This window comes from Nocardia puris, from assembly GCF_003315035.1.
In the GTDB taxonomy this organism is placed as follows: Bacteria; Actinomycetota; Actinomycetes; order Mycobacteriales; family Mycobacteriaceae; genus Nocardia; species Nocardia puris.
Window position 1 is genome coordinate 115,343 of the sequence record NZ_QNRE01000006.1, and the last position, 56,222, is coordinate 171,564.

General features: G+C 71.6%; 56 protein-coding genes and 1 riboswitch (2 of these 57 running past the window's edge). Of the genes, 38 read left to right on the plus strand and 18 right to left on the minus strand.

Features of this window, described 5'->3' with window-relative positions; translation table 11 throughout:
* From rsmH to DFR74_RS17655, 4 genes are all read right to left on the minus strand, one after another.
* Window positions 1–736 carry the 5' portion of a 16S rRNA (cytosine(1402)-N(4))-methyltransferase RsmH gene (gene rsmH / locus DFR74_RS17640; protein ID WP_067511072.1) on the minus strand. It extends 251 nt beyond the left edge of the window, so the window shows 736 of its 987 coding nt (coding positions 1–736); the start codon lies at window positions 734–736; the stop codon falls past the left edge of the window.
* A 242-nt stretch (window positions 737–978) separates the two neighbouring features.
* Window positions 979–1,410 (minus strand): division/cell wall cluster transcriptional repressor MraZ, encoded by a 432-nt coding sequence (gene mraZ, locus DFR74_RS17645; RefSeq protein ID WP_067511073.1) that lies wholly within the window; start codon window positions 1,408–1,410, stop codon window positions 979–981.
* Window positions 1,411–1,978: 568 nt separating this feature from the next.
* Window positions 1,979–2,410: a DUF3040 domain-containing protein gene (locus DFR74_RS17650; RefSeq protein ID WP_067511074.1), complete on the minus strand. Its 432-nt coding sequence runs from the start codon at window positions 2,408–2,410 to the stop codon at window positions 1,979–1,981.
* Between the two features lie 227 nt (window positions 2,411–2,637).
* Window positions 2,638–3,075 carry an SAV_6107 family HEPN domain-containing protein gene (locus DFR74_RS17655; RefSeq protein ID WP_067511075.1) on the minus strand — a complete coding sequence of 146 codons (438 nt, stop codon included), beginning with the start codon at window positions 3,073–3,075 and terminating at the stop codon, window positions 2,638–2,640.
* A 138-nt stretch (window positions 3,076–3,213) separates the two neighbouring features.
* Here DFR74_RS17655 and DFR74_RS17660 point away from each other — a divergent pair, with 138 nt between their 5' ends.
* Genes DFR74_RS17660 through DFR74_RS17670 form a run of 3 tightly spaced genes read left to right on the plus strand, consistent with a single transcriptional unit; the run spans window position 3,214 to window position 6,253 of the window.
* The gene (locus tag DFR74_RS17660; protein ID WP_067511076.1) at window positions 3,214–3,831 is read left to right on the plus strand and encodes a GNAT family N-acetyltransferase; all 618 of its coding nucleotides are present in this window, start codon (window positions 3,214–3,216) and stop codon (window positions 3,829–3,831) included.
* The gene (locus tag DFR74_RS17665) at window positions 3,828–5,393 is read left to right on the plus strand and encodes a phytoene desaturase family protein (protein ID WP_113975165.1); all 1,566 of its coding nucleotides are present in this window, start codon (window positions 3,828–3,830) and stop codon (window positions 5,391–5,393) included. Before DFR74_RS17660 ends, DFR74_RS17665 begins: the two co-directional genes overlap by 4 nt.
* Entirely contained in the window at window positions 5,390–6,253 is an 864-nt protein-coding gene (locus tag DFR74_RS17670) for a carotenoid biosynthesis protein (RefSeq protein ID WP_067511077.1), read from the plus strand. Before DFR74_RS17665 ends, DFR74_RS17670 begins: the two co-directional genes overlap by 4 nt.
* A 58-nt stretch (window positions 6,254–6,311) precedes the next feature.
* On the opposite strand, the gene DFR74_RS17675 is transcribed toward DFR74_RS17670, so the two are convergent.
* Window positions 6,312–6,647 (minus strand): hypothetical protein, encoded by a 336-nt coding sequence (locus DFR74_RS17675; protein WP_067511078.1) that lies wholly within the window; start codon window positions 6,645–6,647, stop codon window positions 6,312–6,314.
* Between the two features lie 166 nt (window positions 6,648–6,813).
* Here DFR74_RS17675 and DFR74_RS17680 point away from each other — a divergent pair, with 166 nt between their 5' ends.
* The 3 genes from DFR74_RS17680 (at window position 6,814) to DFR74_RS17695 (ending at window position 9,626) form a co-directional block, all read left to right on the plus strand.
* Complete coding sequence (locus tag DFR74_RS17680) at window positions 6,814–7,506, plus strand: LppM family (lipo)protein (protein ID WP_084537881.1); 693 nt, start codon at window positions 6,814–6,816, stop codon at window positions 7,504–7,506.
* Window positions 7,476–8,678, plus strand: a complete 1,203-nt coding sequence (locus DFR74_RS17685) for a glycosyltransferase family 2 protein (protein ID WP_232331808.1) — start codon at window positions 7,476–7,478, stop codon at window positions 8,676–8,678. The genes DFR74_RS17680 and DFR74_RS17685 overlap by 31 nt, the downstream gene beginning before the upstream one ends.
* A 558-nt stretch (window positions 8,679–9,236) precedes the next feature.
* A complete protein-coding gene (locus DFR74_RS17695; protein WP_067511080.1) occupies window positions 9,237–9,626 on the plus strand; it encodes a hypothetical protein in 390 nt (129 codons plus the stop codon).
* 273 nt (window positions 9,627–9,899) lie between these two features.
* Here the strand turns inward: DFR74_RS17695 and DFR74_RS17700 are convergent, their stop codons facing one another.
* Window positions 9,900–10,601 (minus strand): hypothetical protein, encoded by a 702-nt coding sequence (locus DFR74_RS17700; RefSeq protein ID WP_084537866.1) that lies wholly within the window; start codon window positions 10,599–10,601, stop codon window positions 9,900–9,902.
* Window positions 10,602–10,885: 284 nt separating this feature from the next.
* Window positions 10,886–10,979, plus strand: a riboswitch (SAM riboswitch).
* A 149-nt stretch (window positions 10,980–11,128) separates the two neighbouring features.
* On the opposite strand from DFR74_RS17700, the gene DFR74_RS17705 reads away from it, so the two are divergent.
* The 12 genes from DFR74_RS17705 to DFR74_RS17760 all read left to right on the plus strand — a co-directional run bounded on the left by DFR74_RS17705 (window position 11,129) and on the right by DFR74_RS17760 (window position 24,546).
* Window positions 11,129–12,178 (plus strand): amino acid ABC transporter permease, encoded by a 1,050-nt coding sequence (locus DFR74_RS17705; RefSeq protein ID WP_084537867.1) that lies wholly within the window; start codon window positions 11,129–11,131, stop codon window positions 12,176–12,178.
* Complete coding sequence (locus DFR74_RS17710; RefSeq protein WP_067511082.1) at window positions 12,175–12,939, plus strand: amino acid ABC transporter ATP-binding protein; 765 nt, start codon at window positions 12,175–12,177, stop codon at window positions 12,937–12,939. Before DFR74_RS17705 ends, DFR74_RS17710 begins: the two co-directional genes overlap by 4 nt.
* A 29-nt stretch (window positions 12,940–12,968) precedes the next feature.
* On the plus strand, window positions 12,969–13,922 hold the full coding sequence (locus DFR74_RS17715) for an ABC transporter substrate-binding protein (protein WP_067511083.1): 954 nt from the start codon (window positions 12,969–12,971) through the stop codon (window positions 13,920–13,922).
* Window positions 13,923–13,926: 4 nt separating this feature from the next.
* Window positions 13,927–14,505 (plus strand): GNAT family N-acetyltransferase, encoded by a 579-nt coding sequence (locus DFR74_RS17720; protein ID WP_084537868.1) that lies wholly within the window; start codon window positions 13,927–13,929, stop codon window positions 14,503–14,505.
* The gene (locus DFR74_RS17725; protein ID WP_067511084.1) at window positions 14,502–16,124 is read left to right on the plus strand and encodes an ABC transporter substrate-binding protein; all 1,623 of its coding nucleotides are present in this window, start codon (window positions 14,502–14,504) and stop codon (window positions 16,122–16,124) included. Before DFR74_RS17720 ends, DFR74_RS17725 begins: the two co-directional genes overlap by 4 nt.
* A 3-nt stretch (window positions 16,125–16,127) precedes the next feature.
* On the plus strand, window positions 16,128–17,126 hold the full coding sequence (locus DFR74_RS17730) for an ABC transporter permease (RefSeq protein ID WP_067511085.1): 999 nt from the start codon (window positions 16,128–16,130) through the stop codon (window positions 17,124–17,126).
* A 108-nt stretch (window positions 17,127–17,234) separates the two neighbouring features.
* Complete coding sequence (locus DFR74_RS17735) at window positions 17,235–18,032, plus strand: ABC transporter permease (RefSeq protein ID WP_084537882.1); 798 nt, start codon at window positions 17,235–17,237, stop codon at window positions 18,030–18,032.
* Window positions 18,033–18,439: 407 nt separating this feature from the next.
* Window positions 18,440–20,029, plus strand: coding sequence for a dipeptide ABC transporter ATP-binding protein (locus tag DFR74_RS17740; RefSeq protein WP_067511139.1), 1,590 nt, complete (start codon window positions 18,440–18,442; stop codon window positions 20,027–20,029).
* Window positions 20,030–20,058: 29 nt separating this feature from the next.
* Window positions 20,059–21,204: an LLM class flavin-dependent oxidoreductase gene (locus DFR74_RS17745; RefSeq protein WP_067511087.1), complete on the plus strand. Its 1,146-nt coding sequence runs from the start codon at window positions 20,059–20,061 to the stop codon at window positions 21,202–21,204.
* The gene (locus DFR74_RS17750; protein WP_067511088.1) at window positions 21,201–22,574 is read left to right on the plus strand and encodes an NtaA/DmoA family FMN-dependent monooxygenase; all 1,374 of its coding nucleotides are present in this window, start codon (window positions 21,201–21,203) and stop codon (window positions 22,572–22,574) included. The genes DFR74_RS17745 and DFR74_RS17750 overlap by 4 nt, the downstream gene beginning before the upstream one ends.
* Complete coding sequence (locus DFR74_RS17755) at window positions 22,571–23,389, plus strand: DUF1684 domain-containing protein (protein WP_067511089.1); 819 nt, start codon at window positions 22,571–22,573, stop codon at window positions 23,387–23,389. The genes DFR74_RS17750 and DFR74_RS17755 overlap by 4 nt, the downstream gene beginning before the upstream one ends.
* Window positions 23,390–23,391: 2 nt before the next feature.
* Window positions 23,392–24,546 (plus strand): LLM class flavin-dependent oxidoreductase, encoded by a 1,155-nt coding sequence (locus DFR74_RS17760; RefSeq protein ID WP_067511090.1) that lies wholly within the window; start codon window positions 23,392–23,394, stop codon window positions 24,544–24,546.
* A gap of 488 nt (window positions 24,547–25,034) precedes the next feature.
* Here the strand turns inward: DFR74_RS17760 and DFR74_RS17765 are convergent, their stop codons facing one another.
* Window positions 25,035–25,370, minus strand: a complete 336-nt coding sequence (locus tag DFR74_RS17765) for a histone-like nucleoid-structuring protein Lsr2 (RefSeq protein WP_067511091.1) — start codon at window positions 25,368–25,370, stop codon at window positions 25,035–25,037.
* A gap of 171 nt (window positions 25,371–25,541) precedes the next feature.
* Between DFR74_RS17765 and cutA the strand changes: the two genes are divergently transcribed.
* Complete coding sequence (gene cutA / locus DFR74_RS17770; RefSeq protein ID WP_067511092.1) at window positions 25,542–25,871, plus strand: divalent-cation tolerance protein CutA; 330 nt, start codon at window positions 25,542–25,544, stop codon at window positions 25,869–25,871.
* A 43-nt stretch (window positions 25,872–25,914) separates the two neighbouring features.
* On the opposite strand, the gene DFR74_RS17775 is transcribed toward cutA, so the two are convergent.
* Complete coding sequence (locus tag DFR74_RS17775) at window positions 25,915–26,916, minus strand: methylenetetrahydrofolate reductase (RefSeq protein WP_084537869.1); 1,002 nt, start codon at window positions 26,914–26,916, stop codon at window positions 25,915–25,917.
* 200 nt (window positions 26,917–27,116) lie between these two features.
* Here DFR74_RS17775 and DFR74_RS17780 point away from each other — a divergent pair, with 200 nt between their 5' ends.
* Window positions 27,117–28,271 carry a polyprenyl synthetase family protein gene (locus tag DFR74_RS17780; RefSeq protein WP_067511140.1) on the plus strand — a complete coding sequence of 385 codons (1,155 nt, stop codon included), beginning with the start codon at window positions 27,117–27,119 and terminating at the stop codon, window positions 28,269–28,271.
* Window positions 28,268–28,468 (plus strand): hypothetical protein, encoded by a 201-nt coding sequence (locus tag DFR74_RS35440; RefSeq protein WP_147265847.1) that lies wholly within the window; start codon window positions 28,268–28,270, stop codon window positions 28,466–28,468. The genes DFR74_RS17780 and DFR74_RS35440 overlap by 4 nt, the downstream gene beginning before the upstream one ends.
* 121 nt (window positions 28,469–28,589) lie before the next feature.
* Here DFR74_RS35440 and DFR74_RS17785 read toward each other — a convergent pair whose 3' ends face one another.
* Window positions 28,590–29,423: an SDR family oxidoreductase gene (locus DFR74_RS17785; protein WP_067511094.1), complete on the minus strand. Its 834-nt coding sequence runs from the start codon at window positions 29,421–29,423 to the stop codon at window positions 28,590–28,592.
* 123 nt (window positions 29,424–29,546) lie between these two features.
* On the opposite strand from DFR74_RS17785, the gene DFR74_RS17790 reads away from it, so the two are divergent.
* The 4 genes from DFR74_RS17790 (at window position 29,547) to DFR74_RS17805 (ending at window position 34,544) form a co-directional block, all read left to right on the plus strand.
* Window positions 29,547–30,032, plus strand: coding sequence for a MarR family winged helix-turn-helix transcriptional regulator (locus DFR74_RS17790; protein WP_067511095.1), 486 nt, complete (start codon window positions 29,547–29,549; stop codon window positions 30,030–30,032).
* 43 nt (window positions 30,033–30,075) lie between these two features.
* Window positions 30,076–31,659 (plus strand): phytoene desaturase family protein, encoded by a 1,584-nt coding sequence (gene crtI, locus DFR74_RS17795; RefSeq protein ID WP_067511096.1) that lies wholly within the window; start codon window positions 30,076–30,078, stop codon window positions 31,657–31,659.
* A 192-nt stretch (window positions 31,660–31,851) separates the two neighbouring features.
* Window positions 31,852–33,447 carry an alpha-(1->6)-mannopyranosyltransferase A gene (locus tag DFR74_RS17800; RefSeq protein WP_228791606.1) on the plus strand — a complete coding sequence of 532 codons (1,596 nt, stop codon included), beginning with the start codon at window positions 31,852–31,854 and terminating at the stop codon, window positions 33,445–33,447.
* The gene (locus tag DFR74_RS17805; RefSeq protein ID WP_084537870.1) at window positions 33,444–34,544 is read left to right on the plus strand and encodes a phytoene/squalene synthase family protein; all 1,101 of its coding nucleotides are present in this window, start codon (window positions 33,444–33,446) and stop codon (window positions 34,542–34,544) included. The genes DFR74_RS17800 and DFR74_RS17805 overlap by 4 nt, the downstream gene beginning before the upstream one ends.
* Before the next feature lie 170 nt (window positions 34,545–34,714).
* Here DFR74_RS17805 and DFR74_RS17810 read toward each other — a convergent pair whose 3' ends face one another.
* Window positions 34,715–35,083 (minus strand): Rv2175c family DNA-binding protein, encoded by a 369-nt coding sequence (locus DFR74_RS17810; RefSeq protein ID WP_067511141.1) that lies wholly within the window; start codon window positions 35,081–35,083, stop codon window positions 34,715–34,717.
* Between the two features lie 167 nt (window positions 35,084–35,250).
* On the opposite strand from DFR74_RS17810, the gene pknB reads away from it, so the two are divergent.
* Window positions 35,251–37,212, plus strand: a complete 1,962-nt coding sequence (pknB, locus tag DFR74_RS17815) for a Stk1 family PASTA domain-containing Ser/Thr kinase (RefSeq protein WP_198161790.1) — start codon at window positions 35,251–35,253, stop codon at window positions 37,210–37,212.
* A gap of 172 nt (window positions 37,213–37,384) precedes the next feature.
* On the opposite strand, the gene DFR74_RS17820 is transcribed toward pknB, so the two are convergent.
* Window positions 37,385–38,773 (minus strand): class II 3-deoxy-7-phosphoheptulonate synthase, encoded by a 1,389-nt coding sequence (locus tag DFR74_RS17820; RefSeq protein WP_067511099.1) that lies wholly within the window; start codon window positions 38,771–38,773, stop codon window positions 37,385–37,387.
* Window positions 38,774–38,950: 177 nt separating this feature from the next.
* Between DFR74_RS17820 and DFR74_RS17825 the strand changes: the two genes are divergently transcribed.
* Window positions 38,951–39,439, plus strand: coding sequence for a polyadenylate-specific 3'-exoribonuclease AS (locus DFR74_RS17825; protein WP_067511100.1), 489 nt, complete (start codon window positions 38,951–38,953; stop codon window positions 39,437–39,439).
* A 70-nt stretch (window positions 39,440–39,509) separates the two neighbouring features.
* Here the strand turns inward: DFR74_RS17825 and qcrB are convergent, their stop codons facing one another.
* From qcrB to ctaE, 4 genes are read right to left on the minus strand one after another with little or no spacing between them, the layout of a single operon-like run.
* Window positions 39,510–41,135: a cytochrome bc1 complex cytochrome b subunit gene (gene qcrB / locus DFR74_RS17830; protein ID WP_067511101.1), complete on the minus strand. Its 1,626-nt coding sequence runs from the start codon at window positions 41,133–41,135 to the stop codon at window positions 39,510–39,512.
* A complete protein-coding gene (qcrA, locus tag DFR74_RS17835) occupies window positions 41,132–42,268 on the minus strand; it encodes a cytochrome bc1 complex Rieske iron-sulfur subunit (protein WP_438944316.1) in 1,137 nt (378 codons plus the stop codon). Before qcrA ends, qcrB begins: the two co-directional genes overlap by 4 nt.
* A 47-nt stretch (window positions 42,269–42,315) precedes the next feature.
* Window positions 42,316–43,179 (minus strand): cytochrome bc1 complex diheme cytochrome c subunit, encoded by an 864-nt coding sequence (qcrC, locus tag DFR74_RS17840; protein WP_084537871.1) that lies wholly within the window; start codon window positions 43,177–43,179, stop codon window positions 42,316–42,318.
* Between the two features lie 58 nt (window positions 43,180–43,237).
* A complete protein-coding gene (gene ctaE / locus DFR74_RS17845) occupies window positions 43,238–43,849 on the minus strand; it encodes an aa3-type cytochrome oxidase subunit III (RefSeq protein ID WP_067511103.1) in 612 nt (203 codons plus the stop codon).
* A gap of 204 nt (window positions 43,850–44,053) precedes the next feature.
* Between ctaE and DFR74_RS17850 the strand changes: the two genes are divergently transcribed.
* On the plus strand, window positions 44,054–44,485 hold the full coding sequence (locus DFR74_RS17850; RefSeq protein WP_067511104.1) for a ribonuclease E inhibitor RraB: 432 nt from the start codon (window positions 44,054–44,056) through the stop codon (window positions 44,483–44,485).
* A 63-nt stretch (window positions 44,486–44,548) separates the two neighbouring features.
* Window positions 44,549–45,610 (plus strand): anthranilate phosphoribosyltransferase, encoded by a 1,062-nt coding sequence (gene trpD, locus DFR74_RS17855; RefSeq protein WP_067511105.1) that lies wholly within the window; start codon window positions 44,549–44,551, stop codon window positions 45,608–45,610.
* Window positions 45,611–45,636: 26 nt separating this feature from the next.
* Here the strand turns inward: trpD and DFR74_RS17860 are convergent, their stop codons facing one another.
* On the minus strand, window positions 45,637–45,912 hold the full coding sequence (locus DFR74_RS17860; RefSeq protein WP_067511106.1) for an Lrp/AsnC family transcriptional regulator: 276 nt from the start codon (window positions 45,910–45,912) through the stop codon (window positions 45,637–45,639).
* A 186-nt stretch (window positions 45,913–46,098) separates the two neighbouring features.
* Complete coding sequence (locus DFR74_RS17865; RefSeq protein ID WP_198161792.1) at window positions 46,099–47,862, minus strand: DEDD exonuclease domain-containing protein; 1,764 nt, start codon at window positions 47,860–47,862, stop codon at window positions 46,099–46,101.
* 595 nt (window positions 47,863–48,457) lie between these two features.
* Here DFR74_RS17865 and DFR74_RS17870 point away from each other — a divergent pair.
* From DFR74_RS17870 to DFR74_RS17885, 4 genes are all read left to right on the plus strand, one after another.
* Window positions 48,458–49,036, plus strand: coding sequence for a C40 family peptidase (locus DFR74_RS17870; RefSeq protein ID WP_067511107.1), 579 nt, complete (start codon window positions 48,458–48,460; stop codon window positions 49,034–49,036).
* A gap of 217 nt (window positions 49,037–49,253) precedes the next feature.
* Complete coding sequence (locus tag DFR74_RS17875; RefSeq protein WP_232331809.1) at window positions 49,254–50,318, plus strand: NlpC/P60 family protein; 1,065 nt, start codon at window positions 49,254–49,256, stop codon at window positions 50,316–50,318.
* Window positions 50,319–50,324: 6 nt separating this feature from the next.
* A complete protein-coding gene (locus tag DFR74_RS17880; RefSeq protein WP_067511109.1) occupies window positions 50,325–51,326 on the plus strand; it encodes a hypothetical protein in 1,002 nt (333 codons plus the stop codon).
* Between the two features lie 51 nt (window positions 51,327–51,377).
* Window positions 51,378–52,505 (plus strand): glycosyltransferase family 4 protein, encoded by a 1,128-nt coding sequence (locus DFR74_RS17885; protein ID WP_067511110.1) that lies wholly within the window; start codon window positions 51,378–51,380, stop codon window positions 52,503–52,505.
* Here the strand turns inward: DFR74_RS17885 and DFR74_RS37640 are convergent.
* Complete coding sequence (locus tag DFR74_RS37640) at window positions 52,490–52,615, minus strand: hypothetical protein (RefSeq protein WP_267470199.1); 126 nt, start codon at window positions 52,613–52,615, stop codon at window positions 52,490–52,492. The genes DFR74_RS17885 and DFR74_RS37640 overlap by 16 nt on opposite strands.
* Before the next feature lie 17 nt (window positions 52,616–52,632).
* Between DFR74_RS37640 and DFR74_RS17890 the strand changes: the two genes are divergently transcribed.
* The 5 genes in view from DFR74_RS17890 to DFR74_RS17910 are tightly spaced (at most 49 nt apart) and all read left to right on the plus strand, a layout consistent with a single transcriptional unit that may run on beyond the window.
* Window positions 52,633–53,022: a polyketide cyclase / dehydrase and lipid transport gene (locus DFR74_RS17890; RefSeq protein ID WP_067511111.1), complete on the plus strand. Its 390-nt coding sequence runs from the start codon at window positions 52,633–52,635 to the stop codon at window positions 53,020–53,022.
* A gap of 49 nt (window positions 53,023–53,071) precedes the next feature.
* A complete protein-coding gene (locus DFR74_RS17895; protein ID WP_067511112.1) occupies window positions 53,072–53,509 on the plus strand; it encodes an SRPBCC family protein in 438 nt (145 codons plus the stop codon).
* 41 nt (window positions 53,510–53,550) lie between these two features.
* Window positions 53,551–54,816, plus strand: a complete 1,266-nt coding sequence (locus DFR74_RS17900; protein WP_084537873.1) for an ArsA family ATPase — start codon at window positions 53,551–53,553, stop codon at window positions 54,814–54,816.
* A 1-nt stretch (window position 54,817) separates the two neighbouring features.
* Window positions 54,818–55,402, plus strand: coding sequence for a hypothetical protein (locus DFR74_RS37200; protein ID WP_232331810.1), 585 nt, complete (start codon window positions 54,818–54,820; stop codon window positions 55,400–55,402).
* Window positions 55,399–56,222 carry the 5' portion of an ROK family glucokinase gene (locus DFR74_RS17910; protein ID WP_067511113.1) on the plus strand. 190 nt of this gene lie beyond the right edge of the window, so only the first 824 of its 1,014 coding nucleotides appear in the window; it begins with the start codon at window positions 55,399–55,401; its stop codon lies off the right edge, out of view. The genes DFR74_RS37200 and DFR74_RS17910 overlap by 4 nt, the downstream gene beginning before the upstream one ends.

The window sequence follows — 56,222 nt, forward strand, 5'->3', positions numbered from 1 at the left end:
CACCGAGGCGCAGCGCGTCCAGCGCGGCGGGCAGCGCGGCGCGCAACGAGTCGAGCTCGCCGTTCACCTCCACCCGCAGCGCCTGGAAGGTGCGCTTGGCCGGATGGCCGCCCGTGCGGCGCGCGGCCGCCGGGATCGTGGCGTACAGCAGCTCGACGAGTTCGGCGCTGGTGGTGAACGGCTTCTTGGCGCGGCGGCGCACCACCTCGGAGGCGATCTTGCCCGCGAACCGTTCCTCGCCATACGTTTTCAGCACGCGCGCGAGATCGCCGTGGCTGTAGGTGTTGAGCACGTCGGCGGCGGTCAGGCCCGCGGTGGGGTCCATCCGCATGTCCAGCGGGGCGTCCACCGAGTAGGCGAAGCCGCGCTCGGCCTCGTCCAGTTGCATGGACGACACGCCGAGATCCATCAAGATGCCGCTCACCGCGCCGGCGCGGGGCAGCCCGGCTTCCGCCAGCGCGTCGGCGATGCCGTCATATCTGGTGTGCACCAACGTGATCCGGTCGGCGAACGGCGCCAGCCGCTCCCCCGCCAGGCGCAGCGCCTCGGTGTCGCGGTCGAGGCCGACCAGCCGCAGGCCGGGGTAGGTGCGCAGGAAGTGTTCGGCGTGGCCGCCGAGCCCGAGGGTGGCGTCCACGTAGACGGCGCCGGGCTCGGTGAGGGCGGGGCCGAGGAGTTCGTCGGCGCGGCGCAAGAGAACGGGGACATGCCGGGGGCCGTGCTCCTCACGGTTCACCTCGACCTCCCGGTTCCTGCTGCGTGCTTCTCGCACCGGGGGCGCGGGGCTCACGGGCCGGAGACCGGTCGCGCTCGGATCGCGTTGCCGCACAGTGCTGATGGAAAACAGTGCTCGTGGAAAGAATGCTGCTCGGCGGGGGAATGCCCCGTGGTCTCTGACCGGACAGCGGTACCTGGCGTCGGGGAAGTACGTCAGGGTCCGCGTCCGGGCAGAGGCCACGCGGCACTCCTCCGCGCTGGCTAGAAGATCCCGCCCAGCGACTCGTCTCTCGCTTGTGCGTAATCCTCCTCGTGCTCGGCGAGGTAGGACTCCCACGCCTGCTTGTCCCATATCTCGAGGAAGTCGACCGAGCCGATCACCACGCAATCCCGGTCCAGGTTCGCGTAGCGCCGGTGGTCCGCCGACAACGTGATCCGGCCCTGGCCGTCCGGACGCTGCTCGTCCGTACCCGCCGCCAGTGCCCGGACGAACGCGCGGGCCTGCGGATTGGTCCGAGACGCGGCCGCGGCCCGCCGGGCGAGCGCGGTGAACTCCTCTTTGGGGTACACGGCGAGGCTGTGGTCCTGACTCTTCGTGACCATCAACCCTCCCGCCAGATCGTCTCGAAACTTCGCAGGCAACGTGAGTCGCCCCTTGTCGTCCAAACGGGGCGTGTACGTACCGAGAAACATCTCGATACCTCCCTGGGAGCATCCCCGCGGTTACGGGGGGCACATTCACCTCGCCTGATCGACCTCTCTCCTGTAGCGCGCTCCACATTACCCCACTTTCCCCCACTTTCAATCGAAAGTGGAGGTGATCTCGCTCCCCGCGCGAACGATTCCGCAGGTCATCACAGCTATCACCCAGGTGGGGGACTTTCGCGTGTTCCGGCGACACGCGCGTGCCTTCCGGGTGCTGTCCCGACAACCATCAGCAAACTCCGCTGGTAGGCAAGGCCCTGCGGGGGGACGGAAGGGGGTGGAACCCCCGGTGGGGAGGAGTGGAGGGACCCCGTGGGGAAGGGTGGGGAACTCCGGTGGGGAGAAGTGGCGCGAACTCCGGGCGCGGGACACGGCGGGACGAGCGCGGTCACGGCCGTGCGGGTCCAGCGCATGGCGCTCGACCGTGTCGCCAGGCCGCCGGATGCGAGCAATCTCACTCCGGCGCGAAAACCCGGTGCGCACAGGAGAAAGCGACGCCGCACCCGTTCGGTGCGGCGCCGCCTTCACATATGAACGATGTGGTGCCGGGGCGGAGCTATTCCTGCTCGAACCGTCTCCGGAACCTGTCCTCCATGCGCTCCGAGAAACCGCCGGACTTGCGCTGACGCCGAGGTCCGCTCGACCCGCCACCGCTCGGCCCGCTCGAGGGCGGCTCACCGGCGGGCGCGCCGTCGGCGTCCGCGCCGCCCTTGCCGCTGCCGATCAGCAGCAGCACACCGGCGCCGAACATGACGATGAACCCGACCAGACTGATGATCGGGAAGCCGCCGGGCTTCACCGGAGCGGCGATGCCGGCGACCAGCAGAAACAGGCCGAGGACGAACAGGGCGGCGGCCTGGAGTCTGCGTCGACTCGAGGTCGTACGGAGGCGTCCGCCGCGGACGGACGACGCGAACTTCGGATCCTCAGCATAGAGCGCGCTCTCGATCTGTTCGAGCATGCGCTGCTCGTGCTCGGAGAGTGGCACGGTACCTCCCCCGGCACTAGGACGTGGCGGTCGCCTCCGGGTAGGCGACAGATAGCCGACCTTGGCGGCTGTCTGCCACCAATGATACGAGTTCGATCAGGGCGGGACCACTGAATGTGCACACCGAGACAAACTCGCATTTCGGAAGCCGTGCGGCCGTGTCGTCCGTGACCTGTGCCACACGACTTCGGACCCGCCGCGCGAGGTGACGGGGCCGCGCCGCGCGCTCACGCGGAGATGCCTCCGGTCCACCCGGGCGCGGGACGCAGCCGGGCGGCGGATTTCAGCAGATCCTCCACGTCGTGGAGGAACGCGCCGACCCGGGAGCAGAACTCGTCGGCCGACCGCTCGCTCACGTCGCGATCGAGCCCCGCCTCCAGCGCGGCGCGCAGTTCGGAGCGGGCGCTGAAGTAGTCGGCCCACATCACGAACTCGGGCGCGGCGCGCTGCAACAGCACCCACGCGTTGCGCGAGCGGGCTCGCGGCGCGGCGTCGGCGCCCGTGAACGCGAGCACCGCGCCCGCCCCGCGCAGCGCCGCCAGGTACGCGGTGCGGAACCGCTCGCGCGGGTCGGCCTCCATTCCGGCCTGCAGGAGCAGTCCGTCGGCCTTCTTCAGTAGTTGTCCCGCCTTGCCGGGCCGGCCCGGCGAATCGAGGTTCCCCATACGTCATCCCTCCGCACTCGCACACCCCGGCCCTTCGTGCACCGCGCGGACCGAACAGGTATTCGAACGTTTGAATTGAGCTTGAATATAGAGACGCCCACCGACAACTTTCCGCGTCCGCGCGGTCCGACGAGAGCCATGACAGCCGTCAAGCCACACCACACCCCCGCACCCGCGCCCGTCGTGGTCGACCTGTCCGTCACCGATATGCGCTACCGGCTCCACGACGCGCTGACGGTCTACGTGGCCGCGATGGAGTATCCGCGCGGCACCGAGAACCACCGCGCGCCCATGTGGACCGAGCACACCGCCCGGCCCGGCTGGCGGGCCGTGGCCGCGCTGCTCCCCGACGACCACGGCCACGCCGATCCGCGCGTCGCGCCGATCGTCGCCATCGCCTACGGCTACCACGGCGCGCCGCACCAGTGGTGGCATCAGCAGGTGCACAGCGGGATGCGGCGCTCGGGGTGGCCGGAACACTCTGCGCGGGAACTGCTTTCGGACTATTTCGAACTCACCGAGCTGCACGTGCACCCCGCCGCGCAGGGCCGCGGCATCGGCGCGACGCTGCTGCGGCGGCTGCTGGGCGACCGGCCGGAGCGGGCGGTGCTGCTGTCCACGCCCGAGGTGACGGGTGAGGAGAACCGGGCCTGGCGGCTGTACCGCCGCGAGGGGTTCGGCGACGTGATCCGCGATTTCGTGTTCGCGGGCGACAACCGGCCGTTCGCGATCCTGGGCAGGCGGCTGCCGCTGTGAGTGTGGTGGTGGTCGGCTCGGGCCACAACGCCCTGGTCGCGGCCTGTTATCTGGCCCGCGCCGGGCACCGGGTCGACGTGCTCGAACGCGACGAGGTGCTGGGCGGGGCGGTGTCGACGGTGGAGCGGTTCCCCGGGCACCTGGTGGATCGCGGGTCCTCGGCGCACATCATGATCCGCCACACCGGGATCCTCGAGGAGCTCGAGCTGGGGCGGTTCGGGCTGCGGTACATCGATTGCGACCCTTGGGGTTTCGCGCCCGCGGGGGCGGACGGGGCCGCGCCGATCGTGTTCCGGCGCGATCTCGACGCGACCTGCGACTCCATCGAAAAGGCCTGTGGCGCCGCCGATGCCGACGCGTACCGGCGCTTCGCCCGGGAGTGGGGGCCGCGCAGCGCGCGGGTGATGCGCGCGTTCGGCGGCGCACCGGGACCCGGCCACCTGCTGCGGTCCTTTTGGGGACTCGACGCGCGCGACGGGGGCAGCGCTCTGTCGCGGGAGTTCCTGCAATCCGGGGACGCGTTGCTGGACACCTGGTTTCGCGACGAGCGATTGAAGGCGGCGCTGGCCTGGTTCGGCGCGCAGTCCGGTCCGCCCATGTCGGAGCCGGGCACCGCGCCGATGGTCGGGTTCGCGGCGCTGATGCACGTGGTGCCGCCGGGCCGGGCCGTCGGCGGCAGCGGCGCGCTCACCTCCGCCCTGGTCGCGCGGTTGCGCGCGGACGGCGGCACGGTCACGGCGGGCGACGCGGTCACCGTGATCGCCCGCGCGGGCGAGGGCTGGCGGGTGCGCACCGCGTCGGGCCGGGAGGTGCGGGCGCGCACCGTGATCGCGGGCACGCACGTGCTGACCACGCTGGATCTGTTGCGGGCGGGCGGTTTCGACGCCGAGGTCGTGGCGGGGTGGCGGCGGCGGATTCGGGTCGGGCCCGGCATCGGGATGGTGGTGCGGGTCGAGACCGACGTGCTGCCCGTCTATCCCGGTGCGGCACAGGAAGATTCGGCGCGCGGTCTGCAACTGCTGGTCACCGACCGGGCGGCGCTGCGGCGCGCGCACGGGGCGGCGCTGGCCGGTGATCTGCCGCCGCGCCCGGTGGTGCTGGCGATGAGTTTCAGCGCGCTCGACCCGAGTATCGCACCGCCCGGCGAGCACCAGCTCTCGCTGTGGGCGCAGTGGCATCCGTATCGGTTGAACCGCGGCGATTGGGCCGGCCGAGGAGCGCGCGAGGCCGATCGGATCATCGCCGAAGTGGACCGGCACGCACCGGGTTTCGCGGGTTCGGTGCGGCAGCGGTACGTGCAGACGCCGGTGGATCTGGAGCGCGAGATGGGGTTGCTGGGCGGCAATGTGATGCACGTGGAGATGTCGCTGGATCAGATGATGCTGTGGCGGCCGCTGCCCGAACTGTCGGGTCAGCGGGTGCCCGGCGCGCCCGGCCTGTATCTGACCGGGGCGTCCACGCATCCGGGTGGCGGCGTGTCCGGCGCGAGTGGCCGGACGGCGGCGCGGCTGGTGCTGCGCGACGAACGGCGACGGCGGATCCCTTTGCTGGGCAGGCTATGACGAACGTCTCGCTGCGTGACCGGGTGGCGGCGGCCCGGCGCGATCTCGGCCATCCCGTGCCGGTGGTGTTCGCCGCGCTGCTGGTGCTCACCCAGATCGCCTACCCGCTCACCGAGGGCGCCGCCCGCGACCGGGTGACGGTGCTGGTGGTGCTGCTGTTCGCGGGGACCGCGCTGGCCCACGCCATCGCGACACGCGGATTCCGTTACGCGGCGGGCTTTCTCGTCATCGTGTCGGGGACGGGGCTGCTCGCCGAGCTGCTCGGCACCGCGACGGATATGCCGTTCGGCTGTTACTCCTACGCGGAGGGGCGGATCGGGCCGGAGCTCGCCGGTGTGCCGCTGGTGGTTTCGCTCGCCTGGACGGGCGGGGTGTATCCGGTGTGGGTCGTGGCGGGGCTGCTGACCCGCCGGACCGCGACTCGTGTGCCGCTGGCCGCCGTGGGCACGGTCGGCTGGGATCTGTTCCTGGACCCGCAGATGGTCGCCGACGGCCAGTGGAGCTGGTGCGACACCGATTCCGGCCTGCCCGGCCTGGCCCAGATCCCGCTGACGAACTACCTCGGCTGGCTGGTGGTCGCGCTGCTCATGGCCGCACTGCTCGCCGTCTGGGAACACGCCGCCCCCGCCCCCACCCGCCCGCGCGAGTCCAGCGCCACCGCGGTCCCCGTCCTGGTCTTCCTGTGGACCTGGCTCGGCTCCACCCTCGCCCACGCTCTCTTCCTCGACCTCCCCGCCTCCGCCGCCTACGGCTTCCTCGGCATGGGCCTGCTCGGCGTCCCCCTCCTGTCGCGAATGATCCGCCTACGGGCCGCACCGCCCGATCAGGGACAGAGTCCGGTCACACGCCCCGCCCGGTAAGGCTGAGGCGGACGTATCTCGGCGTCCGCAGCAACGCGGCCCAGAGGGGACTCGGCGTCTAAGCGAGGTACCGACTCAGGAGCGCGATCTGCACGGCACACACGGCGACGAAGACGATCCACTGCCGGACCAGAGGCCAGCGCCTCGCCAACGCCACGACCGCGAGGGTCATCCCGGCCAGGCCTGCGCCGACGCACACGACCGTCACGCCTGGTTCGCCGGACAGTGCACCGCCCAGTCCGACCACGAACGAGAACAGCATCGCCCCGAGGAAAGCTTGATTCCGCAGCAACCCCTCGGCGAGTGCACCGGCGAGCACCGCCCACCAGCCGACCCGTCCCATGTGCCCGTGCTCGGCCGCGCGCGCCGGCCCCTCCTCGACATCCCCCGTCATACCGCGAGCGTAGCCCGGCTCCGTCCGGAACGCGGTGCGGCGTGTCGGGCGACCGCGTGGCACGGGGAGGGGCGCGCCTGGCACGATGTGAGCCGTGCAACCGAGTCCCACGCCACCCGCCATTCCGGTTCCGCTGTCGACGCGCGCGCCGCGCCGGGTGCGGGTGATGGCGATGGTTCTGCTCGCGGTGCTGGTCGGGCCGGTGCTGGCGGGGTGCCTGCGGGTGCAGGTGTCGATGGGTGTGTCGTCGAACGACCGGGTGTCGGGGCGGATCGTGGCCGCCGTGGTGCCCGCCAGTGCCGAGGACAAGGGCCCGGAGCTGAAGGCGCCGGAGTCGCTCGCCGCGAAGGTGCGGGTGGAGCCCTACAACCAGGACGGGTACGTGGGCTCCAAGGTGTTCTTCGAGGACCTCTCGTTCGGCGAGGTGACGCAGCTGGGCCTGCTGTCGGAGCAGACGCAGGGCATGTTCCAGCTCCAGTTCCAGCGCACCGGCGACCTGGTGAGCATGAACGGGCGCGTCGACCTGAAGTCGGTGCCGCCGCACGGCTCGGACGTGCAGTTCACCATCGCGTTCCCGGCCCGCGTGGCCAAGACCAACGGCACCCGCGAGGGCGATTCCACCGTGTCGTGGAAACTGCCGCCCGGTGACGTGTCCACGCTGCGCGCGGAGGTGAGCTACGCCGACCCGAACACCCGCTCGTTCGCGGGCTGGGCGGGCATCGTCGGCGGCGTCACCCTCGCGGTGGCGGCGATCGTGGCCGCGATGGCGTACATGGATCGCAATCCCGCCGTGGCGCACGTGCCCGACCATCAGTTCTCCTGGCGGCGGTGGTGGCGATCGGTTCGCCAGTTCCGCTGAGCGAAACGCTGGTCAGGGCGGGCGCCGCGATCGCGTTGGGCGGTGCGGGCCTGGCCCTGGTCAACCGGCTGACGGTGCGTCGGCTGCCGCGCGGGGTGGCCGCGGTGGAACCCGTCACGGTCTGCGTGCCCGCCCGCGACGAGGTGACGCGCCTGCCCGCGCTGATCGCCGACCTGCGCGCCCAAGTGGGCGTCCCGAACTTGCGAGTGCTGATCCTCGATGACGGCTCGACCGACGGCACCGCCGACGCCGCCCGCGCGGCCATCGCCGGCGACCCGCGCTGCACGCTGATCCGCGAGGATTCCGGGCCGCCACCCGGCTGGACGGGCAAGGCCTCGGCGTGCGCCCGGCTGGCCGCGCGCACCGACGCGCCTGTGCTCGTGTTCGTCGACGCCGATGTGCGGCTGGCTCCGCAGGCGGTGGCCGCCGCCGTGGCCGAACTGCGGGCCCGCCGGGCGGCGCTGGTCTCGCCCTGGCCGCGGCAGCTCGCCGGGACCGCGCGGGAGGCGCTGGTGCAGCCGCTGCTGTGCTGGTCGTGGGCCTCGACCCTGCCGGTCGCCCTCGCCGACCGGTCGCGGCGTCCGTCGACGGTGGTGGCGTGCGGGCAGTTCCTGGTGGTGGACGGGGCGGCCTACCGCGCCGTGGGCGGGCACGAGGCGGTCGCGGACAGCCCCACCGAGGATCTGGACCTGGCGCGCGTGCTGCGCCGGGCCGGGCACCGCACTACCGTCGCGGCGGCGGGCACCCTCGCCCGCACCCGCATGTACCGGGGCGCCGAAGAATTGGAGCGCGGCTACACGCGCTGGCTCTGGTCCGCGTACGGCGGTTCACCCGTCGCGGCGGCGGCCGTGGGAACCGTTGCGGCGCTCGGTCATCTGGCGCCGCCCGTGGCGGCGGTGGCCGGGCGCGGATCGATCCGCCGGGCCGGCGCGATCGGTTATGCCGCCTCGGTCGCCGGACGGCTGCTGGCGCGCTCCCTGGAGTCCGGCGGCACCGTCACCGGCGCGGATTGCCTTGCGGCGCTGGCCCACCCGCTGTCGGTGGCCGAGTACCTGGCGCTCACCGCACGCTCCCATCGCGCGCGGAGACGGGGTGCGCTGCGCTGGAAAGGCCGCCCGCTGGTGTCCACCGCACCCGATCCCACTGCCCTACCCCGCCGCGAAATGCCCTGACCTGCCCGGTCGTTCGCTGCTGTTCGTGCGCAACGTGGGTCGCTCGATGACCTCGAAACCCATTCTCGACAAGGACGGCACCGCCTTCGGCCTGTGAAGCTGCGGACGTCCGCGCACCCGCGCCGGTTCCGGGGAACGAGACCCGGCGAGTAGGTGCTCGCGCGCCAGGTCGTCAAGCGGCCGCTCGACGAGAGCGAGGGGCGCGGCGTCTTCGCCTAGGGGGCCGGAGCCGGAGACCAGTCCGGCCAAGGCGCCCGTCGCGACGCGGTTCGGGGCGCTGGGAGAAGGCGGCGGCCTGCAGTTCGGTGCTGAGCAGCGGGGCGAGCTGGTGCGGGTCGCCGGAGGCCAGGACTCGATCGCGACGCCGGGAGAACCCCCGGCCGCACGCGCCCGGACAGCTCCGCTCCGCCGTGCCCCGCAAATTCGGGGCTTCACCGCCTCACCGGTGGCGACCTGCGCATTTCGCCGTCTCGTCCGTGTCGGAAAGGTTGCCCTGGGTTGCCCGGCGGCACGACATGGGGAAGGCTTGCCGCGGAGCGCAGTTCGTTCAGGAGTGTCATGAATCTGCTCACGATGGCGAGGATCGCGGCCGTGCCGGTCAGCCTGTGGCTGCTCATCGCCTTGATCGCCAATCCCGAGTACCGCACCCACAACATCTTCACCGTGCCCGATTTCGGGTTCTCCCTCTACCTGCTCGCGGTGGCGGCGCTGCCCACCCGCATCGCCGCGCCCGCCCTCACCGCGGGCTTCTGCTTCGGCGCGGGCGTCATCACCGTCGCCGCCATCGACCGCTTCGACCGCGGTGACACCGCCCAAGGCGCGCTGAACCTGCTGATCGTCGCGGCCTACCTGGTGGTGGCGACCTTGCTGCTGCGCAGGCAAGCGCGCACCAGCCAAGTCGAAACCGCACGAGCCGAAGCCGCACCCGCCGGGGTACCTGCCACCTGAGCGGGCGCTCGGCTGTGCCTCGGAATCCGGGCCGATCAGCCGGTGGCTGGGGGTCGTCGTGGCCCATTCGGTCGACGCGATCCCGCCACCACGCAAGCGAACACGCACCGGCCGGCCGGGACCACGCGAGCCGAGGCATCCGCTACCTGAGCACCTGCGGCCCCATCTCGGAGTCCGACCCCATCTCGGAGCCGCCGATCGTCATCCGGCAAGGCCGGGGAGGGACCGCAACCCACGGACGACGCGGCCCCGGATCGGACTTCGCCTCAGCCCCTACGGCACCGTCGTGATGCCGACGGTGGGCAGGAAGAAGCAGGAGCGCCCGCCGTTGTCGACGGTGCCGAAGACCGCGGCCAGCACCGTGCCCTGTCCGGTGTCGACCGGGACCGCGCGGATGCCGCCGACCGGCAGCGCCGCGAGGAAGAACTCGGCGATGGCGCGCTCGGCCTGCGGGCGCAGTTCGGCGGGGATCTGCGGCGGGATCATGCCGCGGAAGATCTCCGCGATCGGGCCCATGGCGGCCACGCCGCCCCGCCCGTTGCTGACGTTGAACCACGCCACCTGCATCCCGGCGGTGTTCCCGCTCTCGGGGCCCAGGCCCACCGGGATGAACGTGAACAGGGTCTGACCGGCCTTCACGGCCGTGAGATCCAGGCCGGGCACGGCGATGTTCGTCTTCGGCCACGGGCCGGGCACGGCTCCCGCCACCGCCGGGACCAGGCCCAGCGCCGAACCGTCGGCGCAGAACGCGGCCGCCGTGGGATACAGGAACGGGTCGATGCCGAGGCCGCGCAACACCTGGACGGTGCTGTCGTAGGCGGCGAACAGATCCCCGGGTGTCGCGGCCTGGTGCCTGCCGGGTGGTTCCGGGTCCGCGGCCGGTATCGCGGCGGCGGGCGCGGCCAGCGCGGCGGTCAGGGCGACCGCTCCGGTGGCGAGGGCGGCGAAACGGGGCAGGCGGTGCAACACGGCCACGGCGGACCTCCTCATCGGCGGCACGATGAGCAGACAGACTACTCCCGCAAACGCCGGACGCAGCCGTTTTCGGCGGTGGCAAATTCTCCGGCGCGTCGTGGCGCCGGGGCGAGAGAGCCGGTCGGCGTAGGGAACAGCACCGACCGGCGCGGGTAATGATCACGCCGGCGGGCCCGCGGGACCAGGGCTGGGCTCAGCCTGATTTCTACCCTTGCCGGTGAGTTGCCGCGCTTCGCATGATGTTTCGGCCAGACCCTGCTGCGCCCGGCGCACGGGGCCGGGCACACCCATCCAGAGCGACCGAGAGACCTGGCTCACCGACGTCGCAGCAACCCCCCGGTCACCGGGTGCGGGTGCTTCCGCCGGGACCGATGGAGGACTGCATGACGCGAACCGCGAACGCCCGCAGGGCCGGCCGACAGCACGGCTGCTGTCGGCGCTGACCACAGCGACCGACCGCACCAGACCCGCCCCGCGGGTGGCGACGGATCCCACCGCCGCCGTCTGAGTTCTCCGAAGGATTTCCCATGAGTGCGCCTCCCGCACCCGAAGCCCCCCTCCACGATGATCGCGCCGACCCCGCACCGCCCGCCGCCGAGCAGGCGGCCGACGGCGACGCGCCCCATACCGGCGTCGCGACCCGCGACGCCGTCACCCGCGCCGACACCGCCCCGACGGTCGCCCGCACGCGGCATCCGTGGCGGTGGGTGATCAGTGTCATAGCGCTGATCCTGCTCGCCCAGTTCCTGCACGGCCTGGTCACCAATCCCGGCTGGGACTGGCCGACGTTCGCCGCCTACTTCACCGCCGAGTCGATCTTCGCCGCGCTGCGCGTGACGCTGGAGCTCACGCTGTGGGGCACGGTGCTCGGCTTCTTCATCGGCACCCTGCTCGCGATCGCGCGGCTGTCGAACAACCCGGTGCTGAGCACCATCGCCTGGTCCTATATCTGGGCGTTCCGCTCGATCCCGCTCATCGTGCAGTTGCTGTTCTGGTTCAATATCGCCTACCTGTATCAGACGCTCTCGCTGGGCATTCCGTTCGGACCGGCGTTCCTCACCTTCGAGGTCAACGGCGTGATCAGCGGTTTCACCGCCGCCGTGATCGGTCTGGCGCTGCATCAGGCGGCGTATTCGGCCGAGATCATCCGCGCCGGGCTCATCTCGGTGGACCCGGGACAGCTGGAAGCGTCGGCGGCGCTGGGCATTCCGCGGTGGCGCCAGTTCCGCACCATCGTGCTGCCGCAGGCGATGCGCTCGATCCTGCCCAACGCCACGAACGAGGTGATCAGCCTGTTCAAGGGCACCTCGATCGTGTCGGTGATGGCGATCGCCGAGCTGTTCTACCAGGTGCAGGTGATCTACGGCCGCAACGGCCGGGTGGTGCCGCTGCTGATGGTGGCCACGTTCTGGTACATCGTGCTCACCACGATCCTCACCGTGGCGCAGTTCTACATCGAGCGCCACTACGCGAAGGGCGCGCACCGCACGCCGCCGCCCACGCCCTTGCAGAAGTTCCGGTGGCGGCTGCGTGAACTCGCCGCCGCCGCGAACGCGCCGCGGGGAGCCACCCGATGAGCGCCGCCGTGGAAGTGCGCGGCGTGCGCAAGTCGTACGGGCGCACCGAGATCCTGCACGGCATCGATCTCACCGTGCGGTCGGGCGAAGTGGTCGCGGTGATCGGCCCGTCGGGCTCGGGCAAGTCGACCCTGCTGCGGGTGCTCAACCACCTGGAACCGGTGGACGCGGGCACCGTGCACATCGACGGCGAGCTGATCGGATATCGCCTGCGCCGCAATAACACCCTGTATCCGCTGCCGGATCGCGAAGTGCGCAAACAGCGTTCGCGCATCGGGTTCGTGTTCCAGCAGTTCAATCTGTTCCCGCATCTCACCGTGCTCGACAACGTCACCATCGCCCCGCTCACCGCGCAGCGCCGTCCGCGCGCCGAAGTGGAGCGCGAGGCGCGCACCCTGCTGGACCGGGTGGGCATCGGCGAACTCGCCGGCGCGTATCCGCGCCGGTTGTCGGGCGGACAGCAGCAACGCGTCGCGATCGCACGGGCACTCGCGTTGCGGCCCAGGGTGATCCTGTTCGACGAGCCGACCTCGGCGCTGGACCCCGAACTCGTCGGCGAGGTGCTCGACGTGATCCGCGGCCTGGCCGACGACGGCACCGCCCTGGTGATCGTCACCCACGAGATCGGTTTCGCCCGCGAGATCGCCGACACCGTGGTCTTCCTCGACGGCGGCGTGATCGTCGAACAGGGCCCGCCCGCCGAGGTGCTCGGCGACCCGAAACATCCCCGCACCCGAGCCTTTCTCTCCCGCGTTCACTGAGCTCCGCTCCCCGTACGAACAGGTCATCGATGAAGTTCACCGCCCTCGCCGGAATCGTCGCCGCGACAGCGCTGCTGCTGTCGGGTTGCACGAATCCGAGCGAAGACAGCCAGGTTTCGCCCGACGGCACCGTCGCGTTCGATCTCTCCCCCGAGCAGGCCGGGCGCGTGCGCGCCGGCAAGGTCGACGAGATCGCCGCCCAAGTGCCGCAGGCGATCCGCGATCGCGGCACCCTGATCGTCACCGGCTCCGCGGGCACCGCGCCGCCGCTGCGCTTCTACGCCACCGACGACCGCACCGTGGTCGGCTCCGAGGTCGATTTCGCCTCGCTCGTCGCCGATATCCTGGGGCTGCGCCTCGAGGTGGCGGTGGCGGACTGGTCGAACAACTTCGTGCGCGTGGACTCCGGTGAGGTGGACGCGTTCGTCTCCAACGTGACCGTCACCGAGGAGCGCAAGGAGAAGTACGACTTCGCCACCTACCGCAAGGACGACGTCGCGCTGGAGGTGCCGAACCAGAGCGATCTGGACTACCAGGACCGGACCAGCCTGGCGGGCAAGCGGATCGCCGTCGGCAGCGGCACCAATCAGGAACAGCTGCTGGTCGAGTGGGACGAGCAGAACCAGGCCGAGGGACTGCCCGCCATCGACATCGCCTACTTCGAGAAGGCCTCCGATGTGTACCTGGCGCTGGCCTCGCAGCGCATCGACGGCTACATCGGGCCCAACCCGTCGGCCGTCTATCACGTGGCCACGGCCGGGCAGACCAAGATCGTGGCCACCTTCTCCGGCGCGGGCGAAGACCTCCAGGGCGAGATCGGCGTGCTCACCAAGAAGGACAACGGCCTGATCGGCCCGGTGCACAAGGCGCTTCAGCACGCCATCGACTCCGGGCTCTACCAGCAGGTCATCGACCGGTGGGGCCTGCAGACCGAGGTCGTGGACCAGACGCGGATCAATCCGCCCGGACTGCCGAAGAAGTAGCGCGATGACACGAGGTCTGGTCACCACACGGCGATCGCACTGGGTCGCCCAGGATCATCCGCTGGCCGCGCCGCTGCTGGCGGAGCTGGCCATCGAGTACAGCACCCGCTACGAGCGCTCCCCCGGCGCGATGCACGCCTCGCTGGTGGAGTACCCGGCCGAGCGGTTCGCGCCGCCGCACGGCGGGCTGCTGGTGATCACGGTCGACTCGGAACCGGTGGCGGGCGGCGCCTTCCAGCGCTACGACCACGACACCGCCGAGCTGAAGCGGATCTGGACCGCGCGCGAACACCGCAGGCGGGGCCTCGGGCGGCACGTGCTGGACGAGCTGGAAACCGAGATCGCCCGGCGCGGCTACCGCCGGATCTACCTCACCACCGGTCCGCGCCAGCCCGAAGCGGTCGGCCTGTACCTGGCCGCGGGCTACACCGCGCTCTACGACCCGGACCTGCCCGCCGAGGAGATCGGCCCGCACCCGTTCGAAAAGCCGCTGCCGACCGCGCCCGAGTCGCGCTGCCCCCGCCCGAGTCGTCCCCTGGACGGTGAACGCGCCGTCCGCGAAACCATTGGAGTTGCACAGTGATCCGACCTCGCCACCGTCTAGTCGCGCTGGCCGCGACGTTCGCCGCGGTCACCGCGGTGGCCGCCTGCGGTAGCGACTCGTCCGCGCCGGGCGGCGGTGACGCGGGCCCGCCGCAGCCGGGCGGCACCCTGCGCTACGGACTGTCGCAGGCGCCGACCTGCTCGGACCCGGCGCAGTCGGGCACCAACCAGACCCTGTACGTGACCAGGCAGATCGTGGACTCGCTCACCGATCAGGACCCCGAGACCGGCGAGATCGTACCGTGGCTGGCGCGCAGCTGGGAGGTGTCGCCGGACGCGAAGGTGTTCACCTTCCGTCTGGCCGAGGGCGTCACATTCAGCGACGGCACCCCGGTGACGGCCGACTCGGTGCGCAACACCTTCGATTCGATCATCCGGCTGGGCGGGGCCGAAGCGCCCTTGGCCACCAGCTATCTCACCAACTACGTGGGCACCACGGCGGTGGACCCGCTCACCGCGCGAGTGGAGTTCAGCGCGCCCAACGCGCAGTTCCTCCAGGCCTCGTCCACGCCGCAGCTCGGCATCCTCGCCGACGCGACCACCGCGAAGAACGCCGAAGAACGCTGCCTCGGCGACAATATCGGCAGCGGTCCGTTCACCTACTCGGGCTGGCGCCAGGAGCAGTCGGCGACGCTGGCCAAACGCGCCGGATACGACTGGGGCTCCGACGTTTTCGCCCACGACGGCGAGGCGTACCTGGACCGGATCGAATTCACCGTCGTCCCCGAATCCGGCGTGCGCACCGGCAGTCTCACCTCGGGCCAGCTCGACGCCGTCAGCGACGCGCTGCCCCAGGACCTGCCGCTGCTGGAGGCGGCCGGCGCGAGCCTGCTGACCACCGTGAACCCGGGAGTGCCGTTCGGCCTGCAACCCAACGTGACTCGCGGCCCGCTGCGCGATCCGGCGGTGCGCCAGGCGCTGCTGCCCGCGCTCAACCGCCAGGAGCTGGTGGACACGGTGCTCGGCCCGCAGTTCAACGCGGCCACCGGCCCGCTGGCCAGCACCACGCCCGGCTACTCGGACCTCTCGGCGCGCACCGGCTACGACCCCGACAAGGCGCGCACGATCCTCGACGACGCGGGCTGGGTGCCCGGCGGCGACGGCATCCGCGAAAAGGACGGCCAGCGCCTGGAATTCGGCGTGCTCTACAGCGGGGCGTTCGCGGGCAACCAGGCGATCCTCGAACTGGTGCAGCAGCAGTTGCGCCAGGTCGGCGTCGCGCTGCGGCTGGACCTGGTCGCCGGCGCCGAGGCGACGGCTCGCCAGAACGCCAAGGACTACGACACCATCTACTACAACGTCACCCGGGCCGACGGTGACATCCTGCGCACCCAGTTCAGCGTCGACGCGCGCAACCTCAATGTGCGCGAACGTATCCCGGCGCTGGACGATCTGCTGATCCAGCAGCTGGCCACCGGTGACGCCGGCGAGCGGGCCGAGCTGGTGCGCGCCGCGCAGGAACGCATCCTCGACGAGGGACTGTGGGTGCCGACCATCGAGCTCTCCCAGGCGATCGGTGTCGCGCCGAACACCAGGGACGTGACGTTCGAGGCGTCGGCCCGGTTGCAGTTCTTCGACACCTGGCTGAGCGGGCGCTGAGCCGTGGCGCGCTATCTGGCCCTGCGGGTCTTCCAAGCGATCTGGGTGCTGTGGGCGGCGTTCACGGCCTCGTTCATCGTGCTGTACCTGCTGCCCGCCGACCCGGTGTCGCTCGCCGCCGAGGGCGGCGGCGGGGCGGGCACCCCCGTGGACCAGGCGGCGATCGCCGAACTCCAGGCCCGCTACGGGCTGGACCGCCCGCTGTGGGAGCAGTACCTCACCGCGCTCGGCAACGCGGTGCGCGGCGACTTCGGGCTGTCCATCGCGACCGGGCAGCCCGTCACTGACGCCATCGGCGAGGCGTTGCCCTCGACGCTCGGACTCACGGCGCTGGCGCTGCTGTTCGCCGTCGCCGGGGGCGTCGCGCTGGCGCTCGCCGCCACCTACACCCGGGTGCCCTGGCTGAAGACCCTGCTGACCTCGTTGCCGCCCTTGGGCGTTTCGGTGCCGACCTTCTGGACCGGCCTGATCCTGTTGCAGCTGTTCTCGTTCCACTGGCAGCTGGCGCCCGCGTTCGGCGGGCAGGGGTTGCGCGGCACCGTGCTGCCCGCGGTGACGCTGGCGCTGCCGATCGGCGCGGTGATCGCGCAGGTGCTGGTGGCGGGACTGGAATCGACGTGGCGGCAACCGTTCGCGGAAGTCGCGCTGGCCAAGGGCGCGTCGCGCTGGTGGGTGCTGCGCAGGCACGTCGCGCGGCCCGCCGCGATTCCCGCGCTCACCATCGCCGGCGTGCTCACCGGCAACCTGCTGGCCGGGTCGGTGGTGGTGGAGGCGGTGTTCGCCCGCGCGGGCGTGGGCAGGCTCACCCAGACCGCCGTGCTGGCCCAGGACATTCCGGTGGTGCAGGGCATCGTGCTGCTCAGCGCGCTGATCTTCGTCACGGTGAACCTCGCGGTGGACCTGCTGTACCCGCTGCTGGACCCGCGCATCGCCGGGACCGGCGGCCGGGCGGTCACCGCGGAGGCCGAGGACCTCGCGGAGGAGGTGGTCGTCCGTGCGTGAACGACGTCCGGTGCACACGGTGATCGAGGAGGGCCCGTGGTCGAGGTAGCCGAACACACCGCGGTGGCGGTCGCGCGCACGCCGGAATCCGTTCCGCGCCTGCGGTTCCTGCGCGCGAACGCCGGTCTGATCCTGGCGGCGGCGGTGGTGCTGCTCGCCCTGGGCTGGGCGCTGGTGCCCTCGGTGTTCGCCTCCGGCGACCCGCTGACCGGCGTGCCCGCCGAGAAGTTCCAATCGCCCAGCGCCCAGCACTGGTTCGGCACCGACAATCTGGGCCGCGACCTCTACACCCGCGTGGTGCACGCGGCCGGGTTGTCGCTCACCGCGACCGTGTCGGCGGTGGCGATCGCGCTCGTCGCGGGGTCGCTGCTCGGGCTGGTGGCCGGTGCGGCGGGCGGCATCGTGGACGCGGTGACCATGCGCGTGGTGGACGTGCTGCTGTCCATCCCGGCGCTGCTGCTCTCGCTGGCGCTGGTGACCGTGCTCGGCTTCGGCACCCGCAATGTGGCGATCGCCGTGGGTGTTTCGCTCATCGCCAACTTCGCGCGGGTGATGCGCTCGGAAGTGCTGCGGGTGCGCCAGTCCGTGTTCGTGGAGGCCGCGCACGCGTCGGGGGTGCGCTGGTACACGGTGCTGTTGCGCCACGTGCTGCCGAATTCCTTCCAGCCCGTGGTGGCGCTGGCCGCCGTCGAGTTCGGCATGGCGGTGCTGGCCGTCTCGGCGCTGAGCTTCCTCGGGTACGGCGCCAAACCGCCCACCCCCGAATGGGGTTCGCTGCTGTCGGAGGGACGCAATTTCATCGCGACCGCCTGGTGGATGACCACCCTGCCCGGCCTGGTCATCGTCGCCGTCGTGCTCGCCGCCCAGTACCTCGGCCGCGCCGCCCAAAGGAGCAACCACCCGTGAGCACCACGCGATCCGAAACACGCGCCGCTGTCCGCGAATCGGCCGGCGGGGAGGAAGGTCAGCAGGCCGGCCGGGAATCCGGGCCCGTGGCGCCCGCGACATCGACGGTGGGAGAGCGGAAACCGAGCGCGGAAGCGAATGCCGATCGGTCGACCGGCGAGGTGTCCGATGACCGGTCATCCGCCGGATCGACCGAGACGCGACCGGCCTCGCGCGCGGCGGGAACGCCCGCGACCAACGGTGCGGGCCCCGCGAGCGCGACGGTGACGCGGGAGCAGGCCGCCGACGTCGACGCCCGAACTCCCGGCGAGGGCGAGACCGGCCGGAACGGCACACCGGATTCGGCACCGGCGTCCGGGCGCGGCGCGGATCGCGACGATCCCGGCGCCGACGGTGGCCGCGACGAGTTGCTGCGCGTCGAGGATCTGCGCGTCGAGTACAAGTCCGGGTCCGGCCCGGTGGTGGCGCTCGACGGCGCCACGGTGCGGGTGGCGCGCGGTGAGGTGGTGGCGCTGGTCGGTGAATCCGGTTCGGGGAAGTCGACTTTGGCGCACGCCGTGATCGGGCTGCTGGGCGGCAGCGGGCAGGTCACCGGTGGCGTGGTGACGTTCGACGGCGAACGGGTGCGGACCGAGTCGGAGAAGGCGCTGCGCAAACTGCGCGGTGCGCGCATCGGATTCGTGCCGCAGGACCCCGGCTTGTCGCTGAATCCCGTACGGCGCGTGGGCGATCAGGTGGCCGAGGCGCTGCTCGTACACCGACGCGCCGACCGGCGGGGCGCGCGGCTGAAGGCCGTCGACCTGCTCACCGAGGTCGGCCTCGACCGGCCCGAGATGCGCGCCGAGCAGTATCCGCACGAACTGTCCGGCGGCCAGCGCCAGCGGGTGCTCATCGCCATCGCGCTGGCCTGCGGCCCGGACCTGATCATCGCCGACGAGCCGACCAGCGCGCTCGACGCCACGGTGGCGCGCCGCGTGCTGGACCGGCTCGCCGAGCGCACCGCCGCGCGCGGCACCGCCGTCCTGCTCATCACCCACGACCTGGCCATGTCCGCCGAGCGCGCCGACCGGCTCGTGGTGCTCAACGGGGGCCGCGTGGTGGAATCCGGGCCCGCCGCGGACATTCTCGCCGCGCCCGAGCACCCGTACACGAAGCGGCTGCTCGCCTCCGCGCCGAGCCTGGTCCCCACCCCGTTCCGCACGCCGCGCCCCGACGCGGGCGAGCCCCTGCTGGAACTGCGCGACGTGCACAAGCGCTTCGCCGCCCGTTCCGGCGAGGACATCACCGCCGTCGACGGCGTCGGCTTCACCCTGCGGCGCGGCGAAACCCTGGCGCTGGTGGGCGAATCCGGCTCCGGCAAGTCCACCACGGCGCGGATCGCGTTGCGGCTCACCGACCCCGATCGCGGCCATGTGAGCTTCGACGGCGAGGACATCACCGCCGCCCGACGCGGCCGGCTGCGGGCGCTGCGCCGCCGATTCCAGGTGGTGTACCAGAATCCGTACTCCTCGCTGGACCCGCGCTGGCGGGTGGGCTCGATCATCGAGGAACCGTTGCGCGCCTACGGGATCGGCGACCGGGCCGAGCGCAAGGAGCGGGTGCGCGAACTGCTGAACCAGGTCGCCCTGCCCGAGTCCTACGCCGACCGCAGGCCCGCCGAACTCTCCGGCGGCCAGCGCCAGCGCATCGCCATCGCCAGGGCCCTGGCCCTGCGGCCGGACCTGCTGGTCCTCGACGAGCCGGTCTCGGCGCTGGACGCGTCGGTGCAGGCGCAGATCCTCGAACTGCTCGACGGCCTGCAAGCCGATCTGGCGCTGAGCTACCTGTTCATCTCCCACGACCTGGCCGTGGTGCGCCGCATCAGCGACCACGTGGCCGTGCTGCGGCGCGGCCGCATCGTCGAAACCGGCCGCACCGCCGAGATCTTCGAGCACCCGCGCCACGACTACACCAAGGAACTGCTGGCGGCGATCCCCGTCCCGAGAAAGGCCGCCTGATGACCCCCCACACCGAAAGGCCCGCGCTGATGCCGGATCCCGACTTCCTCCTCGCCGTGGAACCGGTGGGCACCGGCGCCCACCCAGCCTCCTGGCGGCGCGCGGACTCCCGCGCCGAAGACCTGTTCACCGCGGGCTACTGGGTGGACGTCCTGGTGGCGGCCGAACGCGCCGGCCTCGACGCGGTGTTCCTGCCCGACTCGTTCGCGCTGCAACCCGGCGGCGTGGCCACCGAGAAGGGCAGGCTCGACGCCGTCGCGCTCGCGGCCCGCGCCGCCGCCGCGACCCACCGCATCGGCCTGCTGCCGCAGGCGGCGGTCACGCACACCGAACCGTTCCACCTGTCCAAGGCCGTCGCGAGCCTGGACTTCGCGACGCTCGGCCGCGCCGGCTGGGAGGTGACGGTGTCGGAAGGGCTGGAGCAGGCGAAGGCGTTCGGGCGCAAGGGCGTCCAGTCCGACGCGGAGCTGTGGCACGAAGCGGACGAGGCGATCGAAGTGGTCGGCCGGCTGTGGGATTCGTGGGAGGACGACGCCGAGATCCGCGACGTGGCGACCGGCCGGTTCATCGACCGCGACAAGCTGCACTACATCGAGTTCGCCGGGGACAACTTCGCGGTGAAGGGCCCGTCGATCACGCCGCGCTCCCCGCAGGGGCAGCCGATCGTCGCGATCCGCGCCGACGAGGGCGCGAGCATCCCCGTCGCGGTGCGCCGCGCCGACCTGATCCGTATCGCCCCACCGGATCTCGACGCCGCCCACGCCCGCCGCACCGCGCTGCGCGGGGCGCTGCACGGCGCCGACCGAGATCCCGACGCGGTGCGGGTGCTGCTCGATCTCGACATCCACCTCGCCGAGACCGAGGATCTCGCGCACACCGAACTGGCCCAGCTCGACGCCTGGGCCCCGCACTCCGCACCGGTCCGCCTGCGCCACATCGGCACTCGCGACTCGCTGCGCGCACTGCTCGATTCCGTGCGCGCGTCCGGCGCGGCCGACGGCGTGGTCCTGCGCCCGCTGGCCGTCCCGGCCGCGCTGCGTCAGCTGGGCGAGGCACCTCTGAGCCACGCGGGCGAGACCGACCTCGCCCCCGGACCACGCACGCTGCGCGACCGTCTCGGGCTGCCACGTCCCGTGAGCCGCTACGCCACTCTCCAGGAAGGGGTTTCGTCATGAGTCCCGCGAAGCCACGCAAGACGGTGCATCTGGCCGCGCACTTCCCCGGCGTGAACAACACGACGGTGTGGGCCGATCCGCGCTCGGGCAGCCAGGTCGAGTTCGCGTCCTTCGAGCACCTGGCCCGCACCGCCGAGCGCGGGCTGTTCGACTTCTTCTTCCTCGCCGAGGGATTGCGCCTGCGCGAGCACCGCGACCGCATCCACGACCTGGACGTCGTCGGGCGGCCCGACACCTTCACCGTGCTGAACGCGCTGGCCGGTGTCACCGAGAAGCTGGGCTTGGCGGGCACCATCAACTCCACCTACAACGAACCGTTCGAGCTGGCCAAGCAGTTCGCCACGCTGGACCACCTCTCCGGCGGGCGCGCCGCCTGGAACGTCGTCACCTCCTCCGACGCGTTCACCGGCGAGAACTTCCGGCGCGGCGGCTATCTCGACCACGCCGACCGGTACCGGCGCGCCGCCGAGGTCGTCGACGTGACGCGCGCGCTGTGGGACAGCTGGTCGGCGGATTCGCTGGTGGTGGACCGCGAGGACGGAGTGTTCTCCCGCGAGGTCCCCGAAACCCGCCACAAGGGACAGCAATTCGATATCGCCGCCCGGTTCGTGCTCCCGGCGAGTCCGCAGGGCCACCCGGTCCTGTTGCAGGCGGGCGACTCCGACGACGGGCGCGAGTTCGGCGCCGCCACCGCCGACGCCATCTTCACCGGGCACGGCACCCTGGAGGCGGGGCAGGCGTTCTACGCCGACATCAAGGGCCGCCTCGCGAAATACGGTCGCGCGCACGAGGATCTGAAGATCCTGCCCGCCGCGACGTTCGTGCTCGGCGACACCGATGCCGAGGCGCACGAGCGCGCCCGGCACATCCGCCTCCAGCAGGTCGGGCCGCAGACCGCGATCGCGTTCCTCGAACAGGTCTGGGGCCGTGACCTTTCCGAGTACGACCCGGACGGCCCGCTGCCCGACGTGGAACCCTCCGGCGATGTGAACATCACGCGCGGACGGGTGCGCCACGCCAAGGACCCGCGCGCCGTCGCCGACGCCTGGCGGGCCAAGGCCGAGGCCGAGAACCTCAGCATCCGCGAACTGATCATCGAAGTGACGGCGCGCCAGCAGTTCATCGGCACGCCCGCCGCGGTCGCCGCGCAGATCGACGAGTACGTGCAGAACGACGCCGCCGACGGCTTCATTCTCGTGCCGCACCTCACCCCGGGCGGGCTCGACGACTTCGTCGACCGCGTCGTCCCGGAACTCCAGGAGCGTGGCAGCTTCCGCACCGAGTACACCGGCACCACCCTGCGCGACCACCTCGGCCTGCGCCATCCGCAGCACCGCACCACCGTTCACGAAGGAGCCAGAGCGTCATGACCGCCACCACCGCAACCAGTTTCGACACCGAGTGGGCCGCCTGGCGCGCCGCGCGCGAGGACCAGCTGCGCGACCCCCTCGGCTTCCTCAGCCTGACCTCGCTGCACTGGCTGACCGACCAGCCCGAGCGCCTGCCCGGCGTGCCGGGCACCTGGTGGGTGACCGATCAGAAGGTGTTCATCACCGCCCAGCCCGCCGACCGGCTGGTGTTCGAGGGCTCCGACATCGCGGGCGTGCAGATCCTGCACCCGGTCGAGGGCGCGCCGGGCCTACGGGTCCAGCAGGAGAGCCGGGTGCTGGAGGTGATCCGCCGCACCGGGCGCCACGCCGTGCGCGTGCACGACCCCGCCGCGCCCACGCTGGCCGCGTTCGGCGGCATCCCCGCCTACGCGCCCGACCAGCGCTGGGTGATCACCGGCCGCTACGAGGCGTTCGACGAGCCTCGGGATGTCGTCACCGGCGCGGTGGTGGACGGGCTGGAGCATCACCACACCGCCACGGGCACCATCGAATTCACCGTCGGCGCGGTCACCGAGCGGGTGATCGTGTTCGCGGCGGGCGAGCAGCTGCGCTTCCTGTTCACCGACGCCACCGCGGGCGTCACCACCTACCCGGGGGTGCGGGCGCTGACCGTCGGCGCGCCCGACGCCGACGGGACCGTCGTGCTCGACTTCAACCGCGCGGTGAACCTGCCGTGCGCCTTCACCGACTTCGCGACCTGCCCGATCGCGCCCGCCGAGAACCGGCTGCGGGTGGCGATCGAAGCGGGCGAACAGGATCCGCGCCCCGGCGCCCGCACACAGGAAGGGCGGTAGTCGTGCCGATTCCGCTATCGATCCTCGATCTCGCGCCGATCAGCGCGGGGTCGACGGCTCAGCAGGCGTTGCGCAACACCATCGATCTGGCCCGGCACGCGGAAAGCTGGGGCTACCACCGGTATTGGCTGGCCGAACATCACTTCGTCAAGGTGGCCAGCTCCAGTTCCATCACGCTGATCGGGCTGGTGGCGGCCAACACCTCCCGCATCCGGGTGGGCTCGGCCGCCGTGCAGGTGGGGCATCACACGTCGGCGTCGATCGTGGAGGCGTTCGGCACCATCGACGCGCTGTATCCGGGACGGCTCGATCTGGGGATCGGGCGGTCCGGGCACCGACGCACCCAGTTCGGTTCGGAACCGGTGCGGCCCAAGGGTTCCGAGCCTGTCGTCGCCTCGGCGACCGGGCGCACCGAGATCCGCGACGGCGTGGTGGTGCCGCCGCCGTTCGATCCCGGGCGCATCGTGGACCGCACGCGGTTCGTCGCCTCGCTGCACGCCTTGCAGCAGGAGGGCGCACTGCCGCTGGAGTTCCCCGATCAGGTGGACGAGATCCGCGAACTGCTCGCCGGGACGTATTCGACGCCCGACGGTGTTGCCCTGCAAGCGGTTCCGGGGCAGGGCGCGGACGTGGACCTGTGGGTGTTCGGCAGTTCCGCCGGGGAGAGCGCGGAAGTGGCCGGGCGACTGGGGCTTCCGTTCGCGGCGGCGTATCACACCGCGCCCGGCACGGCGCTGGACGCGCTGGACGCCTACCGCGCGGCGTTCCGTCCGTCCGAGCGGCTGGCGGAGCCGTACGTGGTGGTGTCAGCGGATGTCGTGGTGGCCGAGACGGATTCGCGGGCGGAATACCTCGCGTCGACCTACGGGCACTGGGTGTACAGCATCCGCAGCGGCGCCGGCGCGGCGGAGTTCCAGGCGCCGGATCAGGTGCAGCCCCTCACCCCCGACCAGCGCCGCCTGGTCGAGGACCGCCTCACCACCCAGTTCGTCGGCTCCCCCGCCACCGTCGCCGAACGCCTCTCGGCCCTGCGCCGCGTCACCGGAGCCGACGAACTCCTGGTCACCAGCGTGACCCACGACCACGCCGACCGCCTCGAATCCCACCGCCTGCTCGCCGAACACTGGGGCCTGCGCTCGGCCGAACGAGCCGCCTGAGGGGCCGGCGCGGACGCGAGGACTCAACTCGGTACGGCCGTCGCGTCGTGCCTCGGCAGGACCGTCACGCCGGTCCGATGCGGGTCGCCGGCGAACCGGTCCGGCTCACCCGAGGACCGACGGCGACACCGTGGTCGAGCCGGACCGGTTCCGGCTCGACCACCGCACCGATATTGATTCATCCGACGGCGCGCGTCCGGCCCGATCCAGCGCCGGACGTCGCATTGCGGAGCGGTGGGCCGGAAATCGTCCGGCACCGGAGCATTCGCCGCGCAGCCCGCGGCCGCTATTCCCCGATACCCGGCGGCACAACTGCGCGAAACATCCCACCTCGCCCGTGCATTCTCTTGTGCTCCCAGAACACGGGGTGCGGCGGCGACTCGACACGACCCGGGGCGGGTCCACCTCTTTACGGGATTCCCCGGAAACGCGAAACCGCCCCGAGACGCGGTGCGATCGGGGCGGTTTCCTCGCGATATGGCGAATTGCTATTTCGCCACGGCCTCTTTGTAGGCCTCGACGACTTCGGCGGCGATGCGGCCGCGGGTGGAGACCTCGATGCCGTTCTTGCGGGCCCAATCCCGGATGGCCTGGGTCTGTTCCCGATCCGACGCCGAACGGGACTGCGCCTTGCCGCGCGGGGCGCGACCGACCTTGCGGGCGTAGGGCGTCCACTGCTCGAACAGTCCGCGCAGTTCTCCCGCGTTGGCCGTCGACAGATCCATTTCGTAGCTCACCCCGTCGAGGGCGAACGAGACGGTTTCCTCGGCCTGGGACTTGCCGTCGAAGTCATCGACCAGTGTCACGATGACCTTGCGCGCCATAGACAGTTCCTCCGTAGGTGAGACGAATAAACAGGAAATTCGACCAGCGAGGCCCCATCGTAACCAGACGAGATCACGACCGAGCCACGGCCGCCACCGAATTGGCGCACGGGCCATTGCGCGCCGGGGGAACCGACGGGGATTTTCCGGCGGCGAGGCAGACTGGGGAGCATGGCCGACGACGACATCGTGGATATCTCCCTCAGCGCCGACGACCCGCAGTGGCTGGCCGGATTCACCAGAACGCTGGTCGAGGAGGGATTGGTCGCCTGCGGGAACATCGTGCCCGGGGTGCGCTCGATCTATCGGTGGGAGGGGCGGCTGTACGACGACGAACAGGCGGTGGTCGTGCTGCACACGCGGGCGAGCCTGGTGGCGGAGGTGATCGCGCGGGCCGACGCCGACCACCCCGACGAGACACCGCAGGTGCTGGCGGTGCCCGTGGTCGGCGCGCATCCGGGTTACCGGCAGTGGGTGCTGGACTCGACGAAGTCCCCGTGAACGCCGAACCGCCCTGATGCGGCCGGAGCGGTTCGGTGGTGGATCAGGCGCTGACCGGGGCGGCGCGCACGCCGTAGCCGAGGTTGGTGAGCACCTCGCTGGTGGCCTTCGCGAAATTCAGCGTGATGAAGTGCAGGCAGGGCGCGCCCTCCTCGATGAGCCGCTCGGCCATCTCGGTGGCGATCTCGATGCCCGCCGCGCGCACCGCGGCACGATTCTCCTCGGGACCGTCGCCCGCCGCGCGCCGCAGCCGCTCCAGCACGGCGGACGGCAGCGGACGCCCGCACAGCTCCTCCGCGCGCGCCACCGTGCGCAGCGAGGTGATCGGCATCAGCTCGGGGATGATCGGCTTGGCGCCCTCGACCGGGTCGAACGCCGCCACCCGGTCGCGCAACCGCAGGTAGTGCTCCACGTCGAAGAACATCTGCGTGATCGAATACTCCGCGCCCGCACGCAGTTTCGCGGTCAGGTAGGCGGTGTCGGTGTCCAGGTCGGGCGAGCGGTGATGGCCCTGCGGGAACGAGGCCACACCCACGTGGAAATCGCCCAGGTCCCGCACGATGCGCACCAGTTCCTCGGCGTACTCCACGCCCTGCGGATGCCGGTGCCACTCGCCGAGCGGATCGCCGGGCGGGTCACCGCGCAGCACCAGGATGTTGCGGATCCCGGAATCGGCGTACGCGCCGACCAGCGAGCGCAGCTCGGCCACGCTGTGCCCGACGGCGGTGAGGTGCGCGACCGGCAGCAGGGTGGTCTCCCGCGCCAGCTGACCCGTCACCCGCACGGTGCGGTCCTTGGTGGAGCCGCCCGCGCCGTAGGTCATCGACACGAACGCGGGATGCATGCGCTCGAACTCGCGGACGGCGCGCCACAGCCGCGCCTCCCCCGCCTCGTCGCGGGGCGGGTTGAACTCCACGGAGAACGGCACCGCCCGGCCCGCATGGACCCGCAAGCTCTGTACGACCGAAGGTGTTCCAGAGACGTTCGGTGGCGTCGGGGTCGGGCGCCCTGGGGCGGAGCGTCCCCGTACGGAATCGAAAGTCACCGATTCAGTGTAGTGGGCGGCCCGGAGGGCCCGGTCCGCTCGCCCGCCCGGATGCGGAGGTTGGCCGCCGGGCCGTTTCCGGCGGCGCGTATTCTTCGTTACGGCAGCACCATCGCCGCGACGGACCCGCGGCGCCGCCTCCGCTCGCCGCACAACACATCGCCGCGCCCGCCCGGCACGGCCCACAGACCCCCGTGACCCTGGAGGTTCCTCTGTCCGCCGGACCCGGTACCCCGACACGAACCCCGGCGTCGGCCGACGCACCGCCGTGGCCGCCGGTTCCCGGCACGCCCGGTTTCGCGACCGCCGTCGAGGGGGCGCTCACGGAGTTCTTCACCGCCGTCCGGCCCTCGGTCGCCCAGCTCGGTCCGGTGTTCGCCGAACCCGCCGACGCGCTGGAGACGTTCGTGCTGCGCGGCGGCAAGCGGACCAGGCCCGCGTTCGCGTGGACCGGCTGGCTGGGCGCGGGCGGCGACCCGGACGCCGCCGAGGCGGGCGCGGTGCTCACCGCCTGCGCGGCACTCGAACTGGTGCAGGCCTGCGCGCTGGTGCACGACGACATCATCGATTCCTCGCGCACCCGGCGCCGCTTCCCCACCGTGCACGTCGATTTCGAGGAGCGCCACCGCGCGCGCGGCTGGGCGGGCGACTCCGCCCACTTCGGCACCAGCGTCGCGATCCTGCTCGGCGATCTGGCCCTGGCCTGGGCCGACGACATGGTGCACGCCGCGGGCCTCGACCCCGCCGCGCTCGGCCGCTTCGCCCCGGTGTGGGCGCTGATGCGCACCGAGGTGCTGGGCGGGCAGCTGCTCGACATCAGCGGCGAGGCGGGCGGCGACGAGTCCGTCGAGGCCGCGCTGCGCATCAACCGGTACAAGACCGCCGCCTACACCGTCGAACGCCCACTGCACCTGGGCGCCGCGCTCGCCGACGCGGACGAGGGCCTGATCGCGGCGTATCGCACCTTCGGCACCGACATCGGGATCGCCTTCCAGCTGCGTGACGATCTGCTGGGCGTGTTCGGCGATCCCGCGGTCACCGGCAAACCGTCCGGTGACGATCTGCGTGAGGGCAAGCGCACCGTGCTGGTGGCGGAGGCGCTGCGCCGGGCCGACGCGACCGATCCCGCCGCCGCGCGCCTGCTGCGCGACAGCGTCGGCACCGACCTGACCGACGAGGACGTCACGCGCCTGCGCGGCGTGCTCACCGAACTCGGCGCCGTGGGCGCGGTGGAGCGGCGCATCGCCGACCTCACCGAGCGCGCGCTCGCCGCCATGGATTCCAGCTCGGCCACCCCCGCCGCCAAGCAGCAGCTGCGCGGTATGGCTCTGGCCGCAACCAGGAGGACCGCATGAAAGCCGTTGTGGGACCAGCCGATCGCGTGATCGCCGTCGGCGCAGGACCGGCCCCGCGCAGCACATCCCGTCGACGCGGTAAATCCGCGCCGATCACCGAGCGCCGCATCATCATGGGTGCGGCGCTACCCACGCGGCGCGGGGTGCGGGTCCCCCGCTCCTGCTCCGCGCCGCGCGATCCGGAATCGCAGGACTGATCCCCGCCGGGACCGGCCGCGCGTCCACGCGCGGCCGTCCCTCTACCGACCGGCAGGTTCGCACTGAGGCCTGCGGTCTCGCCCGGCGCACGAATCGCGCGCCCTCGACCTCGGCCGGCGCTCAGGCCGGCGGGTCGACGAAGATGTCGTAGCCCAGATTCTCCGTCGGCCCGTACGCCGACAGGTCGGTGATGCCGTGGGCGGCGAGCACCTCGACATCGATGTGGCACTGACCGGTGGTGGTACCGGCTGGCCGCGACAGCAGCAGCACCGCCGCGTCGGCCACGATCTCGGGGCGGCGCGCGGTCGCGACGGCCTCGTCCCCGCCCAGCAGGTTCTGCACCGCGGCGGTCGCGATCAGCGTCTCCGGCCACAGGCAGTCCGCGGCGATGCCCTCCTCGGCGAACTCGGCCGCGACGCCCAGCGTCAGCAACGTCATGCCGTACTTGGCCAGCGTGTAGGCGGGGTGCGCGCCGAGCCACTGCGGCGAAAGGTTCAGCGGCGGGGAGAGCGAGAGCACCCGCGGATTCGGCGATTTCCGCAGGTAGGGCACGGCGGTGCGGGTCAGCAGGAAGGTGCCGCGCAGCTGGATCTGCTGCATCAGGTCGAATTTCTTCACGGCCAGCGTCTCGCTGCCGCCCAGGTCGATGGCGCTGGCGTTGTTCACCACGATGTCGATGCCGCCGAAGCGCTCGACGCCGCGCTCCACGGCGGTGCGCACGCTCTCCTCGTCGCGCACGTCGCCCACCACGGCCAGCGCCGACCCGCCCGCGGCCTCGATCTCCGCCGCGGCGGTGTGCACGGTGCCCGGCAATTTCGGGTGCGGCGCACCGGTTTTCGCGAGCAGGACCACGTTCGCGCCGTGTCGCGCGGCCGCCACCGCGATGGACAGACCGATCCCGCGACTGCCGCCCGACATGAGGATCGTGCGCCCGGCCAATTCCGAAGTGCTCACCCGACTCCGCCTTCCGTTGATTCAATCAATTATTTGTACTACTACTGTTTTGTAGAGACAACGATTTTGTCAAGTGCGCGGCGGGTTCGGCATGATGACCCGGACAACGGAGGTGACCGCTCGATGCCCGACGACCCGGTGCTCGTCCCTGGAACCACGGGCGGGCGCACCGTCTGCCTGCTGCTCAAGCTGGGACAGGTGGCGTTCCGCATCACCGAGGACCGGCTGCTCGCGCTCGGCCTGCGCATCCGCCACTACAGCGTGCTGCAGGCGCTGGCCGATCTGGGCGGCACGCCGCAGGCCGAGCTGGGCACCTACCTGCGCATCGACTCGGCCACCATGGTCGCCACCATCGACGATCTGGAGAAGCTCGGCTACGCCGCCCGCAGACGCGACCCCACCGACCGCAGGCGCTATATCGTCGAGGTGACCGAGGCGGGCACGGCGGCGCTCGGCACCATCGACGAGGCGCTGGCGAAGGCGCAGCAGGACGTGCTCGGCGAGCTGTCCGACGCCCGGACGGGCGAACTGCACGACGCGCTGCGCACGCTCAACGCGTCGACGGGGCTGGCGGCCCGGTACGACGCGGTGCGCGGCAAGCAGAGCTGATGGGAGCGCGGGCGAACCGGCCGCGCACGGCGAGGAGAGTGCGATGAAAACCGTTGCGGGACCGACGGATCGGGTGGTCGTCATCGGTGCCGGGCTGTCGGGGCTGGCCGCCGCGCTGTACCTGCGCGGCGCGGGACGCGAGGTCACCCTCGTGGAGCGCGCGGATCATCCGGGCGGCCGGGTCGGTGTGTATCGCGGGCCGGACTACGAGATCGACAACGGCGCAACGGTTCTCACACTGCCCGAACTGATCACCGACGCGCTCGCTGCCGTCGGCCGCACCCCGGAATCGCTGGCGAATCCGCTGCGGATCATCCAGCTCGCCCCCAGCTACCACGCGCGCTTCGCCGACGGCTCCGACATCCGCGTCTTCGCCGACCCCGACGCGATGGCCGAGGAGGTCACCCGCACCTGCGGTCCCGAGGAGGCGGCCCGCTACCGGCGGCTGCGGGACTGGCTGGCGCGGATCTACCGGGCCGAGTTCGGCGAGTTCATGGACACCAACTTCGACTCGCCGCTGGACATGGTGCGCCACCCCGCCAAACGCGCCGCGCTGCGGGACCTGGTGCGCCTGGGCGGATTCGGCAGGCTCGGCCCGCGCGTGGAACGGTTCCTGACCGACCGGCGGCTCTCGCGGCTGTTCACCTTCCAGGCGCTGTACGCGGGGGTCGCGCCCGCCGACGCGCTGGCCGTCTACGGGGCGATCCCGCACATGGACACCTCACTGGGCGTGTACTTCCCCGAGGGCGGCATGCGCGCCGTCGCCGCCGCGATGGCCGAGGCGTTCACCGGCGCGGGCGGCGAACTGCTGCTGAACACCGAGGTCGTCGGCATCGAATACCAGGACCGGCGGGCCCGGCGGGTGCGCACGGCCGGTGGCGCGGCCCTCGCGTGCGACGCCGTGGTGCTCACCGCCGACCTCGGCTCGATCGAGCGCTTCGGCGGCCGGAACCGGCGCGGACTGCGGGCCGCACCCTCGGCGGTGGTGGCGCACGGCACCGTCCCCGCCGAGGTGGCCGCCGCCTGGCCCGTGCAGGCGCACCACACCATCGACTTCGGCGCGGCCTGGGCGTCCACGTTCGCCGAGATCGCCGCCCGTCCGCGTCGCGGCGGCCGGACCACGGCACACGGCAGGCTCATGAGCGACCCCTCGCTGCTGCTGACGCGGCCCGCGCTGACCGACCCCGGCCTGTTCATCGACCGCGCCGACGGCCGCCACGAACCGTTCTCGCTGCTGGCGCCGTGCCCGAATCTCGCGTCCGCGCCGCTGGATTGGGAGCCGCTGGCCCGGCCGTACCTGCGCGAACTGCTCGCGGTGCTGGAGGCGCGCGGCTACACCGGCATCGCGCGGCACTTCACCGTCGACCATCTCGACACCCCCGCCACCTGGCGCGCGCGGGGCATGATCGCGGGCACCCCGTTCTCGCTCGCCCATCTCTTCCGCCAGACCGGCCCGTTCCGCCCGCGAAATCTTCCCGGTTTCAGCGACAACGTGGTTATCGCAGGTTGCGGCACCACGCCCGGCGTCGGAGTGCCGACCGCCCTGCTGTCGGGGAAACTGGCGGCAAACCGTGTCACGGGGGTTGACAGCCGCGCTCGACGTGAACCGCCCGTACCAGCGGGCTAGTGTTCCGGAAGACCCATTAAACTGATCGCCGACCCATTCACTCGCGGTTGCGACCGCCGACCTTGCCGGGGGGACCGACACGACATGCATCCCCCCGAGACGAGCGCCGCAGTCACCCCGGCCCACAGCACCGCGCACGGTACCCGCCGCCCGGACGACCTCCGGTCCACCGGTGAGGGTCTGCTCACCCGGATGCAGCCGTACGCCGACTTCGCGCGCAGCCCCGAAGGCCACGCCGCGCTGCTCGGCTTCCTCGGCGCGCTGATGATCACCGTCGGCGGGCTCGGCGCGGGCAGCGTGCGCAAGCGCGATCCGCTGCTCGAGGCGCTGAACCTCTCCTGGCTGCGGTTCGGGCACGGCTACGCGCTGTCGACCATCGTGATCTGGATCGGCGTGCTGCTGATGATCACCGCGTGGGTCCGGCTCGGGCGCACCACGCTGGGACTCGGCAACCGGGCGGGCGCCGACGTCACGCCCAACGAACTGCGCGCGATCGTGGGCATCTGGGTCTTCCCGCTGCTGTTCGCGGTCCCGATGTTCAGCCGCGACGTGTACTCCTACCTGGCCCAAGGCGCGCTGCTGCGCGACGGCTTCGACCCCTACGTGGTGGGCCCGGTCGCCAATCCCGGTGTGCTGCTGGACAACGTGAGCCCGGTGTGGACCACCACCACCGCGCCCTACGGTCCGGCCTTCCTGCTGCTCGGCCGCGCCATCACCGAGATCACCGGCGACAACGTGGTGGCGGGCACCATCGCCATGCGCCTGGTGATGCTGCCCGGCCTGGCGCTCATGCTGTGGGCCGTGCCGTACCTGACCAAGCACCTGGGCGGCAAGCCCACCGTGGCGCTGTGGCTGGCGGTGCTGAACCCGCTGGTGCTGATCCACCTCATCGGCGGCGTGCACAACGAACTGCTGATGGTCGGCCTGATGTGCGCGGGCATCGCGCTGGTGCTGGAGCGTCACCACGTCGCGGGCATCGTGGTGGTGGCGATCGGCGTGGCCATCAAGGCGACGGCGGGGATCGCGCTGCCGTTCCTGGTGTGGATCTGGATGCTGCACGAGCGCGAACGCCGCGCCGCCCAGCGCGCGGCGGTGGACCCCGAGGCCACGGCCGAACCAGGACAGCCCGACGCCGCCAAGGCGGGGCCGGACATGCCGCACCCGGCGGCCACGTTCGCCAAGATCGCGGGCCTGGGCCTGAGCGTGTTCGCCGCGGTGTTCGTGGCGGCCTCGGCGCTGGCGGGCGTCGGCATCGGCTGGCTGACCGCGCTGTCGGGCTCCAAGAAGATCATCAACTGGCTGTCGCTGCCGACGATCATGGCGCACGCCACCACGTGGATCACCCCGCTGCGCCAGGATCCCGTCCTGGACGTGACGCGGGCGCTGTGCGCGCTGGCGCTGGTGGTGGTGCTGGTGTGGACGTGGTGGCGCTTCCGGCACAGCGAGCGCGAGGCGGTGCTCGGCATCATCATCGCGTTCGTCGCGATCATCATCCTGTCCCCCGCCGCGCTGCCCTGGTACTACTCGTGGCCGCTGGCGCTGGCCGCCGGGTTCGCGCTGTCCACGACGACGCTGATGGTGCTGGTCGGGTTGTGTACCTGGCTGATGCTGGTGTTCCAGCCCGACGGCTCGATCGGGCTGTACAACTTCTGGCACGTGGCGGCGGCGACGTTCGCCGCGGTGGTGGCGGCGCTGTCGCTGCGCAAGGTGGACCCGCTGCGGCTGCGGGCCACCCAGCCCGCCGAGGCCCCACCCTCGGCGCAACCGGCCCAGCCCGCGAGCCCGTGAGCACCGGCGCGGACCTGGCCCCGGCCTACCGCACCTGCCGCGCGATCGCCGCCGCCCACGGGCGCACCTACTTCCTGGCCACCCGCCTGCTCACCGCCGAACGCAGGCCGGCCGTGCACGCGCTGTACGCGTTCGCGCGTGTCGTGGACGACATCGTGGACGGGCCGAGCGGCGGTTCGCCGGGACTCGTCCCCGAGGTGAGCGATCCGTCGGACGACATGGGTGGCACCGACGGCCCGCCGCACGACCATCGCCCGCCGAGCGGACCCCGAACGCCGACGGCCAACGGTGCGCCCGGACGGCCGGAGCGCTCTGCCTCCGACGTAACCCGCTGGGCCGCACAACCTCCCACACCCGCCGACGAGCTCGACCACCTCGAGGTGCGCCTGCGGGCCGTGCTCGACGGCAACCCGGGCGCACTGGACGGCCTCCCCGCCCACCGGGCCCACGTGCTGGCCGCCACCGGGGACACCATCCGGCGCTACGACATCGACCACGCCCACTTCTGGACGTTCCTGGACTCCATGCGGATGGATGTGCCGGGCACGCCGCTGTTCCGCGACCGCTACGCCGATATGGGCGAACTGCGCGAGTACATGCGCGGATCGGCAGCCGCCATCGGCCTGCAAGTCCTGCCGATCCTGGGGACCGTCACCCCGCGCGCCGAGGCCGAACCGGCCGCCGCCGCCCTGGGCGAGGCGTTCCAGCTCACCAATTTCCTGCGCGACGTCGCCGAGGATCTGGACCGGGGCCGGATCTACCTGCCCGCCGACGAACTGGCAGCCTTCGGCGTGGACGCCGACCTGCTGGCCCGCTGCCGCCGCACGGGACGGACCGACCCCCGCGTGCGGCGCGCGCTGGCCCACCTCATCGCCGTCAACCGCGACCTGTACCGCCTTGCCGACCCCGGCATCGACCTGCTGACCCCGCGCGTGCGCCCGGCCATCCGCGCCGCGAGCACGCTCTACGCGGCCATCCTGACCCGCATCGAGGAGTCCGGCTACGCCGTCTTCCAGGCGCGCGCGGTGGTCCCCCGACGGCACAGGCTCGCCGTCGCGGGCTCGCACCTCGTCACGAGCCTGATCCGCCGGGACTGACCGGCTACCCGACCAGCGGCTCCGCGACCGCCCGCATCACCAGAAAGCGATCGGCCCGCTGGCGAGCAACAGGTAGATCCACGCCATGGAGACACCCGGAGCGTGCTCAGGCCGGGATTGCGTGACTCGATCGGAATTCCAGAGGTGGGAGCCGGCAAGTATGCCCGGTTTCAGAACGGGTCCGCGGCCGCGCGGCGGACGACCTCGCGCGCCAGCGGCCCGTGCAGCGCGTCCACCGGCTTGCCCGGCAGCGAATCGTCGTCGGTGAAGATCCACTCCAGGATCTCCTCGTCGGTGTACTTCGAGTCCCGCATGACCGTGATCAGGCCGGGCAGCGGTTTGACCACCGCGCCGGTGGAGTCGAAGAAGACCTCGGGGACGCCCGCGACGCCGTCGCGGCGCACGGCGAGAAGCTGATGGTCGCGCAACATCTGGTGAACCCTGGTGACGACGATCCCGAGCCGATCGGCCACCTCGGGCAACGACAGCAGTTTCACCGACGCCGGAAGGACATCCTCGCTGCAAGGAAAGGCACTCACGCGCACAACGGTAGACCCTGCCGCGGCACGCGTCGTGTCACACCCGGCCGAGGGCGCGGTTCGCGGCACCGGCACGGCTACGATCGTGGGTGGCCGCACGGGGCGGCCGGTCGCTGTTCGCGTACGGAGCGAGGGGTGAGCACTTTGTGAAAGCCGGAGGACATCACTTGATCGGGCAGATGTTGGAGGGGCGCTACCGGATCGACGCGCCCATTGCTCGGGGCGGGATGTCGATGGTCTTCCGTGGCGTCGACATCCGCTTGGACCGCCCGGTCGCCATCAAGGTGATGGATCCCAAGTTCGCGAGCGATCCCCAGTTCCTCTCGCGCTTCGAGTTCGAGGCCCGCGCCGTCGCCAAGCTCAAGCACCAGTCCCTGGTCGCGGTGTACGACCAGGGCGTGGACGGTGACCACCCGTTCCTCATCATGGAGCTCGTCGAGGGCGGCACGCTGCGCGAACTGCTGCGCGAACGCGGCCCGATGCCGCCACACGCGGTGTACGCGGTCGCCGAACCGGTGCTCTCGGCTATCGGGGTCGCGCACGCGGCCGGGCTGGTGCACCGCGATGTGAAGCCCGAGAACGTGCTCATCTCCGACTCCGGCGAGGTGAAGATCGCCGACTTCGGCCTGGTGCGCGCGGTCGCCGCCGCCAACACCACCTCGGCCAGCGTCATCCTCGGCACCGCCGCCTACCTCTCCCCCGAGCAGGTCACCAGCGGCACCGCCGACTCGCGCAGCGACGTGTACGCCTTCGGCGTGCTGATCTTCGAATTGCTCACCGGCCGTGTGCCGTTCACCGGCGACACCTCGCTGTCGGTGGCGTACCAGCGCATCGAGAACGACGTGCCGAGCCCCGGTCAGTTCATCGCGGGCGTGCCGCCGGAGTTCGACGCGCTGGTCGCCCGCGCCACCGCGCGCGAACCCTCGCACCGGTTCGCCGACGCCGGCGAGATGGCCGCCGAACTGCGCGCCATCGCGGGCGCGCTGAATCTGCCGCCCTACCGGGTGCCCGCGCCGAAGGATTCCGCCGAGCACCTCAGCGCGGCCTTCCGCCCGGTCGCCACGCCGCAGGCCGCGCACGCGCCGCAACCGCACACCCCGCCGCCGCGCCAGCACACGAAAGTGGTCACCGCGCCGCAGCAGCGCAGCGAGTACGGGCCGGCCGACTACCACCAACCCCCACCGCCGCCGCGCGACGTGCAACCCGTCGGGTCGCACCAGCCCGCGCCGCCGTTCGGCGCCGATCGGCAGCGCTCCCGGCGCACCACCCTGATCTGGGTGGCGATCGTCGCCGTCCTCACGCTGCTCTTCGGCATCGGCGGCTGGTGGCTGGGTGTAGGGCGCTACGAATCGGTCCCCGATATCGCCGGGCTCAACACCGAACAGGCGCTGGCCAAGCTCGAGCAGGCCGGTTTCGACACCGACACCAGGCAGAAGGCCTCCGACGTGATCCCCGTCGGCAACGTGGTCGGCAGCGACCCGCCGGCCGGGTCCAAGGTCACCAAGGGCTCGACCGTCGAGGTGCTGGTGTCCAGCGGCAAGCCGCGCGTCCCCGAGCTGCGGCCCGGCGCGGACATCGACGAGGTCAACCAGCTGATCAGGGACGCGGGCCTGCAACCGGTCGACGCGGGCGAGGTGGGCAGCACCGCCGCGGAGGGCTCCTTCGCGAAGGCCGACCCGGCGCCCGGCACCGTGCTGCCCATGGGCGCGCAGGTGAAGGTCTACCGCAGCAACGGCGCCCAGCCGGTCAAGGTGCCGGATGTGCGCGGCAAGACCGTCGAGGAGGCCACCGCGATACTCACCGCCGCCGGTATCGCCGTGAGCGGCACCAGGCCCGAATTCGACCGCGCCATCCAGACCGACCAGGTGATCGGCACCGACCCGGCCGCGGGCGTCCTGGTCGACGCGGGCAACGGGGTGACGCTCATCGTGTCCAACGCCATCCGCATCCCGAACGTGATCGGCCAGGACGTCGAGGAGGCCCGCACGGCGTTGCAGGAGCTCGGCCTGCGGGTGACGGTGAACCAGATCCTCTCCAACCCCAACGGGTCCATCATCGGCCAGAGCCCCGCCGTGGGCACCCTGGTCGAGTCCGGCAGCGTGGTGACGCTGACGGCCCTGCCGTTCTGATCGAGGTCGGCCACCCGCTGACACCCCTGGTGAGTTCGGCACTGCCGCGGCGGACCGCGCGCGGAGAGCCGATCCGAGAGGCCCCCGAACGACGCGAGCGGGGCGATCTTTCGATCGCCCCGCTCGTCGCTGTTTCACGGCCCGCACGAAACCCCGTGCGGCCCAGACTGTTTCAGCGCAGCATCTCCGCGACCAGGAACGCCAGCTCCAGCGACTGCTGGGTGTTCAGGCGCGGGTCGCAGGCGGTCTCGTAGCGGTCGTTGAGGTCCAGATCGGAGATGTCCTGGGCGCCGCCGAGGCATTCGGTGACGTCCTCGCCGGTCAGCTCGATGTGCATGCCGCCGGGGTGGGTGCCCAGCCCGCGGTGCACCTCGAAGAAGCCCTGCACCTCGTCCACGATGCGGTCGAAGTGGCGGGTCTTGAACCCGGTGGACGCCTCGTGGGTGTTGCCGTGCATGGGATCGCACTGCCAGATCACCTGGTGGCCGGTGGCCTGCACCTTCTCGATGATCGGCGGCAGCACGTCGCGGACCTTGCCGTTGCCCATGCGCGACACGATCGTCAACCGGCCCGGCTCGTTGTTCGGGTCCAGCCGCTCCACGTACTCCACCGCCTGCTCGGGCGTGGTGGTGGGGCCGATCTTGAGGCCGATCGGGTTGGCCAGCAGCTCCGCGAACGCGATGTGCGCGCCGTCGAGCTGACGGGTGCGTTCCCCGATCCACAGGAAGTGCGCGGACAGGTCGTAGAGCACCGGGTCACCGGTCACCGGGTGGTCGCTCAGGCGCAGCATGGCGCGCTCGTAGTCCAGCACCAGCGCCTCGTGGCTGGCGTAGATGCGCGCGGATTGCAGGCTCGGATCGTTGACGCGACAGGCCGTCATGAACGCCAGGCCGCGGTCGATCTCCTCGGCCAGCGCCTCGTAGCGCGCGCCCGCGGGCGACTGCGCGACGAAATCGCGGTTCCAGTCGTGCACCTTGTGCAGATCGGCCATGCCCGCGCTGGTCAGGGCGCGCACCAGGTTCATGGCGGCGCTGGCGTTGGCGTAGGCGCGCACCAGGCGCGAGGGGTCGTGCACGCGCAGCGCCTCGTCGGCCACCAGCGAGTTGATCATGTCGCCGCGGTAGGACTTCAGGCCCAGCGCGTCGGTGTCGGAGGAGCGCGGTTTGGCGTACTGGCCCGCGATCCTGGCCACCTTCACCACCGGCATGCTGGCGCCGTAGGTGAGGACCACGGCCATCTGCAGCAGAGTGCGGATGTTGCCGCGGATGTGCGGTTCGGTGTTGTCGGCGAAGGTCTCCGCGCAGTCGCCGCCCTGCATGAGGAACGCCTCGCCCCTGGCCACCTCGGCGAGCTGGGTGCGCAGCTCCTCCACCTCGGCGGGCACGCAGATCGGGGGCACGCTCTCCAGCACGGTGCGCATCTTGGCCGCCTGCTCGGGATCCCACGACGGCTGCTGCAGCGCCGGGCGCGCCAGTGCGTCGTCCAGGCGGCGGCGCAGCTCCGCGGGCAGCGGCGGCAGTTCCGGCAGGCTATCGATGGGTACGTCGACGGTCCAGTTCACCTGTTCAGAATACGGACCGCGCGGTCGCGCAGATACCCCGAGGTGGGGTGTATCGCACACCCCGTGGGGGTGAGGTATCGACACCTCGGTGGGCCCTGCCCGCGGGCGGTCCCGCCGCCGCATAGGGTGGTCCGGCGGCGAGCGCCGCGGTAACCCGAGCATCGAGGGAGAGGTTCGCTGAGGTACTTCTACGACTGCGAGTTCATCGAGGACGGGGTCGTCATCGACCTGGTCTCCATCGGCGTCGTCTGCGAGGACGGCCGCGAGTACTACGCGGTGTCCACCGAATTCGACGCCGGACGGGCCGGGCCGTGGGTGCGCAAGCACGTGCTGCCCCTGCTGCCGCCCGAGTCCTCACCGCTGTGGCGCAGCCGCGAGCAGATCCGCGACGATCTCTACAAGTTTCTGGTCCCCCGCACGTCCGTGCAGCCCGAGCTGTGGGCGTGGGTCGGCGCCTACGACCACGTGGCTCTGTGCCAGCTGTGGGGGTCGATGACCGCCTTGCCCACCGAACTGCCCCGCTACACCAACGAGCTGCGCCAGCACTGGGACGCCCACGGCCATCCCCCGCTGCCGCCGGTGCCCCCGGACGCGCACGACGCGCTGGCCGACGCCCGCCACAACCTGGCCAAGTTCGAGGCCATCGAAGCGGCCCGCCGCCGCTGAACCGGTCCCGGAGACGGGGCAGGCCCCGAGTCGAAACCGACTCGGGGCCTGCCCTTTTCCGACCTGGCGGTCAGTGGCTGTGCTTGCCACCGCCCGCGGCCTTCTCCTGCGCCTTCGCGAGCGCGCGCAGCTGCGCGTGCTCCTGCTCGTGCTCGATCTCGAAGTTGCGCTCCGACTCCGCCGCCGGGTCGGGCCGCAGGAAGCTGCCGGTGCCCGGCTTGCCCGCCGAGCCCAGCTTGCTCATCTTCTTCGGCACCGGGGCGCCCTGGTACTCGAGCGGGATCGGGTGACCGTGGTCGTCGACCGGGCCGAGCGGCTGGTGCACCTCGATGTACTCGCCGTGCGGCAGGCGCTTGATCACACCGGTCTCGATGCCGTGCTCGAGCACGGCGCGGTCACTGCGCTGCAGGCCGAGGCAGAACCGGTAGGTGATGAAGTACGCCAGCGGCGGTCCGAGCAGCAGGCCGATGCGGCCGATCCAGGTGGTCGCGTTCAGCGAGATGTCGAACTTCAGCGCGATGATGTCGTTGATACAGGACAGCGTCAGCACCACGTAGAAGGTGATCGCCATGGCGCCGATCGCCGTGCGCACCGGCACGTCGCGCGGCCGCTGCAGCAGGTTGTGATGCACGTCGTCGCCGGTCAGGCGCTTCTCGATCCACGGGTAGGCGATCAGCAGCGTGAACACCAGACCCATGATCAGCGCCACCCAGAACACCGCGGCCACCGTGTAGCGGCCGATGTAGAGCTCCCAGGGCGGCATCAGACGGGCCATGCCGTCGGTCCACATCATGTAGAAGTCGGGCTGCGAACCCGCCGACACCTGGGACGGGTTGTACGGACCCAGGTTCCAGATCGGGTTGATCTGCAGCAGACCGCCCATCAGGCCGATGATGCCGAGGGTGAAGGCGAAGAACGCGCCCTGGTCGGCGGCGAACACCGGCACGATGCGCGCGCCCACCACGTTGTTCTCGGTGCGGCCCGGTCCGGGGAACTGGGTGTGCTTCTGGTACCAGACCAGCGCCACGTGGGCGGCGATCAGGGCCAGCATGATGCCGGGCACCAGCAGCACGTGCGCGATGTAGAGGCGCGGGATGATGATCTCGCCCGGGAAATCGCCGCCGAACATCAGCCAGTGCATCCAGGTGCCGATCACCGGGATGGAGATGGTGATGCCGGAGAACGCGGCGCGCAGGCCGGTGCCCGAGAGCAGGTCGTCGGGCAGCGAGTAGCCGAAGAAGCCCTCGAACATCGCCAGGATGAGCAGCAGCGAGCCGATCACCCAGTTGCCCTCACGCGGCTTGCGGAACGCGCCGGTGAAGAAGATGCGGAACAGGTGCACGATGATCGACGCCGCGAACAGCAGCGCCGCCCAGTGGTGGACCTGGCGGACGAACAGGCCGCCGCGCACCTCGAAGGAGATGTTCAGCGCCGTCTCGTAGGCCCGCGACATGCCGACGCCGCGCAGCGGCTGGTAGGCGCCGTCGTAGGTGACGTGCGCCAGCGACGGGTCGAAGTACAGGGTGAGGTACACACCCGAGATCAGCAGGATGATGAAGCAGTAGAGCGCGATCTCACCCAGCAGGAACGACCAGTGGGTCGGGAAGACCTTGTTGATCGAGCGCTTGACGAACGCGGCCGCGCGGTAGCGCTCGTCCATCTCGTTGGCTTGGGCCGCCAGTGCGGAAGGACTCATGAGCGACGCTCCCAGAAGGCCGGACCGAGCGGCTCGATGAAGTCGCCGTTGGCGACCAGGAAGCCTTCGGTGTTGACGGTGATCGGCAGCTGCGGCAGCGCGCGAGCCGCGGGGCCGAAGATCGGCTTACCCCATTCGGTCGCCGAGAACTGCGACTGATGGCACGGGCACAGAATGCGGTTGGTCTGCTGCTCGAACAGCGAGGTCGGGCAGCCGAGGTGGGTGCAGATCTTCGAGTAGGCGAAGTAGTCGCCGAAGTTGAAGCTCTCCTGGCCCTTGCGCTTGATCGCCGTCTCCGCGTCCTCGGTGCGCAGGCGGATCAGCATCACGGAGTTGCGGATGCCGCGCAGGGACTGCAGCGTGGCGTGCGAGTCGCCGCGCCACTTCTCCTTCCAGGGGAACACAGTCTCCATCGCGCCGGCATCCAGATCCTCGGGACGCACCAGCACGATGTCCTCGGGACGGCCGGTGTCGCGCCGCAGGTAGATCGTCTCGCCCTCGTAGTCGGGGGTCCAGCCCGAGACCCACAGCTCGGACTTGTCGCCCTTGGCCCACGGGTTCTTGATCATGCCGCCCGCGAACACCAGCAGCGAGCCGATGCCCAGCACGCCGACGCCGGCGCCCGCGGTCCGCAGCATCATCTTGCGGCGGCCCAGGGTGGAGGTCTCGCCCGCGTCCGCGAGCTCGGCCGCCAGGGTGCGGCGCTCGACCTCGTCGGACGGGCCGTCGTGGCGCTGCTGGATGGAGATCTCGGCGGGGATGAACTTCTTGCGGATCAGCACCGCGGCCACACCGATGACCAGCACCGAGATACCGAAGGTCAGGCCGATCAGCGGGGTGAACAGCGAGTAGGCCGCGTGGCCTTCGTCGTCGACGCCCTTCCATTCCCACGGCCAGAACAGGTACACGCCGATCAGCGCGGCGGCCGCCAGACCGGAGATCGCGAACCAGAACGTGACCTGGCGCTCGGCGCGCTTCTCCGCCCGCGTGCCCGGCACCGGGAAGCGCTCGGCGCGGTAGACGACCTCGACGCCGTCGCGGGCGGTGCCGAGCTCGACCAGCTCGTCCCGCGTCATCGCGTCCAGTTCGTCGATGGTCGGGTCGGCGGGCTTCGGCGCCGGCCCCTTCGACAGTTCTGGCCCCTCTTCCGGGCGACTCACGTCGTCACGCTCCTGTTCACTCATGTGCGGGATCCGATCCACATCGCCGCGCCGACCGTCAGCACGATGCCGACGATCCAGACCGCCACCATCTCGGTCGCGGGGCCGAAGCCGCCGAGGCCGTAGCCACCGGGGGTGCGCTCCTCGGACGCGTTCATGACGTAGGCGACGATGTCGCGCTTCTCTTCGGGCGTCAGCTGGCGGTCGGAGAACTTGGGCATGTTCTCCGGGCCGGTCAGCATCGCGGTGTAGATCTCCTGCTCGTTGGCGGGCGCCAGCGGCGGTGCGTACTTGCCGGAGGACAGCGCGCCGCCCTTACCGGTGAAGTTGTGGCATGACGCGCAGTTCATGCGGAACAGCTCCGAACCGCGCGCGATGTCGTCACCGCGCAGCGACTCCTGGGCGATCTCGCCGTTCGCGTCCCGGACCACGGTGGGGCCACCGCCGTTGGCGTTGATGTAGGCGCCCAGCGCGTCGATCTGCTGCGCGTCGAACTTCGGCGGCTTGCGGGTGGCCTGCGCCGAGTTGGCGGCCAGCGGCATACGACCCGAGGACACCTGGAAGTAGACCGCGGCCTCACCGACGCCGACCAGGCTGGGGCCGCGGTCCTCGACGCCCTGCAGGTTGGCGCCGTGGCAGGTGATGCAGGAGGTCTCGTAGAGCTGCTTGCCCTCGCGGATCAGCGCGGACTGGTCCTGCTCGGCGATCGCCACCTGGGGCTCCGGGGTGAGAGCCGTCGCGAGGAAGCCGGCCCCGACCAGTCCCACCAGGAGCGCGAGACCGCCCGCGAGGCGCCTGCGCAGGCGGCGCTGCTTGCGGGTCTTGCTGGCCTGGCCGGTCCCGGGGCTGGCGGGCTCTGGCGCTGACGGGGGAGATGAACTCATCTGTGTCCCTTTGGAGTAGACGGAACCGACTTGTGCAAATGCTTCGGGGCGCGACCGGCTAACGGACGAAGTAGATCGTCGCGAACAACCCGATCCACACGATGTCGACGAAGTGCCAGTAGTAGGAGACGACGATCGCGGCGGTGGCCTGGGCGGGGGTGAACTTGCTGACCTTGGTGCGGATCAGCAGGAACACGAACGCGATGAGGCCGCCGATGACGTGCAGGCCGTGGAAGCCGGTGGTGATGTAGAACACCGAGCCGTACACGCTGCTGGCGATCGTGGTGCCGTGGTTGGCGAGCTGGATGTACTCGTAGCCCTGGCCGAGCACGAAGAACGTGCCCATCAGCAGGGTGACGACGTACCAGCGCCGCAGGCCGAACACGTCGCCGCGCTCGGCGGCGAACACGCCCATCTGGCAGGTGAACGACGACGCGATCAGCACCGCCGTCACCGGAATGGCCAGTGCCAGGTTCAGGTGGGTGGGCGGGGGCGGCCAGTCGCCCGGGGCCTGGGCGCGCGCGACGAAGTACATGGCGAACAAGCCGGCGAAGAACATCAGCTCGCTCGACAGCCAGATGATGGTCCCGACGCTGACCATGTTGGGCCGGTTCAGCGAGTGCACACGCTGGGTAATGGCCGATCCTGGGGTCCCTACTGCGGTCGTCACGGGGTAAGTATGACTCGTCGTAGTACGACAGGAGTACCCGGGTATGGAAGTTGACCGTCCGTGTCGGAAAACGCACGGACGGACGGGGACTGGGGAGGTGTCGGCGTGTCCGCGGCGACGCACCGGTCCCGGCCGCGACGACCTGCGCGGACGCCGCCATGATGGCAGGCGAGTATGAGGAGAACCTGAGACGAGGAGGCCGATGTGGCACCGGGATTCCTGCGGCGGCTGTTCGGGCGTGGCGGTGCGGCGACGCTCGATCCGGCCCGCGCCGACCTGGTGGTGGTGGCCCAGGGCTTCGACGACGCCGAGGCGAGTTCGGCGGCGCTGGCGCGCGCCACGGGTCTGCGGCCGGACGCCCCCGCGGTGCTGCGCCACCATCTGCGCGTCCCTCCGGACCAGGTCGCGCGGGTCTGTGAGCTCGCCGCGCAGGACGAGTACGCGCCCGCGCCGCATCCCAGCGGGCCGGGCACCGACCCGTTGGAGACGCTGATCCTGCAGCGCGTACAGGTGGTGGACGCGCTGCATCTGTCGCAGGAGCGGTCCAGGATGGCCGGGCTCGCGCAGCGCCATGACGGGTCGGCCGACGGCTGGGATGTGCTGCAACCCGGACCGGAGGGCGCGGGCGGGCGCTGACTACCACTACGCTCGGTGGAAATTCGATGGCGAACCGGCGGTTCGACGGGAGAAGTTGGGAAGATGAGCGCGCGCAGCTGGCCCCAGGTGCTGGGAACCCTTGCCGACGGTGACGATCTGGCCGCGGCGGACACCGCCTGGGCCATGGACGAGATCATGTCCGACAACGCCACCTCCGCGCAGATCGCCGCGTTCGGCGTCGCGATGAAGATCAAGGGCCCCACCCCCGAGGAGCTGGGCGGACTGGCCACCGGCATGCTCGGGCACGCCCGCCTGGTGCGCGTCGACGGCGACGCGGTCGACATCGTCGGCACCGGCGGCGACCGTTCGGGTTCGGTGAACATCTCCACCATGTCCTCGATCGTGGTGGCCGCGGCCGGTGTGCCGGTGGTCAAGCACGGCAACCGGGCCGCGTCGTCCAAGACCGGCGGGGCCGATGTGCTCGAGGCGCTGGGCATCCGGCTCAACCTCGGGCCGGAGTCGGTGGCGCGCTGCGTGCGTGAGGTGGGGATCGGATTCTGTTTCGCGCCGGTGTTCCATCCCGCGCTGCGCTTCGCGGGCGCCGCGCGCCGCGAGATCGGCATCCCGACCATCTTCAATGTGCTGGGCCCGCTGACCAATCCGGCCCAGCCCCGCGCCGGACTGGTGGGGTGCGCGTTCGCCGACCTGCTGCCGGTGATCGCCGGCGTGTTCGCCGAGCGCGGCGCGAGCGCCTTGGTGGTGCGCGGCAACGACGGACTCGACGAGATCACCACCGCCGACACCACCGACACCTGGGTGGTGTCGGGCGGACGGACCCGGCGCACCACCATCGACCCGACGAAGATCGGCATCGCGCGGGTCGATCTGGACGCGCTGCGCGGCGGCGACAACCAGGTCAACGCCGGTGTGGCGCGGGCGGTGCTGGCCGGGACACCGGGCGCGGCGCGCGACGCCGTGCTGGTGAACTCGGCCGCCGCGATCGTGGCCTACGACCTGTCGCGCGGGATCGGCGATCCCGACGCCGACCTGCACGAGGCGCTGGCCGCGGGCGTCGAGCGCGCCGCCGCCGCGATCGACAGCGGGCAGGCGGCGACGCTGCTGGATTCCTGGGCGAAGCTGTCGTACACCCTCGGCGAGGACTGAACCGGGCACCGAAACGCCCGGACAGGTCACTCCCCCAGCGAGAACGCGGCCTCCACGTCGGCGCGCGAGTACGACTTGAACGCGATGTGCGTGGTGGTGCGCAGCACGCCGGGCGTCTTGTCGATGCGCTCGGTCACCACCTCGGCGATCTGCTCGTGGTCGCGCACCCGCACGATCGCGATCAGGTCCACGTCACCGGCGCACGAGTACACCTCGGCGACCCCTTCGGTGTCGGCGACCGCCTGCGCGGTCTCGGGGATGCGCCCGTTGTCGGCCTGGATCAGCACGATCGCGTTAATCATGGGAGCCAGCCTAGTTGGGCGGGCGCGGTCCCCCTCGGACGCGCCGCGCGGTGGCGTCCGGCTGTCGGCACCGCGATGTGCCCGAGGTCTGAGCGGGTCGGCGAGCGGGGGCTGTGCGGGGTCTCGTGGGGTGCTCGTCGAGTGCCGATTGTCCAGGTCTGGCGGCCACGCGAACGAGAGCGCGGGTCAGCCGCGATGGTCGACGTAGTCGTCCTCGACCGGGCGGGTGCGGGCGGCGGACTCCGCGGCCGCGGCCCAGCCCAGCAGGCGGCCCGCCCCGAAGCGGGGCTCGCGGAAGCCCTCGCTGACGCGCACCAGGCGGGTGCCGGGGCGTTCCAGCCAGCGCGCGATCAGGCCGGTCTCCTCGGGGACGGCGCCGCGCAGGGGCGGGCCGGTGGCGTCGTCGCCATCGGGGAGCACGGTTTCGGCGGCGGCGACGATCTGGTCGACGATCGGCATGGGCGGGGCGCCGCGGCGAGCGACGCCGGCCCCGGCCAGGCGGCCGTACCGGATCACCGCGAAATCCCAGCCGCCCGCGCCGTCGGGGTGCGCGGCGATCAGTTCGGCGACCCGCGCGACGGCGGCGAGCCGCTGGGTGCGGTGCACGGCGCGGATCACCGCTGCCGCGCGATCTCGCAACCGGGCGGCGGCCTCGAAATGCTCCGCATTCGAATGGGTTTCGATGCGGTCCAGCATGGCGCGCAGCACCGCGTCGTCGGCGCCGGCGAACAGGGCGCGCACGGCGGCGGGCGCGGGCGCGTATTCCTTTGTGTCCGCCGGTGTTCCGGCGGGTGTGGCGGCCGGGCAGCCGCCGACCACCGCGGGCGGGCAGTCGTGGCGGCCCATCCGGGGCAGTCGGGTGGTGCAGGTGCGCAGCCCGGCGTGTTCGGCGAGGGTCGCGCCCACGTCGGCCGCGTCCTGCCGGGAAGTAAAGGGGCCCAGCGCATCCCGGGTGGGGGTGCGGACCACGGCGAAGCGCGGGAACGGCTCGTCGGTGAGCGTCAGCCACCAGGCGCGCTTGGGGAACTTGGACCGCCGGTTGTAGGGCGGCGCGTGCGCGGCCAGCAGCCGCAGCTCCCGCACCCCGGCCTCGAGCCCGTGCGCGCACACCACGTGGTCTACACGTGTGGCCAGCGCCACCATCTCCTTCATCCGACCCCTGGTCTCCGAACCGGTGAAGTAGTTGCGCACACGGCGGCGCAGATCCACCGCCGTCCCTATATATAGGACTTCGTCGGACGGTCCACGGAACAGATACACGCCGGGGGCGCGCGGGAGATCAACGGCCAGTGTGCGTTTCGAGCGCTGCGTGGACGTGACATCGGGCAGGTAGTCCATCAGCTCGGTGAGGCTGTGCACCCCTTGGTTTCCCACGCGGGCGATCAGCGCGTGCAGGACGTCGACGGTGGCGCGGGCGTCATCGAGCGCGCGGTGCGTGGGCTGGACGCTCGCGCCCAGGATCCTGGCCAGCGTCGCCAGGCGCACCGAGGGCGCCTCGTCGCGGCCGAGCACGCGCCGCGCCAGCTTCACCGTGCACAGCACCGGCGCCTTCGGCCACTCCAGCGCGCAGCGCGACGCCGCCGCGCGCAGGAAGGCGGTGTCGAACCGGGCATTGTGGGCCACCAGCACCGCGCCCGCCGCGAACTCCAGGAAGCCGGGCAGCACCGCCTCGATGCGCGGCGCCTCGTAGACCATGGCGGTGGTGATGCCCGTGACGTGCACGACGGCGGGCGGGATGGACCGGCCCGGGTTCACCAGCGTCGCGAACTCCCCCAGCACCTCGCCGCCGCGCACCTTGACCGCCCCGATCTCGGTGATGGCGTCCGCCTCGGCGCTGGTGCCGGTGGTCTCCAGGTCCACGACCACGAACGTGGTGTCGTACAGCGGGGTGTCGAGTTCGTCGAAGGCCAGCTGCACGGCAGCGGCCCGGCGCGCGGCGGGGTCGGGCACGGCGTGCAGCCTAGGACCGGGGTCCGACAGATCCGCGCACGCGACGAATCGCGTGAAAAGTCCGAATTTCTCGCGCGAGGACTTCGCTCGAATACCCCCGGAATGATCTAGAACACGAAAAAGCGAGCCAGATCACATTTCCGCGCGCGATGAATGAGCGCCCGGGCGTGTCCGATACGGCGTACAGGCCGGAGGGACGGCGCGGGGACCCCACGAGGGCACACATGGGCAAGCGACCGGTTCCATAGCGCGACCTATGCTGGAACACGCGGTGTGACCTGGGGATATCTCCGGAAATCGGACCCCGCGACACGCCGACGCCCACCTGAGACACCGGGCCGCGGCGAGGCGCCCGCGGGCCGGCTACGCGCCGTCGTTATCGTTTCGTGATTGCTGTGAGATACCTCGCAGATATACCCACGGCCAATTGTTGAGCGCCCGCATTTCGGATGCCCGCGACTTTACAAACCCTCGTGACGTGTTCGTAACCTTTTCGAGACCTCACGGAGTTCGCCGCGCCAGACCGGTGCGGTGCCACGCAGTCCGCCGCGCCACCGGGTGCGGCGTCGTGGGGCAGATAGGAAGTACCCGCATCATGGCGACCAACACCGTCAAGCGACAGGCGCAGCGAGCCGTTGCCGCCGGAGCTCTCGGCGCTGCCACCATCGGCGCGTTCCTCCTCCCCGCCGCGCCCGCCTCGGCCCAGCCGGTGACCATCCCCGGCATCGGCACCTTCGAGGTGCCCGACGGCCTGCCGATCCCGGCCGAGATCCCCGGCCTGCAGCTCGGCACCCCGCCCGGCACCCCGCCGCCGTTCGTCGCGCCGCAGAAGACCCTCGGCGAGGTGGCGCTCGACGCCGCCCGCACCAAGCTCGGCGCGCCCTACGTCTACGGCGCCGCGGGCCCCAACGCCTTCGACTGCTCGGGCCTCGTGCAGTGGGCCTACCGCCAGGCCGGCATGGAGCTGCCCCGCACCAGCGGCGCGCAGCTGTCCGCCGGTAGCCCGGTCTCGCTCGACAGCCTCCAGCCCGGCGACCTGGTGTCGTTCTACGGCGGCGGCCACTCCGGCCTGTACGCGGGCGACGGCAACGTCATCCACGCCTCCACCTCCGGCACCCCGGTGATGATCGCCCCGATCTCGTCGATGCCGTTCGCGGGCGCCCGCCGTTTCTGATCCGCGGAACCGGGTCGCGCCCGTCGCGACCCGGTTCTCCGCCCGCCGGCCGTGATCGGTTCGTTCTCCACTGGACACCGACCGCGGCCGTTTCGTAACCTAAATGAGACCTACCCGGGGAGCAGAGCCGCCGAACCCGTCTCCGCGCTCCGTCTGGGCGACAGCGTCGCTTTCCACCGCACGAGTCGGCATCACGAGAGAACGGGGCAGGCAGGCTGTGACCGCTGAGCATCGAGGACTTCGCGCCAAGCGTCTGGTGGGCGCCGCGCTGACGGCCACCGCCCTGGTCACCGCGCTGTGCGCGGGCGGCCCGGCCGGCGCCGATCCGGCCTCGCTGCCCGCCACCGCGAGCGATGCCGTGCAGCGGATGATCGAGCTGTCGCGCGAGTCCGAACAGCTCAATCAGCAGGCGCTCGGCGTCCAGGAGGAACTCGACGCCAAGCTGGCCGCCCAGCGCGAGGCCGACGCGAAACTGGCCGAGGCCACCCGCCTGGCCGACGCCGCCCGCGCCGAGGTCCGCGCGTACCAGCCGGTCATCGACCGCACCGCGATCGCCACCTACACCGGCGCGCGCACCGACCGCATGTACGCGGTCCTGGTGAGCGATTCCCCGCAGCGCCTGCTCGATCAGATGTCCACGCTGGACGTCCTCACCCAGCAGACCACGGATCAACTGAGCCGGTTCAAGAAGGCCACCGACGCCGCCGAGACCGCCGAGTCCGCGGCCCGCGCCGCCGCCGACGCGGCCGGGAGCGCCGCCGCCGAGGCCGAGCGCTTGCGCGCCGATCTGGAGCGCAAGCGCAGCGATCTGGGCGGCGCCATCGCGCAGGTCGTCGAGGCGTGGGGCGCGCTGTCGGCGGGCGACAAGTCGGCGCTGGCCGGTTCCCCCTTCCCGCCCGGCTTCGACCGCGACACCCTCCTGCAGGGGCTGGTGCCCGGCAGCGGCACCAGCGCGCTCGCCGCGGGACTCACCCGCGTCGGCGACCCGTACGTGTGGGGCGCCACCGGCCCCGACCAGTTCGACTGCTCCGGCCTGGTGCAGTGGGCGTTCAAGCAGGTCGGCAAGAACGTGCCGCGCACCAGCTCCCAGCAGGCGAGCTACGGCACCCCGGTCAGCCGCGACCAGCTGCAACCCGGCGACGTCGTGTTCTTCTACCCCTCGATCTCGCATGTGGGCATCTACGCGGGCAACGGGCTGATGCTGCACGCCTCCACCTTCGGCGTGCCGGTGGCCGTCGCGCCGATGGATTCCACGCCGTTCCATTCCGCCAGGCGATACTAGGGACCCATGGACGGTTGGCGACGGGCACGAGCCTGGTGCACAGCGCGGGGACGATGCCAGTTCGTCCTCACCGCGGCGGCCGTCGTCCTCCTCACCGGTGTGTGCGGCGCCCTTGTCGCGCTGCCGTATTCGGTCACACCCGACGCTCCGGCCGCTCAGCACCTCGTGACCGACAGCGCCGGCCAACCCACCGCCGAGGACCCGCGCCTGGCGGCGGTGCGCCGCACGCTCGAACCGTTCGGCCCGATCGAGACGGTCACCGTCCCCGGCGCCGACGGCCGCGACTCGCTGGTCGCCGGGCACCCGAGCCACCGCGCCGATATGGAGGTGCTGGCCGCCGCCCTGCCCGAGGCGATCGCCTCGGTCACCGACCTGTGGGGTCCGGACTGGGCGCGCTCCGCGCTGGTGGTAGTCGCCGCCACCCCGTCGGAGTTCGCCGCCCTGGTGCGCGCGGGCGCCCAGATGCTCACCGGCGTCGCCGCCGCCTCGGTCTCCGACCCGTTCACCCCGGGCACCCAGCCCACCGGCCAGCGCGTGGTGTTCAGCCCCGACGCCGGACGCCGCCTGTCCCCCGAGGCGATGAGCACGCTGTTGCGCCACGAGCTCACCCACGTCGCCGCCCGCGCCCAGACCGTCGACGGCGCACCGCAGTGGATGCTCGAAGGTTTCGCCGAGTACGCCGCGCACCGCAATGGTGAACGCGCCTTCGCCGATATCGCCCCCACCCTGGACGCCGACCTGCGCCGGGGCGCGCTGCCCGCCGATCTGCCCGCCGATCCCGAATTCGGCGGTGCGAACGCCGTGCTCGCCTACGAGCAGGCGTGGTCGGTGAGCGAGTACGTCGCGCAGCGCTACGACGAGGCGCGACTCGTCGCGCTCTACCGCCGCCTCGCCGCGGCCCCGGTCGACGTCGCGGGCGAGGACGCGATCCTGCGCGAGGTGCTGGGCACCGGCCGCGCGAGTTTCGTCGCGGGCTGGCGCGACTGGCTGCCGGCCCGCCCCCGATGACCGAGCCACCACGGCGGCGCCGCGCCCGCCGCACCAAGTAGGTTGTCCCCCATGGCCCGAACTCTGCTGGTGACCAATGATTTCCCGCCGCGGCCGGGCGGTATCCAGTCGTATCTGCAGGCGATGGCGGGCCAGCTCGCCCCCGACGATCTGGTCGTCTACGCGCCCCGCTGGCGTGGCGACTCGCACCTGAAGTACGACGCCCAGCAGAAGTTCCAGGTGGTCCGGCATCCGACCACGCTGATGCTGCCCACCCCGCTGGTGCTGCGGCGTGCCGCACGCCTGCTGCGCGACGAGAAATGCGACACCGTATGGTTCGGCGCGGCCGCGCCGCTGGCGCTGCTCTCCCCCGCGCTGCGCCGCGCCGGCGCCGAGCGCATCCTCGCCAGCACCCACGGCCACGAGGTCGGCTGGTCCATGCTGCCCGGCGCGCGCCAGACGCTGCGCGTCATCGGCGACCACACCGATGTCGTCACCTACGTCAGCAAATACACGCGCGGCCGGTTCGCCTCCGCGTTCGGCCGCGACGCCGCGCTCGAGTACCTGCCGCCCGGGGTCGACACCGAGAAGTTCCGTCCCGACCCGGCCGCCAGGGCCGAGCTGCGCGCCCGCTACGGCCTCGGCGACCGGCCCACCATCCTGTGCCTGTCGCGGCTGGTGCCGCGCAAGGGCCAGGACATGCTGATCACCGCCATGCTCGACATCCGCGAACGGGTGGACGGCGCGGTGCTGGTGATCGCGGGCGGCGGCCCGTACGAGGAGAAGCTGCGCGCCTACGCCGCCGCGCTCGGCGTCGAGAACGACGTGAAGTTCCTCGGCCGCGTCCCCTCGGCCGAACTGGCCGCCCACCACACCCTCGCCGACGTGTTCGCCATGCCGTGCCGCACGCGCGGCGGGGGCCTGGACGTCGAAGGGCTCGGCATCGTCTACCTGGAGGCGTCGGCGACCGGTGTGCCCGTGGTGGCCGGACGGTCCGGCGGCGCGCCGGAGACCGTGCTCGAGGGCCGGACGGGTCGCGTGGTGGACGGCCGCAAGGTCACCGAGATCGCCGACGCGCTGGTGGACATCCTCGCCGACCGCGACGCCGCCGCCCGCATGGGCGAGGCCGGTCGGGCGTGGGTCGAGGAGAACTGGCGGTGGGACACGCACGGCGCGCGCCTGCGTCAGCTGCTGCGCTGACCGAACCGCCCGGAACCCGCGCCACCTGCGACGTTGACCCGGCCGCCCACGATCGCACCCCCGGCGCGGACGCCCACGCCCCCGGCGACGAATCCGTCTGTGACGGTCATCTACTACGCTCAGCGGGGTGAGCAGCATTCAGGTCGCGGACCAGACGTTCGTCGCCGCCTCCGGCGCGGCGGTCGCCGAGGTGCTGGGTGGTCCGAACAAGTGGCGGCAATGGTGGCCCGATCTCACCCTCGACGTGCGGGAAGACCGCGGCGACAAGGGGATTCGCTGGTCGGTGACCGGCGCGTTGACCGGCACCATGGAGGTGTGGCTGGAGCCCTCGCTGGACGGGGTGATCATGCACTACTTCCTGCACTGCGAGCCCGAGGGCGCGCGGCGGATGTCCCCGCGCGAGCTGGCGGCCGCCAACCGCAAGCGCCGCGTCGCGGGCAAGGAGATGTCGTTCGAGATCAAGGCCCGGCTCGAGGCGGGCCGCCCCGCGGGCGTGTCGCCCACCGCCGCGGCCTGACGATCCCCGCGGCGCCCGCAGCGGCGCCGGAAAGGAACTACTGACCACCATGGCCGACCGGACCCAGAGGTCGATCCGCATCGAGGCGCCGTCGGATCGGGTGATGGCCGTCATCGCCGACCTGGAGTCGTATCCGGAGTGGGTGGCGGCGGCGAAATCCGTCGAGGTGCTCGACAAGGGCGCCGACGGCCGCGCCCGCACCGCCCGTTTCGTGCTGGACGCGGGCGTCGTCAAGGACACCTACGTGCTGTCCTACGACTGGCGCGCCGACGACAAGGCGGTCAGCTGGCGGCTGGTGAGCGGTGAGTTGCAGAAGGCCCAGGACGGCACCTACGAACTGGCCGACGAGCCCGACGGCGCGACGCTGGTCACCTACGAGCTCACCGTGGATCTGAACATCCCGATGATCGGCATGTTCAAGCGCAAAGCGGAGAAGGTCATCACCGACACCGCGCTGAAGGAACTGAAGAAACGGGTCGAAGGCTGACCGCGCGCGCGAACGCCGAGCGCGCCCGCACCCGGCTGGAGTTGTTCGTCGGGAAGGGCGGCGTCGGCAAGACGACCCTGGCCTGCGCCACCGCGATGTCGCACGCCCGCGCGGGCCGCACCGTGCTGCTCGCCTCGCTGGACCAGGCGCATTCGCTCGGTGACGCGCTCGGCTTCCGCTTCCCGCACGATCCGGGCACGGTCACCGGCGTCGCCCGCGTGCTGCCCGGTCTCGATGTGATCGAAGTGGATTCGCTGGCGCTGCTCGAGGACCGGTTCCGCGAGGTGGTCCGCGTGCTCGGCGACGCGCGCCACGACCACGGGTTCGACCTGTCCGCCCTGGACCCGGCGGAACTGACCGGCCTGCCCGGCGTGCAGGAACTGCTCATGCTGGTGGAGATCGCGCAGTACGCCGACGAGGACGACTGGGACGTGCTGGTGATCGACTGCCCGCCCTCGGCGGACATGCTGCGCATCGTCACCGCCCCCGAAACCCTGCTGGGATATCTGGAGCGGGTCTGGCCGCCGCACGCGCGGGCGATGAGCGTGATCAGCACCGATCTGCGCCGCGCCGTGCTGGCCGCGACGGTGGACAAGATCGCGAAGGCCGTCGGCGAGGTGCGCGATCTGCTCGCCGACCACAGCCGCACCGGCGCGACGCTGGTGACGGTCGCCGAACGGGTCGCGGTGATCGAGACCGAACGCGTGCGCTCCGCGGCCGCGCTGCTCGGGTTGCGCCTGGACGCGGTGATCGTGAACAAGGTGCTGCCCGCGGTCCCCGAACCGGAAGGCCCGATCGAGTCGGTGCACCCGGCCGTGCACTGGTACGCCAACCGGCGCGCCGAACAGCTGGACGCGGTAGACCGGCTGCGGCGCTCGATGGCGCCCACGCCGGTGCTGATCGCGGGCCACACCGGTCCCGAGCCGGTCGGCATCGGCTCGCTGCAAGCGCTCTCCTACGCCGTCGACGCCACGTCGGAGGCCGCTCGAGCCCTTATGCTTGGCGACAATCCGGCCGCGGATCGGCCCGGTTCCGGCGAGCCGGTGGTTCGATGGGAATCGGGCGACGGACTGCATTCGGTGTACGCGCTGCGCATGCACCTGCCGGTCGTCGATCCGGCGACGCTGCGTTTGGGACGAGTGGAGGACGATTTGATCGTGGGAGCGGACGGCGTCCGGCGGCGGGTGCGTTTGGCGCCGGTGTTGCGGCGGTGCACGGTCGACGCCGCCGAACTCGACAGCGGCTACCTGGTGGTGCGCTTCCGTCCCGATCCCGCCGAATGGCCCGCGACCCCCGAGGGCCGCTGAGATGACGCGCGACACCCAGCCCGACTCGTTCGCCGAATTCGCCGACGAACTACGCCTGCTGGCCGAGACCGTGCTCGAACGCGTCGAACCGGTGCTGCGGCGCAGCGCCGCGCAGGGGCAGCCGGAGTGGGCCGCGTGCAGCTGGTGCCCGGTGTGCGCGGCGGCGGCGCTGGTGCGCGGCGAGCACCACGAGGTGGTCGCCGCGATCGCCGAGCACGGCACCGCGATCGTCACGGTGCTGCGCGAGGCGCTGGCCGGGGTGCCGGTCGAGCCGGTGCTGCCGACCGAATTCGATCCGGAAACAGGTGTGCCGCACCATCATCCGGAGGCGGAGTCGGATACTGGCCAGCGCACGCGGGACGCCGATGCCCACCGCGCCCCGGCCGGAGACGCCACCGGTGATCGGCACGCGCCGCGCGACAGCCGGGCAGCGGACCGTCGGCAAGATCCCGCCGGGAACGCGACGGCGCGTGACACCGACGGCGCCTCCGACCCGTCCACCCTCCAGAACAGCTCCCGTCAACGCCCGGCCGCCGCGCGCAAGCGCTCCGGCTACGTCGGCATCCCCGTGACGATCAAGGCATGACGCACCATGTGACCACCCAGCTCCCGCTGACCGTCGGAGTCGACGTCGGCGGCACCAACATTCGCGCGTCCGTGGTGAACGGGCAGGGCGAGGTGCTCGACACCGTGCAGGCCCCCACCCCGCACAGCGCCCGCGCCCTCGAGGACGCGCTGGACCGCGCCGTGCGGGAACTGTGCCGCCGCCACCCGATCGGCGCGGTCGGCCTGGCGGTGGCGGGCTTCATCAACGCCGACCGCTCCACCGTGCGGTTCGCCCCGCATCTGCCCTGGCAGAACGCGCCCGTCGCGCAGCGGCTCACCGACCGCCTCGGGCTGCCCGTCCTGCTCGAGCACGACGCCAACGCCGCCGCGTGGGCCGAGTACCGGTTCGGCGCGGCAACGGGCGGGCACAACGTGGTGCTCGTCGCCATCGGCACCGGCATCGGAGCCGCGCTGCTCATCGACGGCAAGCTGTATCGCGGCACGCACGGCGTCGCCCCCGAACTCGGCCACCTCCAGGTGGTGCCGCAGGGCCGCGCCTGCCCGTGCGGCAAACACGGCTGCTGGGAGCGCTATTGCAGCGGCACCGCGCTGGCCGACACCGCCATCGAACTGCTCGCCACCGACCCGCAGCGTTCCACCGTGCTGGCCAGAGAGGTGTTCCGCGATCCCGGTTCGCTCACCGGGCGCCGGGTGGCGGGCGCGGCGCAGGACGGCGATCCGGTGGCGACCGCCGCGATGGCCGATTTCGCGAAGTGGCTGGGGTTGGGACTGGCGTTCGTGAGCGACATCTTCGATCCGGATCTGGTGGTGATCGCGGGCGGGGTGAGCAGTTCGGCGCC

What these genes read in the sequence shown, in the direction of transcription:
- crtI (WP_067511096.1), top strand. Translation starts at nt 30,076, where the DNA reads ATGAAAACCGTTGCGGGACCGACGGATCGGGTGGTCGTCATCGGTGCC.
- DFR74_RS17790 (WP_067511095.1), top strand. Translation starts at nt 29,547, where the DNA reads ATGCCCGACGACCCGGTGCTCGTCCCTGGAACCACGGGCGGGCGCACC.
- DFR74_RS17745 (WP_067511087.1), top strand. Translation starts at nt 20,059, where the DNA reads ATGCCGGATCCCGACTTCCTCCTCGCCGTGGAACCGGTGGGCACCGGC.
- DFR74_RS17870 (WP_067511107.1), top strand. Translation starts at nt 48,458, where the DNA reads ATGGCGACCAACACCGTCAAGCGACAGGCGCAGCGAGCCGTTGCCGCC.
- DFR74_RS17800 (WP_228791606.1), top strand. Translation starts at nt 31,852, where the DNA reads ATGCAGCCGTACGCCGACTTCGCGCGCAGCCCCGAAGGCCACGCCGCG.
- DFR74_RS17680 (WP_084537881.1), top strand. Translation starts at nt 6,814, where the DNA reads ATGGCGATGGTTCTGCTCGCGGTGCTGGTCGGGCCGGTGCTGGCGGGG.
- DFR74_RS17765 (WP_067511091.1), bottom strand. Translation starts at nt 25,370, where the DNA reads ATGGCGCGCAAGGTCATCGTGACACTGGTCGATGACTTCGACGGCAAG.
- DFR74_RS17670 (WP_067511077.1), top strand. Translation starts at nt 5,390, where the DNA reads ATGACGAACGTCTCGCTGCGTGACCGGGTGGCGGCGGCCCGGCGCGAT.
- DFR74_RS17860 (WP_067511106.1), bottom strand. Translation starts at nt 45,912, where the DNA reads ATGATTAACGCGATCGTGCTGATCCAGGCCGACAACGGGCGCATCCCC.
- DFR74_RS17660 (WP_067511076.1), top strand. Translation starts at nt 3,214, where the DNA reads ATGACAGCCGTCAAGCCACACCACACCCCCGCACCCGCGCCCGTCGTG.
- DFR74_RS17715 (WP_067511083.1), top strand. Translation starts at nt 12,969, where the DNA reads ATGAAGTTCACCGCCCTCGCCGGAATCGTCGCCGCGACAGCGCTGCTG.
- trpD (WP_067511105.1), top strand. Translation starts at nt 44,549, where the DNA reads ATGAGCGCGCGCAGCTGGCCCCAGGTGCTGGGAACCCTTGCCGACGGT.
- DFR74_RS17710 (WP_067511082.1), top strand. Translation starts at nt 12,175, where the DNA reads ATGAGCGCCGCCGTGGAAGTGCGCGGCGTGCGCAAGTCGTACGGGCGC.
- DFR74_RS35440 (WP_147265847.1), top strand. Translation starts at nt 28,268, where the DNA reads ATGAAAGCCGTTGTGGGACCAGCCGATCGCGTGATCGCCGTCGGCGCA.
- mraZ (WP_067511073.1), bottom strand. Translation starts at nt 1,410, where the DNA reads ATGTTTCTCGGTACGTACACGCCCCGTTTGGACGACAAGGGGCGACTC.
- DFR74_RS17895 (WP_067511112.1), top strand. Translation starts at nt 53,072, where the DNA reads ATGGCCGACCGGACCCAGAGGTCGATCCGCATCGAGGCGCCGTCGGAT.
- DFR74_RS17655 (WP_067511075.1), bottom strand. Translation starts at nt 3,075, where the DNA reads ATGGGGAACCTCGATTCGCCGGGCCGGCCCGGCAAGGCGGGACAACTA.
- DFR74_RS17695 (WP_067511080.1), top strand. Translation starts at nt 9,237, where the DNA reads ATGAATCTGCTCACGATGGCGAGGATCGCGGCCGTGCCGGTCAGCCTG.
- DFR74_RS17885 (WP_067511110.1), top strand. Translation starts at nt 51,378, where the DNA reads ATGGCCCGAACTCTGCTGGTGACCAATGATTTCCCGCCGCGGCCGGGC.
- DFR74_RS17720 (WP_084537868.1), top strand. Translation starts at nt 13,927, where the DNA reads ATGACACGAGGTCTGGTCACCACACGGCGATCGCACTGGGTCGCCCAG.
- DFR74_RS37640 (WP_267470199.1), bottom strand. Translation starts at nt 52,615, where the DNA reads ATGACCGTCACAGACGGATTCGTCGCCGGGGGCGTGGGCGTCCGCGCC.
- qcrC (WP_084537871.1), bottom strand. Translation starts at nt 43,179, where the DNA reads ATGAGTTCATCTCCCCCGTCAGCGCCAGAGCCCGCCAGCCCCGGGACC.
- DFR74_RS17675 (WP_067511078.1), bottom strand. Translation starts at nt 6,647, where the DNA reads ATGACGGGGGATGTCGAGGAGGGGCCGGCGCGCGCGGCCGAGCACGGG.
- DFR74_RS17750 (WP_067511088.1), top strand. Translation starts at nt 21,201, where the DNA reads ATGAGTCCCGCGAAGCCACGCAAGACGGTGCATCTGGCCGCGCACTTC.
- DFR74_RS17705 (WP_084537867.1), top strand. Translation starts at nt 11,129, where the DNA reads ATGAGTGCGCCTCCCGCACCCGAAGCCCCCCTCCACGATGATCGCGCC.
- DFR74_RS17880 (WP_067511109.1), top strand. Translation starts at nt 50,325, where the DNA reads ATGGACGGTTGGCGACGGGCACGAGCCTGGTGCACAGCGCGGGGACGA.
- DFR74_RS17755 (WP_067511089.1), top strand. Translation starts at nt 22,571, where the DNA reads ATGACCGCCACCACCGCAACCAGTTTCGACACCGAGTGGGCCGCCTGG.
- qcrB (WP_067511101.1), bottom strand. Translation starts at nt 41,135, where the DNA reads ATGAGTCCTTCCGCACTGGCGGCCCAAGCCAACGAGATGGACGAGCGC.
- DFR74_RS37200 (WP_232331810.1), top strand. Translation starts at nt 54,818, where the DNA reads ATGACGCGCGACACCCAGCCCGACTCGTTCGCCGAATTCGCCGACGAA.
- cutA (WP_067511092.1), top strand. Translation starts at nt 25,542, where the DNA reads ATGGCCGACGACGACATCGTGGATATCTCCCTCAGCGCCGACGACCCG.